The 45312-nt window shown below is 47.2% G+C and carries 44 protein-coding genes and 1 tRNA gene; 7 read left to right on the forward strand and 38 right to left on the reverse strand.

Annotation, left to right across the window (positions count from 1 at the left end):
- Nucleotides 1–252, forward strand: a 252-nt coding sequence (locus Q8O92_16035; protein MDP2984830.1) for an insulinase family protein, incomplete at its 5' end; no start/stop codon positions are given.
- 63 nt (nt 253–315) lie between these two features.
- Nucleotides 316–1914, forward strand: a complete 1599-nt coding sequence (locus tag Q8O92_16040) for a pitrilysin family protein (GenBank protein MDP2984831.1) — start codon at nt 316–318, stop codon at nt 1912–1914.
- 129 nt (nt 1915–2043) lie between these two features.
- Here Q8O92_16040 and Q8O92_16045 read toward each other — a convergent pair whose 3' ends face one another.
- Both Q8O92_16045 and Q8O92_16050 read right to left on the reverse strand, forming a co-directional pair.
- Nucleotides 2044–3558, reverse strand: coding sequence for an FGGY family carbohydrate kinase (locus Q8O92_16045; protein MDP2984832.1), 1515 nt, complete (start codon nt 3556–3558; stop codon nt 2044–2046).
- A 28-nt stretch (nt 3559–3586) separates the two neighbouring features.
- Nucleotides 3587–4987, reverse strand: coding sequence for a GntP family permease (locus Q8O92_16050; protein ID MDP2984833.1), 1401 nt, complete (start codon nt 4985–4987; stop codon nt 3587–3589).
- A gap of 266 nt (nt 4988–5253) precedes the next feature.
- Between Q8O92_16050 and Q8O92_16055 the strand changes: the two genes are divergently transcribed.
- Entirely contained in the window at nt 5254–6756 is a 1503-nt protein-coding gene (locus Q8O92_16055) for a pectate lyase (protein MDP2984834.1), read from the forward strand.
- A gap of 119 nt (nt 6757–6875) precedes the next feature.
- Here Q8O92_16055 and Q8O92_16060 read toward each other — a convergent pair whose 3' ends face one another.
- The 10 genes from Q8O92_16060 to Q8O92_16105 form a co-directional block, all read right to left on the reverse strand.
- Entirely contained in the window at nt 6876–7346 is a 471-nt protein-coding gene (locus Q8O92_16060; GenBank protein MDP2984835.1) for a Rieske 2Fe-2S domain-containing protein, read from the reverse strand.
- A gap of 26 nt (nt 7347–7372) precedes the next feature.
- A complete protein-coding gene (locus tag Q8O92_16065) occupies nt 7373–8608 on the reverse strand; it encodes a hypothetical protein (GenBank protein ID MDP2984836.1) in 1236 nt (411 codons plus the stop codon).
- 139 nt (nt 8609–8747) lie between these two features.
- Nucleotides 8748–10331, reverse strand: a complete 1584-nt coding sequence (locus tag Q8O92_16070; protein MDP2984837.1) for a D-aminoacylase — start codon at nt 10329–10331, stop codon at nt 8748–8750.
- Between the two features lie 244 nt (nt 10332–10575).
- Nucleotides 10576–10923, reverse strand: a complete 348-nt coding sequence (locus Q8O92_16075; GenBank protein ID MDP2984838.1) for a hypothetical protein — start codon at nt 10921–10923, stop codon at nt 10576–10578.
- A 218-nt stretch (nt 10924–11141) separates the two neighbouring features.
- Entirely contained in the window at nt 11142–12038 is an 897-nt protein-coding gene (locus Q8O92_16080; protein MDP2984839.1) for a S49 family peptidase, read from the reverse strand.
- The gene (locus Q8O92_16085; protein ID MDP2984840.1) at nt 12022–12210 is read right to left on the reverse strand and encodes a hypothetical protein; all 189 of its coding nucleotides are present in this window, start codon (nt 12208–12210) and stop codon (nt 12022–12024) included. The genes Q8O92_16080 and Q8O92_16085 overlap by 17 nt, the downstream gene beginning before the upstream one ends.
- Before the next feature lie 68 nt (nt 12211–12278).
- Nucleotides 12279–12611 carry a type I restriction-modification enzyme R subunit C-terminal domain-containing protein gene (locus Q8O92_16090; protein MDP2984841.1) on the reverse strand — a complete coding sequence of 111 codons (333 nt, stop codon included), beginning with the start codon at nt 12609–12611 and terminating at the stop codon, nt 12279–12281.
- Nucleotides 12569–12646: transfer RNA gene (locus tag Q8O92_16095), tRNA-His, on the reverse strand. The genes Q8O92_16090 and Q8O92_16095 overlap by 43 nt, the downstream gene beginning before the upstream one ends.
- A gap of 53 nt (nt 12647–12699) precedes the next feature.
- Complete coding sequence (locus Q8O92_16100) at nt 12700–13458, reverse strand: MBL fold metallo-hydrolase (protein ID MDP2984842.1); 759 nt, start codon at nt 13456–13458, stop codon at nt 12700–12702.
- A gap of 193 nt (nt 13459–13651) precedes the next feature.
- Nucleotides 13652–13879: a hypothetical protein gene (locus tag Q8O92_16105; GenBank protein MDP2984843.1), complete on the reverse strand. Its 228-nt coding sequence runs from the start codon at nt 13877–13879 to the stop codon at nt 13652–13654.
- Nucleotides 13880–14178: 299 nt separating this feature from the next.
- Between Q8O92_16105 and Q8O92_16110 the strand changes: the two genes are divergently transcribed.
- The 3 genes from Q8O92_16110 to Q8O92_16120 are packed head-to-tail and all read left to right on the forward strand — an operon-like array spanning nt 14179 to nt 16656.
- Nucleotides 14179–14895, forward strand: a complete 717-nt coding sequence (locus Q8O92_16110) for a nucleotidyltransferase family protein (GenBank protein MDP2984844.1) — start codon at nt 14179–14181, stop codon at nt 14893–14895.
- 36 nt (nt 14896–14931) lie between these two features.
- Complete coding sequence (gene galK, locus Q8O92_16115) at nt 14932–16287, forward strand: galactokinase (protein MDP2984845.1); 1356 nt, start codon at nt 14932–14934, stop codon at nt 16285–16287.
- A gap of 18 nt (nt 16288–16305) precedes the next feature.
- Nucleotides 16306–16656, forward strand: coding sequence for a helix-turn-helix domain-containing protein (locus Q8O92_16120; protein MDP2984846.1), 351 nt, complete (start codon nt 16306–16308; stop codon nt 16654–16656).
- Nucleotides 16657–17019: 363 nt separating this feature from the next.
- On the opposite strand, the gene Q8O92_16125 is transcribed toward Q8O92_16120, so the two are convergent.
- The 4 genes from Q8O92_16125 to Q8O92_16140 all read right to left on the reverse strand — a co-directional run bounded on the left by Q8O92_16125 (nt 17020) and on the right by Q8O92_16140 (nt 23445).
- Nucleotides 17020–20109, reverse strand: coding sequence for an efflux RND transporter permease subunit (locus Q8O92_16125; protein ID MDP2984847.1), 3090 nt, complete (start codon nt 20107–20109; stop codon nt 17020–17022).
- A 75-nt stretch (nt 20110–20184) separates the two neighbouring features.
- Nucleotides 20185–21558 carry an efflux RND transporter periplasmic adaptor subunit gene (locus tag Q8O92_16130; protein ID MDP2984848.1) on the reverse strand — a complete coding sequence of 458 codons (1374 nt, stop codon included), beginning with the start codon at nt 21556–21558 and terminating at the stop codon, nt 20185–20187.
- 171 nt (nt 21559–21729) lie between these two features.
- Nucleotides 21730–22959 (reverse strand): TolC family protein, encoded by a 1230-nt coding sequence (locus tag Q8O92_16135; GenBank protein MDP2984849.1) that lies wholly within the window; start codon nt 22957–22959, stop codon nt 21730–21732.
- A 186-nt stretch (nt 22960–23145) separates the two neighbouring features.
- Complete coding sequence (locus tag Q8O92_16140) at nt 23146–23445, reverse strand: hypothetical protein (GenBank protein MDP2984850.1); 300 nt, start codon at nt 23443–23445, stop codon at nt 23146–23148.
- Between the two features lie 350 nt (nt 23446–23795).
- On the opposite strand from Q8O92_16140, the gene Q8O92_16145 reads away from it, so the two are divergent.
- Complete coding sequence (locus Q8O92_16145) at nt 23796–24269, forward strand: hypothetical protein (protein ID MDP2984851.1); 474 nt, start codon at nt 23796–23798, stop codon at nt 24267–24269.
- A 117-nt stretch (nt 24270–24386) separates the two neighbouring features.
- Here Q8O92_16145 and Q8O92_16150 read toward each other — a convergent pair whose 3' ends face one another.
- The 22 genes from Q8O92_16150 to Q8O92_16255 form a co-directional block, all read right to left on the reverse strand.
- Nucleotides 24387–25532: an LptF/LptG family permease gene (locus Q8O92_16150; GenBank protein MDP2984852.1), complete on the reverse strand. Its 1146-nt coding sequence runs from the start codon at nt 25530–25532 to the stop codon at nt 24387–24389.
- Nucleotides 25533–25534: 2 nt separating this feature from the next.
- Nucleotides 25535–26737, reverse strand: coding sequence for an LptF/LptG family permease (locus Q8O92_16155; GenBank protein ID MDP2984853.1), 1203 nt, complete (start codon nt 26735–26737; stop codon nt 25535–25537).
- Nucleotides 26738–27004: 267 nt separating this feature from the next.
- Nucleotides 27005–28147, reverse strand: coding sequence for a divergent polysaccharide deacetylase family protein (locus tag Q8O92_16160; protein ID MDP2984854.1), 1143 nt, complete (start codon nt 28145–28147; stop codon nt 27005–27007).
- 20 nt (nt 28148–28167) lie between these two features.
- Nucleotides 28168–28749 (reverse strand): hypothetical protein, encoded by a 582-nt coding sequence (locus tag Q8O92_16165; GenBank protein MDP2984855.1) that lies wholly within the window; start codon nt 28747–28749, stop codon nt 28168–28170.
- A gap of 317 nt (nt 28750–29066) precedes the next feature.
- Complete coding sequence (locus tag Q8O92_16170; protein MDP2984856.1) at nt 29067–29639, reverse strand: hypothetical protein; 573 nt, start codon at nt 29637–29639, stop codon at nt 29067–29069.
- A 3-nt stretch (nt 29640–29642) separates the two neighbouring features.
- Nucleotides 29643–30551, reverse strand: coding sequence for a site-2 protease family protein (locus Q8O92_16175; GenBank protein MDP2984857.1), 909 nt, complete (start codon nt 30549–30551; stop codon nt 29643–29645).
- Between the two features lie 355 nt (nt 30552–30906).
- Nucleotides 30907–32322, reverse strand: coding sequence for a TldD/PmbA family protein (locus Q8O92_16180; GenBank protein ID MDP2984858.1), 1416 nt, complete (start codon nt 32320–32322; stop codon nt 30907–30909).
- Nucleotides 32210–33553 carry a TldD/PmbA family protein gene (locus Q8O92_16185; protein MDP2984859.1) on the reverse strand — a complete coding sequence of 448 codons (1344 nt, stop codon included), beginning with the start codon at nt 33551–33553 and terminating at the stop codon, nt 32210–32212. The genes Q8O92_16180 and Q8O92_16185 overlap by 113 nt, the downstream gene beginning before the upstream one ends.
- Nucleotides 33554–33564: 11 nt before the next feature.
- Nucleotides 33565–34497 carry a PorV/PorQ family protein gene (locus tag Q8O92_16190; GenBank protein ID MDP2984860.1) on the reverse strand — a complete coding sequence of 311 codons (933 nt, stop codon included), beginning with the start codon at nt 34495–34497 and terminating at the stop codon, nt 33565–33567.
- Nucleotides 34498–34500: 3 nt separating this feature from the next.
- Nucleotides 34501–35505, reverse strand: a complete 1005-nt coding sequence (locus Q8O92_16195) for a PorV/PorQ family protein (GenBank protein ID MDP2984861.1) — start codon at nt 35503–35505, stop codon at nt 34501–34503.
- Nucleotides 35480–37024: a gliding motility-associated C-terminal domain-containing protein gene (locus Q8O92_16200; GenBank protein MDP2984862.1), complete on the reverse strand. Its 1545-nt coding sequence runs from the start codon at nt 37022–37024 to the stop codon at nt 35480–35482. Before Q8O92_16200 ends, Q8O92_16195 begins: the two co-directional genes overlap by 26 nt.
- A 438-nt stretch (nt 37025–37462) precedes the next feature.
- A complete protein-coding gene (locus Q8O92_16205; protein ID MDP2984863.1) occupies nt 37463–39172 on the reverse strand; it encodes a LysM peptidoglycan-binding domain-containing protein in 1710 nt (569 codons plus the stop codon).
- A gap of 17 nt (nt 39173–39189) precedes the next feature.
- On the reverse strand, nt 39190–39738 hold the full coding sequence (locus Q8O92_16210) for an SPOR domain-containing protein (protein ID MDP2984864.1): 549 nt from the start codon (nt 39736–39738) through the stop codon (nt 39190–39192).
- Nucleotides 39735–40697, reverse strand: coding sequence for a DUF3108 domain-containing protein (locus Q8O92_16215; GenBank protein ID MDP2984865.1), 963 nt, complete (start codon nt 40695–40697; stop codon nt 39735–39737). Before Q8O92_16215 ends, Q8O92_16210 begins: the two co-directional genes overlap by 4 nt.
- Entirely contained in the window at nt 40690–40860 is a 171-nt protein-coding gene (locus Q8O92_16220; protein MDP2984866.1) for a hypothetical protein, read from the reverse strand. The genes Q8O92_16215 and Q8O92_16220 overlap by 8 nt, the downstream gene beginning before the upstream one ends.
- Before the next feature lie 301 nt (nt 40861–41161).
- On the reverse strand, nt 41162–41371 hold the full coding sequence (locus tag Q8O92_16225) for a hypothetical protein (protein MDP2984867.1): 210 nt from the start codon (nt 41369–41371) through the stop codon (nt 41162–41164).
- A gap of 2 nt (nt 41372–41373) precedes the next feature.
- Nucleotides 41374–41583 carry a hypothetical protein gene (locus Q8O92_16230; GenBank protein MDP2984868.1) on the reverse strand — a complete coding sequence of 70 codons (210 nt, stop codon included), beginning with the start codon at nt 41581–41583 and terminating at the stop codon, nt 41374–41376.
- Nucleotides 41584–41588: 5 nt separating this feature from the next.
- The gene (locus Q8O92_16235) at nt 41589–43088 is read right to left on the reverse strand and encodes a hypothetical protein (protein ID MDP2984869.1); all 1500 of its coding nucleotides are present in this window, start codon (nt 43086–43088) and stop codon (nt 41589–41591) included.
- Between the two features lie 24 nt (nt 43089–43112).
- Nucleotides 43113–43244, reverse strand: a complete 132-nt coding sequence (locus Q8O92_16240) for a hypothetical protein (protein MDP2984870.1) — start codon at nt 43242–43244, stop codon at nt 43113–43115.
- A 51-nt stretch (nt 43245–43295) separates the two neighbouring features.
- The gene (locus tag Q8O92_16245; protein ID MDP2984871.1) at nt 43296–43463 is read right to left on the reverse strand and encodes a hypothetical protein; all 168 of its coding nucleotides are present in this window, start codon (nt 43461–43463) and stop codon (nt 43296–43298) included.
- A gap of 16 nt (nt 43464–43479) precedes the next feature.
- The gene (locus Q8O92_16250; GenBank protein MDP2984872.1) at nt 43480–44556 is read right to left on the reverse strand and encodes a conserved phage C-terminal domain-containing protein; all 1077 of its coding nucleotides are present in this window, start codon (nt 44554–44556) and stop codon (nt 43480–43482) included.
- Nucleotides 44557–44593: 37 nt separating this feature from the next.
- The gene (locus Q8O92_16255) at nt 44594–45175 is read right to left on the reverse strand and encodes an HNH endonuclease signature motif containing protein (GenBank protein ID MDP2984873.1); all 582 of its coding nucleotides are present in this window, start codon (nt 45173–45175) and stop codon (nt 44594–44596) included.
- Nucleotides 45176–45312 lie beyond the last annotated feature (137 nt).

The following is a 45312-nucleotide window of genomic DNA, read 5'->3' on the forward strand; positions in this document are numbered from 1 at the left end:
GTGGCCGAGGACAACGTGGAGCTGCCCCGCCTCTACTACGCATGGCACTCACCGGCCAGGTACACTCCGGGTGAAGCTGAGCTTGACCTTTTTGCCGACATGCTCGGCTCCGGAAAAACATCGCGGCTGTACAAAGCGCTGGTATATGAACAGCAGATAGCTCAGGATGTATCGGTTTATCAAATTTCTAATGAGCTGGGGGGCCTGTTTTGTATTGAAGTTACCGCCAGGAAAGGTCATACGCAGGAGTAGCTGGAAAAGGCGGTCGATTCTGAACTGTGGAAGGTCCTGACCGATGGGATCACGAAGGCCGAATTGGCCCAGGCCCGGATAAACAATGAAGCGAAAAATGTACGCAATTTCCAGTCATTAGAAACTATTGCAACACGTCTTAATGATTATAATGTTTACCTGGGAGACCCCGGCAAGCTGGTCTGGGATATGGAGCGTTACGCTAAAGCCACGGTCGAGGATGTCCAGGGGTATGCGAGGAAGTATATCGATCTGAACAAGCGGGCGATATTGTATATAACGCCCCAGGGAACGCTGACGGCAGGTAACACCATGGTTGACCGCACGAAAGAGCCGTCGGCCATGGCCGAACCGGTGTTTACCCCTCCGAAAATTCAACGGGCGACAATGGCGAATGGTATTGAGATTATTCTGGTGGAAGATCACCGTTTGCCCCTGGTGCAACTCAACCTTGTCATAAAAAGCGGTTTTGCGGCTGACCCAACTGATAGATTTGGCACTGCCAGGCTGACAGCCGAAATGCTGGCAAATGGTACAAAGTCCCGCACTGCTTTGGAAATATCCGATGGAGCCTTGCGCCTTGGGGCGCAATTGGATATTGGCAGTGACTTTGACGGCTCAACGGTCAGTCTGAACGTGCTCAGGCAAAATCTCGACCCGGCATTGGATTTGATGGCCGATATCGTTTTAAATCCGACCTTTCCCGAAAAGGAACTCGAACGGCAGCGCCAGATATACCTCGGCCGTATCCTGCAGGAGTCAAAAGAGCCGATTTCCACTGCTAACAAGACATTTATGTGGATTCTCTATGGTAGCGGCCATCCATACAGCCAGCCCGGTTCGGGAACGGAATCGTCTATGAAAGCTATTACCCGAATTGACCTATTAAATTTTTATAAGGCAAACTATTTGCCAGGCAATGCGGCTGCGGTTATCGCCGGGGATATTACCCTTCCGGAAGCCAGGCATAAGATAGAAAAAGCATTCAGGAAATGGGAACAGGGAACGGTAACCGCCCATGAGGTTCGGACACCACCAGCACCTGCCTCAACCAAGATTTATCTGATTGATAAACCGGGTGCGGTACAATCGGTAATATATATCGGTAACCTGGCAATGCAGCGCAGTAATCCCGATTATGTTACTTTTCGGGTTAGTAACGGTGCCTTTGGCTACAGAATCAATCTTAATCTTCGCCAGGACAAGGGGTATATCTATGGCTTTGGCACCCGTCTCTTGAACACCAAAGGTGTAGGACCATATATTTTTAATGCTCCGGTGGATATGCAGTATACCAAAGAGTCTCTTACCGAAATGGTCAAGGAGATGCGAGACCTACAAGGTTCGCGTCCGCTGACCGATGTTGAACTTGCCGATAGAAAGAACCGTCTCATCAAAAGTTTTCCCCAACAGTTTCAGGACTACTCCGGCATTGCCGGACAGCTCAGCGATCTGATAAAGTTCGATCTTCCTCTCGATGAGTGGAATACATACACAAAGCGGGTAAGCGCTGTCACCGGCGCCATGGCAAACAAAGCGGCGAAAGATTATCTACATCCCGATGCTCTGGTGATCGTCATCGTGGGCGACCGGGAAAAGATCGAGAAAGGCATCAGAACACTGAACCTGGGCGAGATCGTGCATATGGATGCAGTGAAATAATGATATTCGGGTATGCCATTAGATAAGGTTCGAGATCGTATATATAGATGCCGAAACAAGTTCGGCATGACACGTGTCATCCTGAACTCGTTTCAGGATCTAAATGACCTCCACCATGAAAAGGCTGCTTTAGCCATCATAGTGATTCTCCTTCAGTCTGTGTTCGAGAATATCCAGCCAGCGACGGTATGCCTCACGGTATAAGGGGACAAGTTCTTTTTTTGGCTCGATGATTCGAGTGGTCTTGAGACCGGAAAAAGCCTCACTGAAATTCTTATAGAATCCCACTCCTATTCCGGCGCCCCGCGCCGCGCCCTGGGAACCGTCGGTGTTATACAGCTCCACAGTCGCCTCGGTCGTCGCGGCAAACGCCTCCTGGAAAAGCTCGGATAAGAACATGTTGGTATGGCCTGCACGGACAGTGGTTACCCGAACGCCCATTTCGCGGGCAATTCCAAGGCCGTAGTTGAGAGCGAACACGATGCCTTCCTGCGCCGCCCGGAGGAAGTGACGGCGATTGTGGGTATTGAACTTCAGCCCGTGGAAGGAGGCGCCGATATCACGGTTTCCCAGGGTGCGTTCCGCTCCGTTTCCATAGGGAAGAACGACCAGACCCTCCGCTCCCACCGGCGCTTTGAGAGCAAGCTCGTTCATTTGTTCGTAGGTCATCACAGCCTGGCCAGGTTTCATGATGGTTTTCCGGATCCACCGGTTGAGGATGCCGGTTCCATTGATGCAGAGGAGAACGCCGTAACGGGGATTTTCTTTCGTATGGTTGACATGGACGAACGTATTGACCCTCGATTCAGGGTCGAATCCGGCCTGGTCGGTGACGCCGTAAACCACCCCCGAGGTTCCGGCTGTGGCGGCGACTTCACCGGGGTTTAAAACATTGAGGGAAAGCGCATTGTTCGGCTGATCCCCCGCCCGGTAGGAAACCGGAGTACCGGTTTTGAGTCCGAGTTCATCCGCCGCCTTTCCGGTCAATGCTCCTTGAATGGAAAAAGTCGGAACCACTTCCGGTATCAGCTCAGGTGAAATACCGTAATAGTCCAGAACGATCTTCGCTGCATCCTGACGTTTGTAATCCCATAGTATTGCTTCCGATAGGCCGGATGGCGTCGTTTTAATCTCGCTGGTCATCTTCATGGCGATGAATTCCCCCGGAAGCATGGCCTTATGAATCCGACCGTATATCTCCGGTTCGTTCTCCATCACCCATTTCAGTTTTGAGGCGGTAAAATTACCCGGCGAATTGAGCAGGCAGTTAAGACAATGTTCATGGCCGATTTCTGCAAATGCCCTATCCCCTATTTCCACTGCGCGGCTGTCGCACCAGATGATCGACGGGCGAAGGACATTCTGGTTTTTATCGACAATTACCAGCCCATGCATCTGGTAGGATATGCCGACAGCTCCGATATCGCCGGGATCGATACCGGAATCACGGAGAATATAAGCGGTTGCGTTTTTGACATGCTCCCACCAGATATGCGGATGCTGTTCAGCCCATCCAGGCCGGCTTGCGATGATTTCCATCTCGACTTCCGGCGATGTTTTCGCAGCCAGGGCAATCCCCTTTTCTGCATCCAGCACAGTCGCTTTGATCGAGGAGCTGCCTACATCAAAACCCAGCAGATACATTGTTTTCCTCCCGCTCTCGCAGCATGTTTTAATAAATCCCTGTGAGCTGGTAAAAGGCGATAATAATAAATACCAGCGCTGTTTTCATGAATGTAATCGCTCCGATATCCAGATATGATTCCTTATGGGTAAGACCGCATACCGCCAAAAGCGTAATAACCGCTCCGTTGTGCGGCAGCGTATCGAAGCCTCCCGATGCCATCGAAGCCACCCGGTGAAGTATTTCCGGGGACATTCCGATGGAATTTGCCCATGAAAGCCAGTCTTTGGACATGAGATCGAGAGCGATGGATAAACCTCCTGAAGCTGAACCGGTAATGCCTGCAAGAGTGGTAATCGACACCGCTTCGGATACAAGGGGTGTTCCTCCGATTTTTATTCCGATAAGAAAATGAGAGATCGATTTAAAACCGTCCAAAGCTGCGATAACATTCCCGTATCCGACCTCGGATGCTGTATTCATAATCGCCAGAAGCGATCCGGCGACACCGGCGGTTAATGTCTTTTGCAGACCTCCCCTTTTCGGGATATTTTTAAATCCGATTATTCCTGCGCTCATTATTCCGATGGAAAGCGCGATAATGAGAGACCATATTCCGACCACACGGTTGACATCGGAGACCATGAGCGGTAGTTTCATCCCCCCCAATGCTTCAAGACCGGAGCTATCCCATACGAATACTCTTGAAAAATAAAGATTGATACATAGAACGCAGAATAATGGTATAAGTCCGATATACCATTTGGGTAATATCGCTTCCTGCCCGGATGGAGGTTCGTTTAAAGTATGGCTTCCGTAACCTTCACCTTTTTCCTGAGCTATTTTCCGCCGCCAATCCAAATACCATATCCCCGATAGAAAAATTAATGTTCCTCCCAGTAATCCTGCAATCGGAGCAGCGTAGCTGGTAGTTCCATAAAAGCTGGTGGGAATTATGTTTTGTATCTGCGGTGTCCCCGGAAAAGCATCCATGGTGAAAGTAAACGAGCCGAGAGCAATAGTTCCCGGAATCAGGCGTTTGGGAATATCGGCTTCTTTAAATAATTCTGCTGCAAAGGGATATACAGCAAATACCACTACAAACAGACTCACCCCTCCATAGGTCAATACCGCACAGGACAGCACGATAGCCCAAACGGCCCGTTTCTTTCCAAGCCTCTTCATTATCGCTGATGATATCGATTTGGCCAGCAGGGTTTCTTCCATCACTTTTCCAAAGACTGCGCCCAATAAAAATATCGGGAAAAAAGTTTTTATATATACAACAGCTTTGCCCATGAAAAGCTCTGTATAGGAAGGCATTACCGGCAAACCCTGAAATGCAGCCGCAAGCAATGCAAAAACAGGCGCAAAAAAAATAACCGAAAAACCCTTATACGCCATATACATCAAAAGAACCAGACTCAAAAGAATTCCGGCTATCTCCATATTTCCTCTTTTAAAATGTTTGTTAAAATCTTACATTAGCTTGCAGACTGATCACTGTAAGCGGAAACAGGTCTTTTCCAACATGCATGGTAATAATAATGCTATTCCATCACATTTACAAATCCTTCCAGTTCAGTATTTTTAATCATGAAAACGCGCAAATATCATTAAAGGTTGACTAATTCGTTTTTTCTTAGTAAAATCAGTGTATATGATACCTGATTCGCCATGCATTCATCTGAAACCCGTTTGTAAGGAGGATTTTCATGTTCCGATCTTTCCGCTGCTGCATCGCTCTTGCATCACTATTAGTTCTCGCGCTTTGCGGCTCTGCTTTAGCGGCTGCACCCAGTGCTTCAGCAGCAAAAACCACCCTGGCAAAAGATAAAGATGCTCGCGCCGCCATGAAAAAAGCAACTCTTTTCATGGTGAACACGGTATCGAATCACGGGGGATTTTTATCCCAGTACACCGTAGATCTTTCCGAACAGTGGGGCGAGATTCCCGCCAGAAAAACACAAATCATAGTGCAGGAACCTGGTACACCTGGTGTCGGTGAAATGTTCCTGAATGCATATCTGGCCACCGGCGATCCGGATTACCTGAACTATTCCAAACAGGCGGCCAACGCGCTCATCTGGGGGCAGTATCCCGCGGGTGGCTGGCATTACCTGATCGATTTCGATATGCCGGGCATCAGGAAATGGTACGATGATGTCGCTTCGAAATGCTTTGGCTGGGAGGAATACTACCACTACTATGGCAACTGCACTTTCGATGACGATGTAACTGCCGGCGCAACACGCTTTCTCCTGCATCTGTATATGGCCACTCTGGATCCCGCCTACCGGACGCCGCTTCTTAAGGCGATGGATTTTATTCTTGCCTCCCAGTATCCCAACGGCGCCTGGCCGCAGCGTTACCCGCTGAGCTTCGAGTATCCTCATGACGGCCACGGTGATTATACGTCTTACTATACCTATAATGATGAAGTGATAGAGGGGAACATACTGCTTCTCCTCGAAGCCTATGACAAACTAGGCAACGAAGAATACCAGAAGGCCGCACTCCGAGGGATGGATTTCGTGATCATATCCCAGCTTCCCGCTCCCCAGGCCGGATGGGGCCAGCAGTACGATCTGAACATGAATTCGGCGGCTTCACGGTCGTACGAGCCTGCATCAGTAATGCCCGGCCAGACAATGAGCTGCATCCGCAGTCTGGAGAATTACTACAAGATCACCGGCAACCGGAAATACCTCCGTGGAATTCCCGATGCGCTTGCATGGCTGGAGTCATCGGTCATCAACACCGATCCCGCGAAAAGATACACCCATGCCACATTCTACGAACTGGGAACCAACAAGGCGCTCTTCGCCCACCGTGACGGCACCAGTATGGAGAACGGGCACTACTGGGTCGATTATACATTCGGCGAATTGAAACACTACGGTTCTATTTCGACTGTGAATACTCCGGCGATAAGGAAAGAATATGAACGGGTGAACGCTCTCACTCCCGAACAGGCCATGGCGGAACACAAACGGCAGAAAGAGGCCGGACGACCCGCCCCCGCTGTTTCACCGGAAACGGTTGACGGTCTCATTGCTTCGATGGATGCCAGAGGCGCATGGATAACCGATATTCGTATTTCGAACTACCAGGATACCATAAACGGGGCGGTGCGTGTTACCAAGGGCATCAGCACGGGAGTATATGTCCGTAACATGCAGACCCTTATTAACTTTGTGTTGAGCCAGAAGAAGTAATCAAAAAGATCTTTCCGAAACTGGCAAAAAGTATAATAAAGATTCTAAATCTTCCGAAAACCTCACCCGGCCTTCAGCCACCCTCTCCTAATTAGGAGAGGGTCGTGGTGAGGTAAAACTTAGAACGTAATATTCAATACTTTTGTCGTGTTGTCGTAACTACTGGCGAATTTCCTAAAGGACGCCGGGGCCGGTCCTTTAATGACATGCCCGTCAGAGGTGGAATATTCCGAGCCGCAGCATGGGCATACTAAATTCGCGCCGGATTGTGTGGGAAGTTTGACAGAACACCCCTCAAAAGTACAAGCTGTATTCAAAATAAGAAAATCAAGAGCGGCTGTCCGGATAATGAACACCGGTACGCCGCCATTGCTGTCGCCGAGCTTCTTTTTCACTATCCCGCCGACAGCGGAAAGAGCCGGCTCGGACGATGTATCGAATTCGACGATTGTACCGGCGCTCTTCAAGGTGGTTGATTCGCACCCCCCCAATAACGCCTGAAACATGGCGCCGCAGGCGGTCAATCCCAGGAGAGCGGCCCCGTCGGCCAGAATTTTGCGCCTCTTTCTGCTTTTCGGTTCATCTTCCATGTCATTATTCCCTTTATAGTGATTATTCAATAAAACAGGTGCAACTGCACAGCATACCGGCTGGATTTATATTGCTCCGTATCCACCAGGCGGTATTCCGGCCGCAGCTCTACATACGGGATGGGAAATATCTGCGCCCCGAACACTACTCTGTTGGTATATACCTCAGCCGCACTGATATCCGGGCTGAACCTGGAAATTCCCCGCTCTCCCCTGACGTAAAGGAGAAGAGGTTTGGTCACTCTACAGGAGACATCCACCACACCGTTATGGGTTCTCCGCATACCCTTTTTGTCCGATCGGGCGTACTCGCTGATAAGAGAGACCCGTTTGGCCAGTCCGGCGCTGGCAAAGATACTGATCAGGTTGAAATCACCGTTCACCAGAACCGAGCTCCCGGCCAAAAGGTTAACATTCCTGTCCATTGCCCGATGGCGGAATTCCAGTCTTCCCAGAAAAGAAGGGTTATTTCGGTCCGTGATAAGAGAAATTTCTTTCCCGGTTCTGTCCAGTATACGGTTTTCGGCGAGACTGCGAGCTCCAAAGACGCCGGTAGTCACTGTCAGCCAGTCCATGCCGTTATAGTTGAACTCGGCGCCATATTCGGCGTAGCTGGGCGGAATGAGGGATGACCCGTTGGCGCCTGCTGTCTGACGGGTGATGATGGTATGGTCGTCATACCGTATGCCGATGGATGGCTGGAAATAGCCTGCTCGAAGCTGGGTGTAGGAGTTTTCCGGCTGTAATATGAGTGAGCCGGTCCATTTCTGCTGGCCTAAAAATTTTTTCGGGCCGAAATTGTAGGACCCCTCTGCTTTCAGACAGGGAGACACTTTAAACGTGGAATACATTGAGAACTGCATGGGGAAGTATCGCCTTTTCGCGTCAGACGACTTCGGGGTTCGGGTTGTCTGATACCGCATGTCCGTTCCAAAAGAAAATCTATCACCCAAAAACTGGTTTGTCTCCCTGTCATGACGATAGATGCTCCCCAAACCGACTTTCCCCGGCTTGAGCAGCCCCGCTTCGTGCATCTCATAAAATCCGCGTGTGGTTCTCAGCCCGGATCCGAGAGCATTCACATGGCATGCAATGCATTTTTCACCGTTTATCATGGCAAATTGTGGAAGGGAAACTGCCGGTTCAACAGAAACTACCGCTGCCAGCACCAAGAGCAGCATGAGTATTCCTGCCGACTGGTATGCCATGTACATCGGATTTTGATCACCCCGGAAATTGTCATTTTCACGTGAGCTTTTCATGGCTGGTTCCTCGCAGAATGGGTAAATAAGGTTTGTTTTTTAAAAGTTTATGAAAATTAATTTTTCGCTTAGATCCTGAAACAAGTTCAGGATGACACGTGTCATGCCGAACTTGTTTCGGCATCTATTCTCTCCCAGATTACCGTGAACGGATGGTTTTCCCCGGCGCAGCTCCGGTGTGTTTACCTCCTTCGACCACTACCTCGCCATTCACTATCACCCATGAAATTCCAACCGGAAACTGGCGGGGATTATCATAGTCAGCGGTGTCAATGATCGTGTCCGGGTTAAAAATGACCAGATCGGCGTCATATCCCTCAGCGATGACACCCTTGGATTTCAACCGCAGCTTCTCGGCAGGGAGAGAGGTCATTTTACGGATCGCATCTTCCAGACTCAGCAGCCGTTTTTCCCGTACATACCTTCCAAGAATGCGCGGGAAACTGCCATATACCCGGGGATGCGGCTGGGAGCCGCCGAGAATGCCGTCGGAGATAAAATTCACTGCCGGATGACTCATGATGGTCATGACATCCCGCTCATCCATGCAGAACATGACCATGAGAGCTGCTCCCTGCTCTTCTACAATGATGTCCAAAACCGCATCGGCAGGATCATCAAGGCCGCGCATACGGCTGATTACCGTAATGCTTTTTCCGACAAACCGCTGGTTCGCTTCGCTTTCTACCGAAGAAACATAAAGGCTGTCCCATCCGGTGGTGAGCGCCCAGTTTTCCCAGTCGGTTCGCGTGTACATATCCTTTTTTACTATCTCCCGGTTCTCCCGCAGGACACGGATAAGAGCATCCGGACCATCGGCGTGGTACCAGGGCGGAACAATGGCGGAAAGAACCGTACTGGCGGCAGTGTAGGGATACTGTTCAAGGCTCACCTCGATTCCCTGACTGCGGGCTTCATCCACTTTCTCAAGCGCCTTTTCCACACCTCCCCAGTTCTTTTTCCCCTGTATTTTGAAATGGGTGATGATAACCGGGATGCCCGACCTTCTGCCGATTTCCAGGGCTTCATCCATCGCCGGAAAGAGTCCGTCTCCTTCACTCCGAAGGTGAATATTATATACTCCGCCGTATCGATTCACCGCCTGGGCGATGCATGAAATTTCATCGGTGGTCTGGTACTGGTTGGGCGGATAGATTAGCCCGGAAGAGATTCCGCGCGCCCCTTCATCCATGGCCTGGAGGGCAATTTCGCGCATCTTGTTAATTTCGGAAGATGTCGCTTTCCGATCGGTCATTCCCATGACCTGGAAGCGTATGGCCCCAAGTCCAACATAAGAGGATATATTCAGTGATGGTTTCACTGCATCTACCGCATCGAGGTGGTCGGCAAAGCTACGCCATTTCCATTCCACATCCGGATTGCCGTTTACGCCTGCAAGATACTTCCTCCAGACGTAAATGTCTTTTTCAGCGATGGGCGCCAATGAAAAACCATCCAAACCGATATTTTCAGTGGTTACTCCCTGCATCACCTTTGCTTCCGCGCGGGGATGAACAAAAATAGAAAGATCTGAATGGCTGTGGCCGTCGATGAAACCGGGCGACACCACCTCCTGCTTCGCGTCTATTATTTTCCGGGCCTTGGCGTTGTTGAGCCTGCCTAGCGCGGAAATCTTTCCGCCTGAAATCGCCAGGTCGCTGTGAAACCAGGGATTACCCCTGCCGCTGATAATTCTCCCGTTTACGATCAGAATATCGTACATTCGAGAAACGCAGCCTTTCTCATTTATTTGCAATACAAAACTTCTTTGATCTTTACTTAGTGAAGTCCCGCAAAAGGGGACTTTAAAACAAATAAAAATTCAAAGAAATGTATAACATTTATCCTGCGAAATACAGTAAAAAAATGCCATATGAAATCATATGGCAAACAATTCCCTGGGGTGGATGGCTGAGGCAGGTTAGAACCTGCCGCATAGCAGAACCAGCCCTATTATAGCCTTTTAGTTAGGTGATAGAAATCTCTTTTTTAGCTTTATATGCTTTCCATTCAGTCTTGCCATCACAGTAAGCCCATTGATCCAGCTTCAAATTTCTTAAGAATTTGTCTACCTCATCTAAAAGCCCATGTGCAGCGGCGTAATTGATATGTTCTGCAAGCCTGACCATTTTTGCTAATGTCGGAGTATCCCACCATGCCGCAAGTATCAAAGGCAACGCAGGTTCCCATCCACCGGAGCTCTTCTGTTTACGATCTGGGAGCATTTGCCAAAGCTCATTCCAATAAGTAGGCATCGGGCAAACACGCCCCTCAGATTTGACATATTCGATTAGTGAATTTAGTTTATCGCTCATAAAATAGTATTTTATAATATCCCACTTATCACAATATTCTTCGTATTTGTTTTTCTGGATACTTATTCATAACTTTATATAATACAGCTGGTTAACGATTTATAACACCAAGTTTTCTTGCGGGGGTCTCCGCTGCTTCTTACGCATTTGTCTCGAAACTAATTGATACAGCGTTGGTTATGGACAACTATGGAGACGGGATATATTTGCAATACAAATTATTTTGAACTCATAAAAATTACCATTGCTTTTCCGTTATGGTTCTCAATAATTTTTATAGCTTGAGTGGTTGAGAATGTATGCATATAAGCATGATGAACGGTTAACACCAAATCTTGAAGAACACTATCATCCTCTAAGCTCACAACCTTAAGACCAAATTTTTGGAGATCTGATATCGGAATTTGTCGATTATGGGATAAAGTGCCTTTATGGCTGGATAAAGCAGATACAATTTTGCATGCAATTTCTTCAGGCTTAGCATTACCATTAAACATGCCCGTTGTTAACCATTTTGTCACGATGCTTTGAGACCACTCAATCGCCTTTTCACAATCACCGATAAAAGTAGGATGATACTTTGATATAATTTCTCGCCATATCGGTATAGTACTTGGATCGCTCTTCACTTCTTTAATTGCTTTTTCAAATTCTTCCCTAACGCCTTCCGCTGAAATACCATTGAACTGCGGATCAATAGGGCCCATAAAAGAATGTTTCCCCATGACAATTTCTTTACATGAGCAAGCCAGCATGGTGCCAGCCGACATTGCCAGTTGAGGAATAAAAGCCCTGACATCCGTACCAAACATTTTTCTCAAGTAGTCAACAAGTGATTCAACGGAAGCTAAATTACCCCCGGGAGTATGCAAAATTAAGTCCAAGCCCTTGGTACGATCCAATTGGTGAATAGTTGTCATGAATCCATTCATATCATTATCATCTATCATAGCACTTGCGTGGTTGGGTTTCTGGAGCCAACCTGAATAATAAACGATAACATTTCTTTTTGTATAATTAGATAAATCGGCAAGAAACCTTCTACGTACTCTATCCTGCGGGCTAAGACCTGCTTCTTTTTGCAGTTCGATTAGAACTTCATTCCAATTTGGCAATATGAATCCTTTCGGGAGGGACAGTGCTATTGGCGTACATTATATGATCCACTTGATACAAGGAACACTTCTTTATTTGTTTAGTAAAAGTATATGGATCACGATATTCGGGCAAATCGTTTTCTGAAATGCCGAGCTTTTTAAACTCTTCTTGTATCTGATTTTGTTCCATCGGATTGCCTCCTTTATAAGAAATTATACAATATTCTATTAAAAAAATCCAGCTTTATCATTTGCAAGTTACGAGGCTACTTTCTCATACAGATACTTCTGAAAATCAATAAAGGTAGCGCGAATATTATCAACCCCGCCAAGTATTTCTTCTGCATCGCGGATCGCCTGATATTTCAACGTCAAAAGGTCGGGTAGTTTTTCCTGATCAAGCTCTTCCACTCCGGATTCGATGTATTTAGAGAGCACGAACTCCAGAAACTTCTTTTGCTTATTGTCCAGCCCTCGAAAAATCTTCGCCTGTGCTTGCGCAACCCGCATTTCCCGCGTTATTGGCTTTATATGCTCAAAACAAAAAATGGGGTGGAAGACCGGGTTTGAACCGGCGGCCTCCAGGGCCACAACCTGGCGCTCTAACCAAACTGAGCTACATCCACCACACATAATTTATAATATAGATTACGGCCTTCTTAAAGTCAAGCCCGGACAGCTATACATGATATACAATGGTCTGTCCAACGCTCTGAGGTACAAAAATATTGTTCAACTGCTGGATGGCCAGATCCACTATTGCCTGCCCGTTTTTGATGCACATGATCCCGTGGCCGGGGAACAATCCCTCGACCGCCAGATTTTTTAATTTCGGGAGTCCGGCCTGATACCATTCCATGCTGGACATGGGATAGTTCAAAAGCCCTATTACCCCGCCATAATAAAATGTATCTCCGTTGAACAGGCACCGCCGACCGTCCAAATCCATGAGATAGCACATCGAATCATGTGAATGCCCGATGACATTGATAGCTTTGATGTGAATGCCGCCGATGGAAAACTCTTCGTTGTCTTCGATTCCGCGATCCACCGGGCAATGGATATAGACATAGTCCTTGGCATACATGCCATGAGCTTTGGCATATATCACCCCCAATTCTTCATCGGTTCCCTTTTCAAGCAGGTGCCTCCCGGTGTTATCGCTGATCCAAACCTTGCAGCCGAGAAGGTCTTTCAATGCTTTAGCCCCCCGGGCATGATCGGTGTGATGGTGCGTGATCAGAATGTGGCTGATATTTTTGGCGTCGAAACCTTCTGCGGATATATTGCGAATAAGACCCCCGGTGTCATATCCGTTCCCGGCGTCGATGAGAAATAATCCTGATGGACCCTTGATAAGAAACACGTGGCAATCGTAGCCATCGGTCAGCCCCTCGGGGGTGCCGCCTACGAGATACAGTGAAGGGGTGATGCGCATGCTCATCTCCTGTTTACGGGTGATTCATGAAATGAAGGAAATATATATGACGACATAAATAATTGCTCATGTTTTGAGTGTTTAGATCCTGAAACGAGTTCAGGATGACACATGTCATGCCGAACTTGTTGCCGCTTCGCGGGAACGATGAAACCGTTGCCGTTTCTCGGGAACGATGAAACCGTTTCGGCATCTATTCTGCGCTGTCCGTTTTCTCCCAGAAATCAAGCTGCAGGTATTGTTCGAAAGAAAGTTTCAGTTCCTCTCCCAGAAGGCTGATATTCATGGTAGCAGCTAAAAGCTCGATAGTATTGCCGGGTTTGATACCCTTCCTGAGATTTTCTATGCTGTTTTGGATTTCCGCCTTGAATTCTTTGACAGTAATATCCTCAATTTCCGCGATTCTGTCTCTCTGGCTCATCTGGCGATCCTTCCGTGATCAGGTATGTAGGCACCTATTAATTTATATCGTTGAACATAAATGAGCAAACAGATTTTACAGAACTTTGTAGAAGCTTAATGTAATGCTTGAAGATAGTGCCGAACTTGGTTCGGCATCTGTCAGTTAAAAGGTTTTATAGCTCGTGAAAAAATATTTGAATTACTTTTCCTGTATTTTTGGTCCTCCGACGATATTATTTTTGCTTTTACCTCTTTTAAACTGTATTTTTTATATATACTTTGAAAATCCGGGCAAGAGTATCTTTACAAGGAGGTTGGATGAAAGCAGTTATTCTGGCGGCCGGCAAAGGCACGCGGATGAAAGAGATCACGAAAGAAATACCGAAACCCATGGTGCTGATACATGGCAAGCCCATGCTTGAACATATCATCGATTTCATTATGAGTGCGGGAATAACTGATTTCGGCATTGTTGTCGGGTACAAACAATCGGTAGTACAGGATTATTTCGGGGATGGCTCTTCGCGGGGCATTTCCATCACTTATATAGAACAGGACGTACAGAACGGAACCGGGGCGGCTCTTCATCTTGCCAGGAATTATGCCGGGGCAGAACCGTTTTTCTTTACTTTCGGCGATGTCATCACACCACGGGAAAACTATATTGGCATGATTGAATATTTTTACCGTTTCTCATGCTATTGTCTTCTCGGTTTGAACAAGGTTGATGACCCTTACCGTGGAGCAGCGGTCTATATCGATGAAAACTGTACCATTAACCGCATGGTGGAAAAACCTCCCCTGGGAACATCTACTACCGATCTTACCAACGCAGGCATCATGATTCTGGGAAAAGATATTTTTAAATATACTTCCCGTCTGTGCCTTTCGCCCCGCAGGGAATATGAGCTTACAGACATTTTCGGGATGATTACTGCCGATGGAAATATATTGAAGGGATATATTCTTTCGGGATACTGGAAAGATGTGGGGACAGCGATGGATTTGGAAGCGGCGAATACTCTCCTTTCGTGATCCCTCATTGCTTTACCGATGAATATGGTGTATGTAATGCGGCGACATCAGATTGCAGATGAATTCAGCAGCCGATTTGGGCATGCTCCGGAGTATTACGTCCAGGCGCCGGGGAGAGTTAATCTCATCGGGGAGCATACCGATTACAACGGTTTCCCGGTCATACCCATTTCTATCCCTTTTACCATTAATGCCGCGGTTTCTGCACGGCGTGACAACAGAATATCCATCGCCAACCTGGAGAGCAGCTATGCTCCTTCCGCGTTTGACATAGAAAAAGAAATTCCGCCTTCACCTTCCGGACACTGGGCAAACTATGTCAAAGCCGCCGTTTCCCAACTGGCAACTGAAGTACGCTCTAATCTTCACGGTATGGACGCTCTTTTTGAAGGCAACATCCCGGCATCAGCGGGGCTTTCATCCTCTTCGGCGCTGGTTATCGCTTCCGCGCTCTCCCTGCTTGCGGCAAATTCTCTAAAACTGCCTGCCATTGAACTGGCTGAAATGATGGCTGAAGGTGAAAGGTATGTGGGTACCCAGGGGGGAGGAATGGATCAGGCTATCTGCCTTCTGGGCCAGGAGGGAAAGTCGGTAAAAATTGATTTTTTTCCCCTGCGCTGTTCCTATTTCCCTTTCCCCGGCGATTATTCTATAATCGTGGCCCACTCGCTTATTCGAGCGGCAAAAACTGAAAATGCCCTGGTAAAATACAATCGCCGCCCGGCGGAATGCCGACTGGCTGCTGCCATGATTAACAGCCTGTATCCGGTAAATCCTCTCATGAAGAGACTGGGAGACCTTCCCCGTCAGGAATTTTATACCGGATTTAAAAACATCGAGGATTTTATTGAAGCGACCTTCCCCTGCCAGTCATATTCTCTAAAAACTATCGCACATGTGACCGGCGACACAACGGAATTCCTTACCATGAAATATCTTCTTACCAGAAACGGTATCCCTATGCCGGAGCCGGAAGATGGTTTTCACATCCGGCAGCGAGTGCTCCATATTCTGACTGAAGCCGACCGTGTGGAAATGAGCTGCGAAGCCCTCCGGAACCGCAACACCGATTTATTCGGGCGTCTTATGAATGAATCGCACGTAAGCTGCGATGTACATTACGGCATATCCACTCCGGAACTCAACGCCCTTGTTTCCATCATGCGCGATGCAGGGGCTTTAGGCGCCCGTCTGACCGGAGCAGGTTTTGGAGGATGCGCCATTGCTCTGGCCGATGACAGCGATATCTTAAAAATCATGGAAGCGGTGCAGGAATTATACTACGGAAAGTACCTTACGGATACCCGCCCCGAACTCGCAAAGGGAAAAAGCGGAGAAGATATAGTATTTTCTGCCAAACCGTCCCGGGGCGCGTCAGTACAACCTCTCTGAAAAGATCGGTAAAAACGCATGGAAAAAACCATCGGGTTCAGCGACAGAGACAAAAAAACGGTAAAGGAATTTTCCGATCTGTTGTGCAGGCTCGGTTTCAAACCGGAAATATTCATTCCCTTCCCGATTATCCGCAGTGCTCTAGGTGATTCAGCTCAAAGCCAGTGCGCCGGTTCCGACAGGGCTTTGCCGGAAGTCAACAAGAACAGCCATGCCTATCCGACTCTCGGTGAAATCGAACGGAAACATATTTTCCATACACTCACATTATGCGACGGCGAGTGCAAAACCGCTTCCAAACTCTTGGGGATAAACCGGTCGACATTGTATCGCAAGATGAAGAAATACGGGATTGAAAAGGAAAAGTAAGAGAAGAATCCAGGAGTATGGTTCAGACAGTCTTCCTTCCTTTATTCCTTTGTGTTTTCTCTTACCTAACCTGAGCGATTTTGTACTTGAAAAAGAGCACCCTCCGGGTTATGGCTTGTTGTTGATATCTGTCACGATATCCCTTTCATTAACAACAACATAACTCGTGATGGTGTCCTTTTTCAAGTATAAAATCGCTCAAATTAGGTCGGAATGAAATAATCAAATGTTGTGAAGTTAACATAAAAGGGTGTAAACTATACTTACACCCTTTCCTCTGCTTCAACGGTGATAAACCTTGCTATGTCCCTGTCGCAATATTATTTCCTCACGAATGGGGGACGTCTCGACTGTTCGTGATTCTTACTCTTTACCCAATAAGTAGTACAGGCTCGGCACGACAATCATATTCAATACTGTGGAACTGAAGAGACCCCCCAGGATGACAATTGCCATGGGAGTTTCGATTTCCTTTCCCGGCGCACCGCCGCCCAGGGCCAAGGGAATAAGTGCGAGGCCCGTGGATAGGGCGGTCATGAGAATGGGGCTCAGCCGCTCCATGGAACCTTGCATTATCGCTTTCTTAAACGGTAATCCCTCGCTGATGAGCGTCCGATAATGGGTTATCATCATGATGCCATTCCGGGTGGCAATACCGAAGAGAGCAATGAATCCAACAATTGAAGCTACGCTGATGATTCCGTTACCAAAAAAGACCGCCCAAATACCACCGACAAATGCAAATGGCAGACTCGTAAGAATGAAAAGAGCAGATCTGATATCCTTGAAATGGAAATACAGTATCAAGAAAATAGCAGCAAGAGAGAGAACGGTCAGAAGAACCAGGACTCTGGTCGCCTTCTGCTCACTCTCAAACTGCCCTCCATATTCGATATAGTAGCCTTCCGGAAGAGAAACATTTCGGCTGATGCGGTCCTCGATATCGTTGATCACACTCCGTAAATCGCGGTCGGCCACGTTGGATTGAATCACGATCTTGCGTTGCACGTTTTCCCGGCTGATGACATTGGGACCGGTATCATACCGGACTTCCGCCAGTTGTTCCAGCGGTACTTTCGGTCCCAGCGGGGTATCGAACAGCGCATTCTTGATCTTATCGATTGAACCGCGGTTCCGCTGGTCATATCTGACGATCAAATCATAGTTCTGCTGTCCATCGAGAACCTGGGAGGCAACCTCTCCATTGAAGGCGATATCGACGGTTTCCGACATATCCTCCACGGAAACCCCGTATACCGCCATTTTATCACGGTTAAAATCCACCTTGACTTGAGGTACATCCACCTGCTGCTCAACCGCGAGATCAACCACCCCAGGTATACCCGCCATCTGGGACCGGATTTGCTCCGCAAGAGACCGCAGCCGGTCCAAGTCCGGTCCGAACAGCTTTACTGCGATATTTGCGCGTGTTCCGGAGAGCATATGATCGATACGGTGGCCGATAGGCTGGCCGATAGTGATGTTCGTACCGGGAACCGTTGCGAGCGAGTTTCGGATCTCATTTAAAAAAACTTCCTTTTTCTTCCCGTTCAACTCGAACCGCACATCAATCTCAGCGCCGTTGACTCCCTGAGCGTGTTCGTCTAACTCCGCCCGCCCCGTCCGTCGCGCCGTTGATTTCACTTCCGGGTGCGCAAGAAGGATGTTTTCGATCAGATTCCCGATCCGGTTGGATTCGTCGAGCGACGTTCCGGCCATGGTCACTGCACTGAGTGTCAGGTTCCCTTCATTGAATTCGGGAAGGAAAGATCGTCCCAGGAAAGGCAGTGCCGCGAGCGAAAGAACGAGTATAATGATTGAACCGGCGATCACGCTTTTTGGAAAGCGTAAAGCCGAAACCATTATCGAATTGTAAGCATGTTTCAACCAGGTTACCACCCGGCTGTCGCCTTTGTTTCCAGTGAACTTTGCATTGGGAAGAAGCAGGAAGCACAAAACAGGAGTGATTGTTACCGCGACGAGCAAAGAAGCCAGAATTGAAATGGCATAAGCAATTCCCATGGGCCGCAGAAGCCGTCCTTCCACTCCGCTCAGGAAAAACAACGGGAAGAAAACGATAATCATGATATAGGTTGCATTCACCATTGACCATCGAATTTCGTCCGACGCTTTGTAAATGACCTCGATTGCGGGCAGCCGTTCGATCTCCGGCCGCTGTCGATTTTCCTTGAGTCGGCGAAATACGTTCTCCACATAGATAATAGCGTCATCAACCAGCGCACCGGTTGCTATAGCCATACCTCCCAGAGTCATGGTGTTGATCGATATATTCATGAATTTGAAAACAAGGATGGTAATCATGAAAGAAAGGGGAATGGCCAGTGCGGAAATGAGGGTGGTGCGGAAGTTCCCCAGAAACAGGAACAGCACGATGATAACCAGAATCGCTCCATCACGCAATGCATTGGTAACATTGTTAATCGCAACCTGAATGAAATCCGCCTGGCGGAAGATCGTTGTATCGATCAGGATGCCCGGAGGCATTATTTTCCGAATATCAGCAATCGTTGCTTCTATCCGGCGGGTAAGTTCCAGGGTATTGGCGTTGGGCTGTTTCTGCACCATGACGATGACCGCGGGATGGCCGTTCACCGAGCCGTCGCCGAACTTTTCCGCGGGTCCGACCCGCACTTCCGCGACATCACGGATCAGGACCGGCACGCCGTTCCGCACGGTCACAACAGATCGTGAAATATCATCCTGGGTGCGGATTCGTCCCATACCGCGAATGAGATACTCCTGCCCTGCGTCCATGTATACGCCGCCGGAGGAATTGTTGTTACACGATTCCGCCGCACGGAACACTTCGTTTAAAGAAATACCGTAAGCTGAAAGCTTTTCCGGCGAAACCAGAATCTGGAACTGCTTTACCTCACCGCCGATAGGAATAACCTGCGAAACTCCCGGCACCGAAAGCAACCGTCTCCGCAATGTCCAGTCGGCGAAAGAACGGAGGTCCATTTCGGACAGGTCGTTTTTTTTATCCGGATCGATCTGTGCCCCGATCAGCATGATTTCGCCCATAATCGAGGTAATGGGGGCGAGCACCGGACGATCAACGCCTTTGGGGAGAGACGATTCGGCAAGCTGAAGTTTTTCATTCACTATCTGGCGGGCGATAAAAATATCGGCGCCCCAATCGAATTCCACCCAGACAACGGAAAAGCCCGCCGCACTGGCTGACCGGACACGTCTTACCCCGGTCGCCCCGTTGACCGCCGTTTCTATCGGGAATGTCACCAGCGTTTCCACTTCTTCTGAAGCCATGCCGTGAGCCTCGGTGAGAATAGTCACCGTCGGAGCGGTAAGGTCGGGAAAAACATCCACCGGCAAATTCACCATGATGAAAAGGCTTGCCCCGGCAAGCAACAAGACGGATGCAAGGACTATCAGCCGGTTTTCGAGTGATAATCGGATCAATTTATCGAACATACATCATTCCCCTTATTCTCAAATATCATTGATGCTCGTGAGTCGGTGTGAAACACCACTTCTCCGGTCATTGCCTCAGTGAGCATGACCATGGCCGGTGGGGATAACCGTGGAAAGTGACGCCAGCTTGACCTGGTACCCTCCCGCAGTAACTACCCGCTCGCCTTCGTTCACCCCATGGAGAATCTGTACATAACCGCCATCGGCAATACCAGTCGTTACAATCCGTTTCGAAAATGATTCTCCCGCCGTGTGAATGAATACAACCTGATGCTTGTATTCGTTGTACACGGCGTGAGCCGGGACAGCGAGCACATTAACCGCTACATCCGTTCGGACCGAGATATAGGCGAACATACCGATTTTCAATCTGTTTCCCGGATTATCCATTTCAAAAACCACCGGTACCGTTCGTGAATCCCTATCCACCGTACCGCCGATGGTAACTATTCGACCGTTGATATCCCGGAGTTCGAACATGCCGGAATTCCCTTCCACCGTGAAAGAGGCATCGTGTGTCTGTTCGATGCTCTGCAAGTAAATCAGCGGAACTTTGGCGATGAGGTGAAGCCGCCGAGGATTGACCACGGTGAAAAGCGCCTCACCCTGATGGATCGCTTGCCCGATACGCACATGAGCGTTTTCCAGAACACCGTCAAGGGGAGATCGCACCACATACCGGTATTGTGTCGTCCCGCTCTCTTCCGACATGTCCCAATCCAGAACATTATACACGGTTTTCGCGGCTTCGTATTCTGTTCGGGCATCATCTATTCGCTTCCGTGAAACGGCGTTTTCCGCGGTCAGGCTTTGAACTCGTTGCCATTCCGATTCCGCCTTACGGTAAGTGGCATGGATGAGGGCTATCTCCATCTTGGTTGAGGCAAGCGGTGTAATAACTCCCAGCACCTCTCCCCGCCTGACTGCGGCTCCTTTTACCGGAAACCGTCCTCCCGCCGCTCCACTCATTATGCCATCGACCGGGGTAACAATATCGGCATGGGAATTCGGCGCCGGTTGAATTTCCCCAACTGCTTTGATCGATTTGTAAAGCGTATGTGTTCTCGCCGGTTCGGTACGGAAATCGATTTTCCATTGCTGCTCTTTGAGAAAAGAGATTACTTCCTCCCCAGAGGCGGTTTTTTCGGAATGGGGAACAGAAGCCGCATCAGGATATACTACGATCTCACCGATATGCACGGTATCGGATACTTGCGTTGTATGCAGAATCAAATCCAGCGAATAGGTTCCGGCCTGAGTAAACGTTGCTTTCGGACGGAAAAATCCTGGACGGGCGGGAGCATCGACTGAAACGGTGATTGCGGGAGCATTGTCCAAAGTGAAGATACAGGCAAGCGTACCCTCGGTAATTGGTTTGAAGGAAGACATATCAGTCATGTGCGCCGCAAATTCCACTTCATGTCCCGCAACCAATGCTGGGTATTCCATGAAAAGCTCAGTTTTTTCAGACCAGACAGTGACCGCAACCCCACTGTCATCATTTTGATCAAGATGCTGTTCAAGCGAGGAAACATCCCGCGAATTACATCCTTGAGGGAGTACGGCAACGGCCAAAAACAATATCAATGAAAGAATCCGAATCATATATACCTCGTTTCTTTAATGAATAATAGATCGCCCGGACGCACGTTCGAGCGCGTATACACTCTGGAAATACCGCTGCTGCAGATCGTAATAAAACCGCCGGGACTCAATATACACCTCAACCGCATCGAGGAGTTCGACCAGTGACACCTCACCGGTACGGTACGAAACATACGCGGCTTTAAGCACCTGCGCCGACGAAGTGGTAAGCGAAGATGAGGACTGCGCGAGCATTTCGGTATATCGGACGCAGGAGTTGTACGCTTCCTCTATCTCCAGCGCAATTTCATTCTCCAGAAGTTCGACCATGCGTGTCGAGTAATTCATATCGGCTCGCGTACTGATCAGTTCCCCCTTTTTCAGGTCGAACAAGGGAAGAGAGAGCCTGGCTTGGAACACCGGTCCCCGATACCGGCCAATCTGGCGCTTATACCCCATTCCCAAGATGAGACCAGGGAGCCGGTTCCGGCCGGTTTCCTTCACCACGGCGCGGTGTTCGTCGAGTGTAGCATGCGCGGCGAGCAGGTCGGGACGGTTCGGCATCGTGGCAGCAAGCAATTCGTCGAGCGCCGGTAGAGATACGATCTGTCCATCATCGAAAGAGGTCTGAAGTTGCTGTTTACTTTGTTCTCCCAGGAAAAACATGAGCCGTTTGTATGCGTTTGCGGCGTCAAGGCTGGTCTGGCCGCAGGCGTTAGTGTAGCGTGCGTATTCGAGTTCCATGCGATTCATTTCGAAGAGAGATATGTCGCCCTTTTCGTACCGGGATCGCATGTCATTCCGTATTCGGCTGATTTCCGCTTCCGCTTCCGTGCAGAGCAGGTGAATCCTTCCGGCATAGTGACACTCCAGAAACGCGGCCCGAACATCATAAGCCAATCGCCTCTCAATATTCGTATAATTGTGCTGTTCCCGGAGCACCCGCGCCGAAGACGACGCCAGCCGCGGCCCCCGTCTCCACAAAAAGTCAAGGGGTTGATCAAACATGATCGTCGACTCCCCGGTAGACAGCCCGCCTTGGCTCAGATCTTCACGATAGTATGAGAATTCGGGATTCGGTATGGCGCCGTCGGTTGTTTTCATTCCCCGTGCTCGCTCGATACGGCTTTCCTGCATCGCCAGTTCGGGACGCTGTGCTAGAGACCGACTCACCGCTGCGTCGATGGTAATGACCGTATCTTGAGCTTCGAGTACCCTCGGGCTGTATAACACCACGCTAATCAGAATGAAGAAACATATACGCATCAAATAGATCTCCTCACCAGCATGCCGGGTATCTCTCAGAAAAAGAGCCCGAGCTGCTTGCTCTACAGGAATAATTCTGGAATGGAGTTTCTGACGGAGCTTTCTGTGTCGTATTCCAGGACATATACGACCATGAACTTCGCATACGCTCGGATTCAATCATTCAGAAAGCGACTGGAGTCTCATTTAGGAGAGCGGCGGAGAGAGAGTAGTTCTGTAGAGAGTAACAACATGGGGAGGGGATACGGAAGGGAATGCCCACTTGCCATCCGTATGGAATTGAGTATTGACTCTATCGTATATATCTGACGGGGTGTCGAGGAAGACAGCGGAACACAGGAGTTCTTTATATCCGATAAAAATGTTCCCATTCGATATCTGAGACATACTGCAAGCAACTGAAAAAGCCCCATGCACATCGATACCCCCGTGATAGGAGTCATCGTGGGTGACTGGGTTGTTAGCCGCCGCAAAGATTGAGTGCATATGGCATACTTCCTGCGTTCCTGCACTGTCGGTTTCAATATCGTGAATATGAAACCAGGGGAGGAGAAAGGAGAACGCAAGATGTACGATGCAGGCCGTCACAACGGCAATCGGAGAACGGGAAGGGGAAAAGAACATAGAAATAATTTCTCATTCGTTATACTTCTACGATATACGAGTTTTGATTAAAATAAAGTCTCTTTCGGTGAAACGCAACAGAATTTTTCTATCGGCATATTCGGCGTGTGTTTCCCACCCTTAGTTCCGTTGATGAACGGAGTGCACCCAGTAGTTCATCTCTTGACTTGGGTACGCCGGTGATGGCGGGAAGATGACCGCGGAAGGGGTCATTGCCCTCGCCCACGGGCAGGGGTGCGATGAACTGGTGCATCGCGGGGATTCAAGGACTTCGGTCACGAAGAATTGCCCTTCAAACGGTTCGCGCCGAATGCGGCTTATTACCTCATGGCGGTGGCGTTCTTCCTGTTCGAGAGCTTCAAGGAGGACGTCTGCGCCGAGGTGGTCCCGGTCACCGCCTATGCCACGGCGGAGCGTCGAACCTTGATCGATTGCGCCGCCAAGTTGGTTCGTACAGGAGGCAAAATTATTCTCCGGGTGACTGCGGCAACCTGGAAGGCGCTGCAATTCGATGTATTGTGGCAACGGAGCGAATTCCCACACCGGTTCGCCCAGGCGTAATCGTATACACGACAGCCAAAAAATTCACTCCGGATACCCTCAAGGGAGAGGTACGCCCGCACCTGCTCACCGTGCACGCCATACCACCTCCTGTTATCGGGAATTCATCAGTAATCGTCGCATGATTACCTTCTCTCGCGTTGAATAACAGAACAATAAACCATCTATACGAGTAAAATAAGTTTCGTTTATGACAAATCGCTCAATTTAGGTAATATAATCTTTGGACCTTGGACTATCTTCTACTTACTCGCTTTGATAAGCAGGACCAGACCGAACCAGAAGAATATCACATTTGAGAGCCAGGCGGCGATCAGGGGATTCATGGCGCCGGTACGTCCCAGCACCTGGAAAATATTGATGAGGGTATAGAAAATAAAACTGATCATCAGCGCGATGCCGAATGCTGCGGTTTTTCCCATTTTGACTGAACCCGCCGCCAGCGGAGCTCCAAAGAACACAATCACAAAGGAAACAAACGGGAAAGCAATTTTTAGATAGAGATCGATAAGCCACTGTGAAGCATTTCCTCCCTTTTCCTGGATTCCCCTGATAAAATTCCGCAATTGAAAATAATCCATCGATTCCGGTTTCAGATCTATAACTGCAAAATCTGAGGGTTGCCGCATCTTGAAAGGAACCTGCAGAGAAGGATGCAGTACTGCTTTGGCACCATCTCCGGAAAAAGTACGCTCCACTGCGTTGTAAAGTGTCCAACTGCCCTGCGTATAAACCATGTACTCGGCATCTATCCGTGAGGCAATCTTCTTAATATTAGCTTCTCCGTCATTGTTCACGGTCGTTTCCTCCGGTTTGATGATAAATACATCCCGGGCAGTATTTGTTTTGACGTGGAAACTGGCGGCATGGATGATTCGGCCATCCCTGTTCATCAGAAAGACATCGTCGCGGTCCAGTTCATGGATTTTAGAAAAAGACAGGTGATAATCGAGCGCTTTATTGCCCATGCGCCGAGCGTTGATAATGTCGCCGATATCCTGGTGCTGGATATTTGCCCAGGGCACCACCGTTTCGGCGAGGACCATCCCCACGACGCTCATGAACAGGGCAAAAACATACAGTGGGAAAAAGGTCCGGTAAAGGCTTACCCCGGCGGCTTTCATGGCAGTTATTTCATTGTCTCCCACCAGCCGCCCCAGGCTGAACATGGTGGCGAGCATCATGGACAGCGGCAGCGTAAGCACCATAATATACGGCAGGTAGAACAGGTAGAAGAAAAAAATAAGCATTAATCCGGCATCGCTGTCAATAAAGCGATCCATCATTTCGACGGAATCGATCAGAATGAAAATGACTGCGAATGCCAGAAGGGAATATCCGAGGAAGGATAAAAACTCTTTGAGCAGATATCCGGTAAGGATTCTCATGCTCATCTCCTCGCGGCATAACGGAAAAGAAACAATCCCATGATTCCCATGATTATATTAGGCGCCCACATGGACAGCCAGGGTGGTATCAACATCCGGTCGCCGGCGCTCTCTCCCCCGCTGAGAAACAAGTAGTAGACAGCGAAAAATCCGATGGATATGCCTATTCCGATAGAAGCTCCGGAGCGCTTCACCAGGATTCCCAGGGGTGCGCCGAGAAGCACAAAAATTATCGCCGCAAAGGGTATGGAGTCGCGCTTGTTCATCTCCACTTTGAAGGAAGCAATCTGCCGGTTATTTATTTTTATATTCTGCAGAATCCGGAGGGAGTCATCCTGGACCGGTTCACCCCTCATTTTCCGGAGCAAATTCCTTCTCTGTATCGTATTCTCAGCCTGAAACTTCTTCACCTCTTCGCTCATCATGGAGGAAAGCATGGTACGGTCATTGCGTGAATTCCGGTAACCGGTATCGAGCCTCGAATCCATGCTGAAATTCTGGCTGAATTCCTTGAATTCGACCCGGACATACCGCTCCGGATGATGCGAATCCACATGGTGTACCTCGCCGTTTCTCAGAAGAAGAGTCAGACCGGCGCTGTCCGGATGGGTGATGAATCTTCCCGTTTCAGCTACAATCAAATCCTGATAAAACCCCCGGAAGCTGCGGAAAAGGGAAATTCCTTTCAATTCTTCTGTGGAATAATCAATGGATTCCACCCGTATCGTTACCGAAGGAATATCGTTGATGAACTGACCCTCGCGATTGTTAAAAGTAAGGAACGGTTTTTTAAAAAAAACCGCTGCGCTCAGGTTGCTTGCCCGGTAATTCGCCTCCGGAAGAATAGTATTATTGAACCACACCATACCAAAGGCGATGAGCGCAGAAATGACCAGTATGGGGGCCACAATCCTGTACATGGATATTCCTGCGGCTTTCATGGCGATAATCTCGCTCGCGGCGCCCATCCGGCCGAACGCCATCACCGTGGCTACCAGCACACTCATCGGCACCACCAGCGCCACCATATATGCAAGACTATAGGCAAATATCTTCGTCAGAACCAGGATTTCCACACCCTTGGATATGAGCGCCGTCACTATCTCGAGCATGAGTTTTAGGATGAGAACAAACATGATCACGCTGAAAGCGAAGAAAAATGGCGCCACATGCTCGCGGATGACATATTTATAAAAAATATACATGAGATCCCTTTCCGATATACTCAGAAGATAATATATAATCTGAGATTGAGCATTTCAACCGGAATGAAAGGTTTACTGAATTATCCATGACGACACATTTTATTGAGTTTCTTGTCAAAATAGATGCCGAAACGGTTGCTAAAAGATGCGCTGCGCTTGCATCGTTCCCGCGAAGCGGCAACAAGTTCGGCATGACATGTGTCATCATGAACTCGTTTCAGGATCTAAATACTCAAAACATTCGTATTTATGTCGTCATGTATGACCTCACTTCACCATATCCGCAGCCTGTACAAACCGTATCCCCTTTTGGACCAGTTTGGGAATGGTTTTTTCCAGTACGCTTATGGTGGTCTGACGGTCGTGCCCGATAATGATCACCGGCCCATTTTTAAATGCTTCGTTCGCGAGCGCGAGAAGCCGGTTTTCGATGTCGCCCTGATTTCCTTCGCTGTCGATGTATCCTGTCATCTCTGCGCTTTTTACTCCCACTCTCTGCGAAACCATGATGCCTGTCGATTCCAGAGAGGTCTTTGAATCAATGAAAAAATAATTGTTAGACTTCAGAAAATTCATTACCGCCTCCATGATCTGCACATCCTCAGTTGCTTTTGAACCCATATGGTTGTTGAGGCCCTGAGCGCCCCTGACGCTTTTGAATGCCCGGGCAAGTTTTTCACTGACTGCTACTTCGGAATCGGTTGTCAGAATGAAGCCTTTCCCGGGGATTTCACTCCGTGATTTCGGCTCCATGGGCATGTGGAGGATATAGGGTATATCATTACGGGCGGCGAACGCCACCGCCTGAGCGGTATACTGCCGGAAAGGCAGAATGGATAGAGTAACCGTCTGCCCCTGGTTGCAAAGGCGTCTTATATTTTCAATCGGCCGAATTCCCACATCATCGATAATAATCGCCGCTTTTGCCTGTCGGGCTTCCAACGCCGGGTTTTTTCGGAAAATCACTATATCTGTCGGAGTGGCTCTCGTTCCCAGAGTCAGGGTCAATGATTGACCGTCGGCGCTCTCAGTCCCGGAAAATACTTTGCCTCCGATCTTACAGGCAGCGGCGCTCACTTTCAGATTCAGGAAAGTCAGCGAGGTAGTGGATGGGATGGTCACCGTATAACTGTATCTCAATCCGCTTGCCGTCGACCGTGATTCCGTTCGTTTGATATCTTTTTGGGAAATGCCGTACTCGGAAAGTGTGGAAATGAGCATGGCGGATAGCTCCTGTGTAAACATGTCCGGGCTGGCCTGGACAGCTTTAACAGAACGGGGATTCTGAGCGCTTTTAACACGGCTGGCAGTATGCCACTGAAATAAAGCAACCCCTGCCGCAATAAGTGCGGCGAGGGGCAGAAGAACAGAGAGAATGGGAACGATCCGGGATTTCTTTTTACGGGGCAAACAGCGGTCTCCGAGCAAAGTTACGGCGTAGTAAGGTCATTCCACTGGATAATGGCATACAGCTTGGACTGGCGATCCTGAACGAATTTGAATTCCATAAGCTGATGTATTTTAAAGTCACCGTATGTTTTTGTGAATATATCCATATCGATTAAATAGGTTTTCACCAGCCAGACTTCGTTCGGGTGCTCGTCGACTATCACTGCGCCATTCGGGGGATTCGGGACATCTTTGCCCCATTCCTCCATGCTTCCGAATTCGCTCGAAGTGAATACGAACGAAGTACAGTTATTCATGATGTTTTCAATAACTCGTACATCTTCAGATTTGGAAAAGCGGATATCAAGGGTATCGGTCTCCGATTTGCTCGTGTAAAAATAGTTATCATGGAGACAGTCGCGGTAAAAATTGATATTGAGTTGCTGGAAAGCCACTTTCAGATTGTTGACCACTTTATCGGGTGTGGCAGGTATTTCGATTTTACCATCGTTCGTGGTTTGTCCGGAATCTTTTTTCGGTGAGAAGATACATGAGCCGGTAAAAAGGGCTGTTAAAAATGCGATAAAAAGGCAAAAACAATTTCTTCTCACGATTCTTTTCATGGGATTAACCCTTTAATCTTTTCCATCTGGTGAAAAGTATACTAGCACTAGTTTCGGCATCTTTTCCAAATGATAGAGGCTTTTGCAAAAGTCGTTTTATACGTAATAAGAAAACGAACTTTTAAACTACAGCCCCCTATCCCTCGGTACCTTTCCCCCGAAGGGGGCAAGGGATATCGTTGCTTAACAGTCACTTCCTGCCCCCTCCGGGGGAAGGATGTCCGAAGGACAGAAAGGGGGCTGCTTAAAATATCGACTTAGCAAAAGGATCGATAGATTAACATTATCGAAAATTATCCGATTATGCAACAGAAAAATTAACTGTACCTCGCCCGCACCGCTCCCCAGGAATCTTTGTTAGGGTCTTTAGGGTATCCACGGTGATCTACCCAGAGATAAATGCTCCATTTTCCTGAATTTTCAATGAAATAGAGCCAGGCTTCTCCGTATATGTCCTCTTTGTTTTCTCTACCAAAAGTGAGCTTATACCAGTATTTGTACATCTTGTCACCGGAATTGTATTCAGGTGTACGGTAGGTTGTAAGGGAAATGGTAAATGTCGAATCCGGGATAAAATAATTCATGACGAATGCTGATTCCTTCTCACGGTTCCAAGTGCTGCGAAATTCCTGTTCATATTTCAGCGAATCCAGCGGATCGGGGCTGAAAGTGAACGGGTCGCTGAAAACGTCCATGTAATCCTGGATGCTCTTGGTCCTCAGCGATTCAACGAGGTTGTTCAACACCTTTTCGGGCGAGGTTGGCGGCAGAATAACAGCGCCTCCATCCGGAGGAGTCTGGGGAGTCCGCGTGCTGAACGGATTATTGCATGACAGCAATGAAATTACCGCGAGAGCGGCGCCGAAAATAACGAAAATAGAGCGCTCCATTCTTCATCCCACCTTTACCGGAACCGGTATGATACAGAGGATGAATATCACAATCGCTGCCACAGCCGTGATGATACGAACCGCCCCGATGTCCGGCTCCATACGGTCGGGATAAGGATGCCGGGTCCCGAAAAAGAGCGAGAGCAGCGCCCAGACAAACCATCCGCTCCAAAATGTCAGGCCGAGCAGGAGCAGGAGCGGTATCCGGATGCGGCGGAACAATTCATGTAAGCGCGGTGAAAGCGCAAAGAGAATATGCCCGCCGTCCAGTTGCCCGATGGGCAGAAGATTGAGCGCGGTAATAAAAAGCCCTATCCAGCCTGCAAAAGCGATGGGATGCAGGTTCAGGTCGTAGTGGGCCGGGATGGGACCGATCAGGAAATAACTGAGAATTTTGAAAAGCAGCGAATCGCCGAGGATAAGGTATTCATGTTGAGTATGCAGAGGGACGATCTCGGACATTTTAAGCCCGATAACACTGGCGATGACCGCGAGGATAAAACCGGCTATCGGACCGGCCGCGCCCACGTCAACCAGCGCTTTACGGCTGGGAATGGAAGATTTGATGCTGATCACTGCGCCGAATGTTCCGATGGGTTGAATGGGCGCCGGGATAAAATAAGGAGGAGTAACCACAATCCCCCATCTCCTCGCGGTAAAATAATGGGCAAATTCATGGATGCCCAGAATGCTGAGGATGGCTATGGAATAGGGAAAACCTTTTGCGAAATTGCCCCAGCTCTGATACGGATTCGCATCGGTCACGAGCGCTCCCATGGTGGTCGTGGTAAAAACGGTCAGAAGGAAAAGGAGGATATGGAGCGCATAGTTGGTTTCCCGGACTGGAGGCTGCTCCGGATTATCCCTGAAATAGTCGTCCCCGGGACGGATGATGAATTTTCTGTATTGCATATCAAACCGAATTGGGCATGAAGTTGGCTTATAGTTTTCGAGAGCTTCAGAACTACAGCCCCCTAAATACTACAGCCCCCTAAATCCCCCGAATGGGGACTTAAAAGACTGAAAGACAATCATTCACAGCGTTTTAATTAATTACTCATGTAAGGCTTTTAATAGATCCTTAAACAAGTTCAGGATGACGTCATGCCGAACTTGTTTCGGCATCTATTCTATAAAAATGTGCAAAGAAATATGTCGCCATGTATAAATGATGTTGTTCGTATGTTATTATCTTTCCCTCGTAAAGTTCCCCTCCGGGGTATTTAGGGGCTGCCTGTGAGAAATTTTTCGTCTCAAATCATTTCCTTCACCGGCTGGAAATCGAGAGCGCTGAGAACATCACATCCGGAACGAAAATCGAGCCGACCGGTTTGACATCAGAACCCGAGGCGTCGATCGATCCGAACGCCTGATAAACATTTCCAGATACCATGGTATCCACCAGACGGCCGCTGATTTCCCCGTTCCGTACAAGGAAGCCGAGCATTATATTGAGGGCAAAATCCCCGGCCAGAAGATTCGACTGCCCTCCTCCGAGCACACCGTGCACAATCACCCCTTCATCGATGCTCTCGATCATCTCCTTCAGGCTGGATTTCCCGGGCGACATCACCAGGTTTGAGGTTCCTACTGTGGGCGCGGAGAGAAGACCACGCTGCGCATTGGCTGTGGAAACGCGTCCGGCCTGGGCTGCGGTGTCCAGGTTGAAAAGAAAAGACCGGAAGACGCCTTCTTCGAAAATCATGGTTAGCTGCGAAGGCATCCCTTCATCATCAAAGGGTCTGCTTCCGGGAGAACCCTCAATGTACGGATCATCGGCAAGTGTGACATCTCCGAGAATTTTTTCACCTTCACGGCCGATAAGGGGACTGTCGCCCTTTACCAGCCGTCTCCCGTCTATTCCCATCTCGAATGCCTGCATGAGGCTGGGCATTTCCTGCGCGGTAAAAATAACCGGGAGCATACCGGAAATCCTGGGCGCTTTTTTTTCGGCATGACCGGCGAGCGCGGCGATTCTCTCCACATAGGCATCGGTGCGGATATCGAGAGCGCCGAAATGATTCCCATCGCCGATCCAGAGTATGGAGTCTCCCTCCACAACAACGAGCGTTATATACTCCCGGAAGTCGGTGGAGCTGTACGAAGCATCGAAACCGGCAGTATTTGCAATCCTGACTTTGTTCACCGCAGTGGAAATGCTCAGGTCGGTCAGGCCTTTCGGGCAGCGCTCGCGGAGGATATCCACCGCACGCTTCCCTTCGCTTATAGCCTGGGCGGGGCTGTAACTTTCTACTGCAGGATCGAAAGTTGCTGTTCCATATCCTGCTGCTATTGCTTCGCCGGGAAACTCAAAATGAACCTCTTTCCCGAACCGTGAGGCATCCAGGGCATTTTCCACCAGATCTTCGATGCGGTGCGGGTCTGTTGTGGATGAGAAGCCGATTCGGTCTTCGCGAATCACCCGCAGCCCGATGCCGAGCACCGTTTTCTGTTCTGCGTTCTTGAGTTTTCCGGATTCGAACGATATTTCCGAAGCGGCTCTTTCGGTCAGGAAAACCTCGGCGGATGCTCCGCGGCGTTTCACCTTCTCGAGTATGGTTTCTATCATTTCAGCCAACAAGAACCTTTCCGATACGGATATGGGGAGAACCGTCCGATACCGGGAGCGGGGACTGCTCGCCCTTGCCGCAGCCGCCCAGGCCGCCATAAAGAGTGAGGTCATTTCCGATCTTCTCGATATGGTCGAGCGTCTCGAATACGTTGCCTGAGAGAATCACATCCCGAAGGGGAGTTGTAATACAACCTTTTTCAATCCGCCATGCATAGGCCGAGCTGAAGGTAAACCGTTCCAGATCGGTGTTCCCGCCAAGGTAACCGCAGGCGTAGATACCGTCCCTGATTCCGGCCAGCATGTCCTCAAAAGCCGACTCCCCGCGGTCGATGAACGTCGTGGTCATCCGTACGATGGGACGAAAAGAGGCGCTGATGGCGCGGGCGTTCCCGGTGGGCATTTCACCCATGCGCCCGGCTGTTTCGCGGGAATGGAGCCGTCCGGTCAGAAAGCCGTTTTTAACCAGATAGGTCTTCTGTCCTTTCACTCCCTCATCATCATAGGGGGTGCAGCCGTTTTCACCCGAAAGGGCGCCGTCATCGATGATATTGAGCACATCCGGGCCGAAACGGCGGCCCAGTCTCATCATTTCACGGGCTTTTGGATTCTCATAGACAAAATCGGCCTCGCTAAGGTGCCCCAATGCCTCGTGGACGAAAACACCGGCTAGCTGGGGATCGAGAATGACCGGATAGACCCCTCCGCTGACTTTCGGCGCCCGGATGAGATCACGGGTGATCTTGAGAATTTTCTCTACCTCTCCCTCACGGTTCTCCACCGTTTCAAATCCGCGCCGGTCGCCGAACGATTTCATACCGCGCTGTACGTTGGAGCCTTCCCTGGCGACCGCCATGAGGCTGACACCCGCGTAAATCTTTTCCTGCTCGATCGTGCTTCCTTCGCTTGTATGAAGCCAGACTGTCTTCCTGGTATCGCGATACACCGAGTTGGTGGTAACGATGTCCTTTGCGCTAACCATCATGTCGTTATATTTTTTCAGGAGCGCTAGTTTTTCTTCCAGAGGGACACGAGCAGGGTCTTTTCCAACTGAGTTTTTCACCCTGGCGGTTACCGGTACAACCTGAGCGATCACCGTTTTATCCTCTCCGGCAAGTTTCGCCATGACACAGGCAGCCTGTGCGCTCTTCTCCGCATCCTCAATCCGGTTAAAAGAAGCAAACCCCCATCCCCCCCGGATACAGACCCGGACACATCCCCCCAGAGTCATGACCTTCCCTATATCTTCGAGCACGCCTCCCATGTATGCCAGGGAGGTGGTTTCGGAGCGCTCGATTCGAATATCGGCATAATCGGCATCCAAAGCCCCAATGGCCTTTTTCATCACCTGTTCCATCAGAATCCTGTGATTGAAAGCGTGAAGCGCAGGGCGTTATCCGGAAAATCCTTAATCGGCGTATAGGACACGTCTGCGGAAAAAATGCCCATCTCCAGGCCTAAACCGTAGCTCATGGTTTCCAGGCTGCTGTCGTTACGGTATCCGATACGGATAAAGAAACGATCTACAGCCTCCACCTCTACACCGGTACGAATTCCGTTGTCGCCGTACCGCGGAATAACGTAATCGCCGAGAAGGGTGAAATTTCGATTGAAACCGGGAAGCATGCCGCTGTAAAGAAATCCCATGCTCACATCGGAAGGTATCTTTGTCCGCTCGTTTTTGAGAATACCCATTTCGCCGTAGTTACGGGCAACTGCGGCAAGCGCCAGACCATCCATCGGACGCCAGGTTATTCCCCCGTCCACCGCGTATCCGCCGGCATTTTCCTGGGCGATTTTTTCAAAAAGTTTTTTATATGTCACACCGAGCGAAATCTTTTGGGTAAGAAGCCGCGCATAGGTGAAAGCAAGAGAAACATTCTTTATGCTGTATGTTCCGGGAGAAGTTTCAGAGGGAGCGGATCCGCGCAGCTCTATATCCCCTGAATCGAAAATCTGAACGGAAAAACCGAAAGCGCCCGCTGCGCTGTTGGCAGAAACCGCGGCATATTCCTGCTTAATGCCCTGTATCCATTCCGTATGGGAGAATTGGGCCGAACGCTCGCCCACAAATGCTATCAGAGAAGGATTCAGCCACTCCGAAGAAGGTCCATCTGCGCTGGATAGCCCCGCTCCGCCCAGGGAAGCGATGCGCGCCGTGGGGGTGACGCGGAGGAAGGAAAGCCCGGTCCGGCCGGAATCACTGTATACCTGTTCCGACAGTACGTTTGACACACCAGCGGAAAGTATTGCGCATGATGCCGCAAGAAAGACGAATATCCTCATCATAGTTTATTCTCCGTATGAGAGCACCAGGGAGACAAGATTTATCCGGTCATTCTCGATAGTATCGGCTGAATAGGCGTAATCGAAGCCGATAGAGCGGGTGACCTGCACACTGAATCCGGCGGTTACCGATCCGGAATCGAGACCACCGGAAGGAGTATAATTGTAGATTCCGCCTCTCAGCGTTAATGCTTTCATGAGCGTATACGCCGCTCCGAAATCATACCCGGTGGGATTATCCTTCACCGATTCGGTCATGGCCGAGAGAAGAAGTTTGTCATCCAGCAGGCGGCAGGCCAATCCTATTGTATAATAGAGAGGAAGCTTGTCCACCTTTTCCATCGGCTGGCCGTCGGCGCCGCTTATTGTTTGCGACCACCGCTCGCTTTTCCAGGTGAACCGGCTGTTGATATCCCGCGCCACAAAGGAAGCGCTGAGGTTGTTCAGCGGACGGAGAATGATACCGCAGTCGAAACCAAACGCCTTTGCATCCTCTCCGGCCATCTTCCAGAGGCTGACCTTGGTATTGATTCCCAGTGATATTCTTTTCCCCATGCTTTTCGCAAAGGACACCGCAAACGAATTACTACTGTCCCGGAGAAGTCCTGTCGGGTTGCCGTTAAGGTCCCGTCCCTGGATGCCGTCCGTTCCGGCGCCGATCCACGAAATCGCAAAATCGGCATCCGGCCCGATTCTGCTTCCGAAAGCCAGGTGAGTCATGAAGCGATCCATACTCATATAACGCCGGGAAACTGCCAACTGGCGTCCGTTCATGAGTGCGAGACCGGCCGGATTATAATAAGAGCTGTATATATCGCCTTCCACAGCACTGTAGGCATTTCCCATTCCCAGCGCTTTGGCGCCCGCTCCCATGCGCAGGAACTCTCCCGCCCAGGGGGTATACTTGTCTTCGGAGAAAGCAGTACCAGGCAGTAAACAGATCCTTATTAACGCCGCGGCCAGAGCGCAAAGAATAAACTTTCGCTCAGTCGAGAACCATGATTTTGCCACGAGCAGAATCCCCTTGTTGAGTTTTTATCCGATAAAAATAGACCCCGTTGGGAACAAGGGTGTTGTTCTTGTCCCTGCCGTCCCAGATTTCCTGGTAATCCCGGCCTCCGGCGCGAAAGACGCCGCTGACCAGGTCTCGCAGCAGCCTGCCATGATAATCATAGATGGCGATGGAAATACTGGCGTCTTTTTTCAGTGCAAAATGTATCCGTGTTTTTGAAAAATCGGCATCATGCCGGGAAGGAGAAAAAGGATTCGGGAAAGCATAGGTCTTTACATCGTCAAAGGCGGTGGATATGCCGACATCCTTTTCCCCGGTATCCAGTGTCTTTACACGGGTAACGCCGCGGAAAATCTTCCATGTTTTCCCCCAGTCGGTGGTGCGGGCAAGGCCGTTGGCGCCGGCAGCCCAGAGCGTATCGCTCACCACTAGCACGGATGATACTCTCTCTCCGTTTTTCCAGAAGAGATCATCCGACTCACGGATGTCCATTATATTCCAGTGAGCGCCCAGGTCTCTGGAAACGACCAGGCCTGAATCCGATGCGGCAAAAACTGTCGAATCCCCGAAAGCCGGATCGCTCGCCCCCTTGTGTCCGAAGGCAAAATTCCAGGCATTATACCTGGTGGTTTTATACTGCCATGTTTTGCCGTTGTCATCGGTGTGACAGATGCCGTACAATCCGAGGTTGGTGTAGACATAGTTATCGCAGCCGGCCCAGACATGGGTCTTTCCACCAATGATTTTATGCTCCACCGAGTACACCCAGTTGCCGGGTTTCGGATCGGAAAGATCACCGGCGTTGGAGGTGTTCCAGGAATAATTCGTCCAGGTTTTTCCACGGTCGAAACTGACATTCATTCCCTGAAAAGTTCCCACCCAGAGGGTATCGCCATAGGCGTCCGCACACTGCCCATGGTGGTTCGGGTTCGTAAGGTCGAGCGTTTCGTTGTTGGGAAGGATATTGGTCCAGGATTTTCCCACATCGGAGCTTTTCAGAAGAAAACCGGAAGTGGTGCTGCACCAGATGGTTCCCCGCGAAAGAACAATGTCGTACGTGGTGGTATACCGGCCGGGATTCGAGAGTCCGGCCCGATCAAGGAACATGTCTTTCACCGTGATATGCTTCCAGGACTTTCCCCGGTCCAGCGAGAGAGAAAGGCCGTCACCATAGGGCACCAGGTTTCCCAGGTATTCAGCGCTGTATCCCCAGGCGGCGATGAGGGTATCTCCCGATGCAGTCAGCGCGGAAATGGATCCCTGTCCGAATCCATTTGTCTGTTTATAGGAAATCCAGTCATACAGTCCCCCGCCCTCGCCAATCCGGCGATTAAGTGAACTTGATCCGCTTACCCACAGAGAATAGCCATCCCATGCCATGTCGCCGAGATCGTTGGCGCCCAGTCCGGCGGAAGGCGATGAAAACATGGCGGATAAACCGTTTGGTTCCGCGCTCACGGCGGATACCGAAAGATAAATTCCAAGAAACAAAACAATCGGTTTACTTATAAAATTCAATAAAAGCATCTCCCCTTCCCTTCATCTCCGTCCTGAAGGTTTAAGAAAAGTGAATAATTGCGGCCGAACATGCAATTTTCTTTCAAGCCGTTTCTGTACATATTGGTGGTACAACGGATGGATGTATGCATTCGGGCGAACAGTCGGGGTCATTTCTTTGAATGTGGAGCCTTATTCAAAAGTCGTTTTATACGTAATAATAGAGTTTTATATATGACGACAAAAATAATTGCGCATGTTTTGAGTGTTTAGATCCTGAAACGAGTTCAGGATGACACGTGTCATGCCGAACTTGTTGCCGCTTCGCGGGAACGATGAAACCGTTGCCGTTTCTCGGGAACGGTGAAACCGTTTCGGCATCTATCTTGTAAAGGGAAACGTAAAATATGTAGTCATGTATAACTACAGTCCCCCGTATGAACGGCGCGGGATAACCTCTCAGCCTTTTGTCTTGATGAGCAGCTTGTCGCCGGGCTTAATCATCCTTGGATTACGGATCTTGTTCCAGACCATGATATCTTTATAGCTCACCGCGTATTTTTGAGCAATCACATAGAGAGAATCATTTTCCTGAACAATATACGTGATATGATCGGGCTGTGTATCAGCCAAAACACCCTTGGCAGTTTTCTTCTGCTCCGGTTCAGCCTTCGCTGGGGAGGCTTTCTCGGTATTCACAGCAATTTCGACAGTATCAACCGAACCGGGAATATTCAGTTTTTGTCCGATTTTGAGCACAGCGCCCTGTTTCAGATTATTCGCCGCCAGGAGTGAAGATATCGTTATCCCGTATTTGCGCGCCACTTTGGATATGGTATCCCCTTTTCGAATCGTATACCCTTTTGCCACACTGACAGTTTTGATCTTTTCTTCTGGTATCTTGGCGTACTCAACAATAAATTTTTCCCGGCTTCCCTTAGGTATCTTGAGCTGATAAACATCTTTTCCGCCGGGAGTATATTCTCTGGTCAGTTCGCTATTAAGGTCTTTCAGAGCCTCTGCATCCACTCCGGCGCATTTGGCTGCAGTGTCAATTTTCGTATAAGGCCGGACCTCTGCAGTGTCAAACGCGTAAGGAGGTTCTTTTTCGATATTCTGGAATCCAAAAATCTCCGGCGCCTTGGAAATAATGAGCGCGGCCATGTACATCGGCACATAGTTGTCCGTTTCCTTGGGCAAATCTATCCGCCAGTAATCATTCAGTCCAGATTGCTGAGTGGAACGGCTGACTCTGCCGGCCCCGCAGTTATAGGCGGCCATAACCAGATTCCAGTCATCATACAGTTTGAAGAGGTCCTGGAGATGCTGGGCGGCGGCTTTGGTGGACTTTAGAACGTCTCTCCGTTCATCGATCCATTCGTTTCGTTCCAGGCCGTACAGCTTTCCGGTGGTGTAAATGAACTGCCAGAGACCGACTGCACGGGCGCGTGAAACCGCCCGGGGGTTCAGACCGCTCTCAATCATGCTCAGATATACCAGATCGACAGGAAGGTCCTCTTCTGCAAAAATCTTCTGCATCATGGGAATGTACCGGCCGCTCCGTGACTGCCATCTGGCCATGACGTCATGACCTTTGGTCTGGAAATAGTAAATACAATTTCTGACTTTTTCATTGAAATCGATCGGAACATCGCTCTTACGGGAAATTTTATTCACAATGTCTTTCAATTCCTCGAATGACCATTGCCCTGATTTGAACTGCTCTAAGTTGGAAAGGTCCGCTATCCAGGACCCAGGATCCTCACGGGCGATTTCGTCAGATTCCTGTAAAATTACTCCATATTCATGGGCGAGCGCCGATACGGTTGTATTAAACCGTGTAACGAGCGATTGATTGTTGATTTCATCAAGATTGACTTTGCCGTACAGCACGAATGCACTGTCAACAAGGGTTTCAGCCAGTCCGAAATCTCCTTCACGGTGAGCCGCGATGACCTTGTCATAATATGCAAGAATGTGGGCAAGAAGAGATTCTTCATGCTCATATTTTTGGATATTAGATGGATCTACTGGTGCAAACGTTAAGGTTGATTCGTTCTGTTTGATTTTCGGTACGCTACTCGTTATGCTCTTTACAGCGGGTGCGGAACATCCAACTGCTGTCAATAGAAAAAAACTCAGAGCAATTCCAAGAGTGTGGTTTTTCAATGAACTTACCCTTTCGTTTACTGATTGGCGACATTCTTAATTACCCAGAAAGCTCCTTTGAAACCAAAATCCTGCATAACTTTTACATTTATTTCCGCCTCTTTTCGCGTTTTGAAATCCCCCACCCGTACCCGGTAAAACGGCGCCTCGAACTCAATATACACATTCATGTTTACTTTGGAAAGAGCTTCTTCCCGGCATTTGTCAGCCGATTTACGATCCTCGAATATACCTATCTGCACTCGATATTCAAAGCTATTTGTTGACAGCTCAGATCTGGGGTTAATAACCGGCGTTTTTTCCTCCGTTCGTGAAATCTCGGTGGTTTGTTTCCTGGTGTCCGCAGGGACGGGAACGACTGCATTATTGCCCTTGGCATCGACAGAACCTTTGGTTGCATCGGTACCCGCAGCTTTCCCGGCAAATTCGTCTCCATACTCAAACGGATCTATATCTTCCATGGTACTCTGACGGTTTGGGATGGCCACCCCGCTCATACCGCATCCGGTGTTCATCAGAAGTGCGCAGATTATGCAAACTCCTATAAAATTATACATTTTTTTCATTTATCAACCTGTTTTTTGTAATTTTTTAAATTTGCGGCAATATTTCCAATGGTAACTTTGCTCGTCATCTTGACAGGTATCTTGTTTTTGTCGTCTGTAAGCCAGACCAAAAGCCTTCCTTTCTGGCTGAAAATACCCTCGGATTTCAGCAAAGGCTCAACCAGAAAGCAGGTGAATGAACCGGCCTCAACCGTTACTTTCTCTTTTTTGTGAACCATAATCTGGAGGGGATAGACCTTTCCATCGGCTAATACTTCTAATGTCTCCTTTTTTCCCACCCTGAGATCGAAGGTACGGATATAATACAAGGAGCTCAAAATATCCTGCACATACAGAGGAATTTCCACAAACGCCCGCTTTTCTTTGGTGCTCACCGCCAGGAGACGATCCTGATAGAGATCGACCAGTTCATCGAAAGAATATCCCCCCTCCCGCAGGTGCTTCTCAAATCGCCGTGAAAAGATTCCCTGCATGTCAATGAATGAATCAACCCGATCTCTGACTTTATAAAAAGAAGATATGAATTTGTTTGACTCGGCAGTGGTACGGATATGGTAGCACAACCCTCCGTTAATAAATTCCGAACCTATGACCGACATAGTTGCAATCCCGGCGCTGTAAAAACCATAATCGATGGAAAACACCAGATTTTCCCCCACATCAAACGTTTCATTTTTTTCTTTTCGGGGAATGAATTTTCCGATTGTGTATTTTTTTGCGATATCGGGCGGGATTTCACGGGCTTTAAGTATCGATGAAGCAGAAACTAATGTATCTGACATCGCTTGAGAGGAGGGAGCGGCCGGCTGAGGAAGTGTTTGGGACGGGGCAATACCTTCCCGGGGAGGCGGCGACGGAACGACGGCAGGGAATGATGACGATATATTTTTATTGTTTGAGAAGTCAACTAAAAAAATTGCCAGAAATACCAAAACCGTGGTAGGAAAAAATTTATTCACGTATCTCTCCAACTGCCAAAAAAAACAGCATTCTTACCTGTATTATCTTCTCTGGCATAAAATAATACATTATTGATAAAAATGCTGCTTTTTTCTTTAATCTGAATTTACTTACATAATATCCCCATGTAAATCCCGTTGGTGAATGATTTACATACTTCAAACTTTCTCCTATGTCTAATGCTTCTCCTTCTGGATCGAAAATCTGATTGTAATCCCCTCTTGCATTTAACCCGTATTAACCCGGATTATTCATAAAATGTTTTTTCACATTTCATTAAAGGGATTGATCCCCTCTGCCTGTCGGCATCTCCCCTTGTTAAGGGGAGAATTCGCCACAAGCATTTTTTATCTTTCATTTTTTTTACCCCCTTCGATAAGGGGGTCGCCGCCAAGCGGCGGGGGGATCTTATCTTCAAGTTTGCGAATAATTCGGGTTAATTGGTAAAATCCGTATCTCATTTTTAAATCTCTCCTCTAATTATTTTTCTGTATAATACATTTATTTCTTCTATTTTTCTATCAGATTCATATTTATCAAAAATTGTAGCTTTGTATTTATTGAATGTCCATGTTCTATCCATGTAATACATTTTACTAGTTTCATCATAAATTATAAAATGTTCAATATCATTGTCATTTCTTTTATTGTATATTACTTTTACTAATTTCATAACTACCTCCACTCTAATTTTTCAAATAATCCTTCTTTGTTTTTTTTATAAATCGAACCAACTTTTTCAAAAAAATTTATGATATTTTTATCAGCGCATTTTTCACATAACGCCGCAAAATGACCAGAGTGTGTCAATCCGTTAATCATTATATTTTTTAATTCCTTTTTGCAGTATTCGCACTGCGTTGTGCCTTTCCATATATTATTCATTTTTTTTATCCCCAGTACGAACAATACACAAATGTTTCTAAAGTTCCATTTTCTCCGTCGTATATTCTTAAAGCATGCTCCGCCAAACACAATGCTGTTATTAATTCATTCGGTTCATTTGCCATATAAAGTCTAAATGCTTCTTTTAAAGCTTTTGCATGTTGTTTTTCATAATCTTCTTTTGCCGGTATTACATAAATTTCTCTTTCTATTTGATAAACTATTTTTGGTATCATATCATATACATTTATTAATCTTTCTTTGTCGTGTCCTCTTACATTCCATTTTCTTGGAATTAAATTATTTAAATAAAGAGAATGTAATATTTCGCTGTCTATTGCTATTTGTTCGTATTCTTCGGTTTCTAATAAATCTTCCAATATTTTCATCATATCGAATATAGTATTTGCCGGTGTTTTTAATATTATTTTAACGTATATTTTTTTATCATCAGCCGTTCTTATTTCAATCGAAGTCATTAATTTGTTTTTGTATTCTTCCAATTTGCCATTTTTTAAATGAAGCGGTAAAAATATTCCTAAATATTTTTTTTCGTTCTTTCTTTTTTTTTCATTCGATATATCTATTTTTATACATTCTTTTACAAAATCTTCATTGAATAACGATGTTTCTTTATCTGTGTCTTTGTTTTGATATTCCTGGGCAAAACATAACGAACCTATTTCTTTTTTTTTCTTTATCAAAAGTTCATATGTCCAATATTCCGGCCATAATTCTTTTTCATCTTTTATTGCTTCATATATGAATTGTTTGTATTGATCGTTATTCTTTAGTGTTGTGTGCAAATCAAGCGGATGCTTTTTTGTTCCTATTACTATCATTCTTCCTGTTTTTGGCCTCAATATTGGCGTCAATGTTTTTTTGAACCATGTTTCTGTTTTGTTCCTTTGTGTTTCGCTCGATACATTTTCATCGTTCAGCGGATCGTCTACTATTATCAAATCCGCCCTTCTGCCTATTATTTTTTTTCCTGTCCCCCCACATACTACTGTTGGTTCTTTTCCTCTTTCGCTTCTTAAAACTGTAATATCCTGAGCCCTCCATATCGACCCCCCTCCCGATTTTTCTTTCGGTTTGAATTCTCCAAAGTGTTCTATCAACAATGCGTTTCTTTCCAATTCATCTTTTATAGCTCTTAAAAATATCTCTGCTTGGTCTGCTATATCCGAGCAAATAATTATATTTATGTCCCTGTTCTTCATTATTTTCCACATAGGATATATTATGCTCAACCATGTCGATTTTGCATGCCCTCGCGGGGCCAAAATATCCAATCTATTATTTTCTGGTTCTTCTACTATTTTTATCAGTTCCTTATGAAATTCTCCTGTCTTTTCCGGTGTCAAATGCGGAAAATAATACTCTCCGAAAAATATACAATCTTTTTTTGCTTTTGCTATGTCTGCGTTCATTCCCATTTTTTTTTCCTCTTTTTTTTTCCCCGCCGAATTTATCTGACCAAAAGGAGGGATTTTTTTTATCAAATATTTCCGGCGGGTTTGTTTTTTTTACATTAGACCTTTTGCTTTGAGCTCACATTCGTTTATCAATCTGAACAACGTCGTCAATAACTTTTCATGCTCATCCAATATTGTGAGCATTTTCTTCAATCTTTCTCTTGTTTCTTCCATATCATCCATTTTTTTTTCCTCCTTTTTCTTTCTTTTTATTTCTTTATGTTCTGTTTTTTTTTATTTCTGTATGACTCTGTCTTCGTTTCCTCCTTTCTTTTTATTGTGTATTGCGTTCAAATTTTCGATGTGCTGTTTCTGCTGTTCGATCGCTTCTTCCTGCATCTTTATGAATTCTTTCAATTCTTTTATTTCTGCGCTCATCGTCTCTTCGGCTTTTGTGCTCATTACTTTTCTCCTTTTTTTATTTTTTCCATTCAAACCATTCTTTGACTCCGGTCCTTAAAAGTAATTCCCTATTGTATCTGTAGAAGCCGGATTTTATAAAATCTTCCGGTACTTCTTTCTGCTCGATTGTTTTGTATCCTGTTTTTTCTTTGAATATTTTTAATAATCTTTTATGTTCTTCCGTCGCCTCCTTTCCTAAGAAATATTTTATTTTTCTTTTCTTTATTTCTACTATGTTTATTTCGTTCATCACATGGTTTAAATTTTCATTTTCAAATATATCATAAATGTTATAATCATGAAGAATGTAATTAAACATACTCTGTGCATCAAGTAATGTAGTTTTAATGTAAGCCATATATATTTGGCCAATAAATTCATGTGTATCATGTAGATTCGTATCGCATGTTTCTTTTTCATTTTTGTTTTCTCGTTTTTTGTTGTTTTCGTTTAAATAACGCTCGAAATGGTCGCCGCCGAAAAGTGTCGCTTGATTGTACAGCCTAGGGTTTCTCTGGAAAAATTGGTCGTCAAATTTTGTGTCTATTATTTTTATGAACTCTTCCTTTTTTTTTCCTTTTCTCAACTGCATAAGTATAACTGCTATATCTTTTAAATTTTTTCCTGTCTTTTGGTTCAAATAATTCAATATCTCTTGCGCTGTCTCGAATTCTTTTTCTTTTGTATCTTTCTTTTCTTCTTCTATTTTTTTTTTCTTTCCTTCATTTTGTAGTATTTTTGTGATTTTATCAACAAATCCTTTTTTTCTTCTTATTTCCCAATTGTTTGCAAGTCTAATGAACTCAGGTATTTGTATCATTATATCTTCATTTATTATTCTGTAATCGATTCTCTCTTTTTCTTTGAAAAATTTGAGTAATTTCAACATTTTTTTGTTGCTTATCTTGATTTCTTCTTTCAAAATTTTCAGGTTGAATTTCAAATATCCGCTTTCGTCAATTTCGTTGAAATTTCTTCCGTATATCTCTTTCAATGATATGTAGAACCTGTATCCGGGCAGCGCCAGTTCTTTCTCCGCCTCCCTTATATCCTTGTCGTTTCTCCAATCTGTCAGATGCTTGAACCACTTCATATTTTTTCCTTTTTTTCTTCCATGTCAGTTGTTTTTTTTAAAGTAAAGGGTAGCCTTTTTTTAATTTTTTTTTAATTTTGCAGATGTTTGGCGTTTTCATTCCTGTTTCTTTTGCTATATCGCATAATCTTTTGTTCGATTTTATTAGATCAATCACTTCCTTATATTTTTTTTTATCATATTTCGCTAATTTCGATTTCCATCCGCATTTTATTGTTTTTATTATGCATATTGCATGTATTTTGTTTTGTTTTGATGTGCATATTTCTAAATTTTTTATTTCATTGTTTCTTTTATTTCCGTCTATATGATTTATTTCCATTCCTTCTGGTATTTTTCCATTGTAATATTGCCATATTAATCTGTGTACTGAGTATCTCATTATTTTTCCATTTATTGTTTTTGTTGATCTATTGTACATGCCTTTTGGTTCTATTTCTCTTATGCTTGTTTCTTCTCCCCACCTTCCATTCCTTCTTATTCTTGTCAATTCTCCTTTTTTGTTTATTTTATATATTCCTGTTATTATTTGATTTATCATTAAATCATATATATCTTGCCCTTCTAATTCTTTTAGGTGTTTCTTTATTATTTTATTCCTTTTTTTTGGGGTTAACATTATTTTCCCTTTATGAAAAAATAGCTAACGAATGTTTGTTTAATTTTCAAAAAAATATTACATGTTTTGTTTTGTATTTAATATAATAACGTTTGTTAGGTTTGTCAAGTGTTTTTTTCAATAATTTCTAAATATTT

This window comes from Candidatus Latescibacter sp., assembly GCA_030692375.1.
GTDB lineage: Bacteria > Latescibacterota > Latescibacteria > Latescibacterales > Latescibacteraceae > JAUYCD01.

Coding starts and splice junctions, on each gene's coding strand:
- Q8O92_16075 (MDP2984838.1), bottom strand. CDS start 10,923: ATGAGCGATAAACTAAATTCACTAATCGAATATGTCAAATCTGAGGGG.
- Q8O92_16060 (MDP2984835.1), bottom strand. CDS start 7,346: ATGGAAGATGAACCGAAAAGCAGAAAGAGGCGCAAAATTCTGGCCGAC.
- Q8O92_16175 (MDP2984857.1), bottom strand. CDS start 30,551: ATGCAATACAGAAAATTCATCATCCGTCCCGGGGACGACTATTTCAGG.
- Q8O92_16165 (MDP2984855.1), bottom strand. CDS start 28,749: ATGAAAAGAATCGTGAGAAGAAATTGTTTTTGCCTTTTTATCGCATTT.
- Q8O92_16225 (MDP2984867.1), bottom strand. CDS start 41,371: ATGAAATTAGTAAAAGTAATATACAATAAAAGAAATGACAATGATATT.
- Q8O92_16050 (MDP2984833.1), bottom strand. CDS start 4,987: ATGGAGATAGCCGGAATTCTTTTGAGTCTGGTTCTTTTGATGTATATG.
- Q8O92_16120 (MDP2984846.1), top strand. CDS start 16,306: ATGGAAAAAACCATCGGGTTCAGCGACAGAGACAAAAAAACGGTAAAG.
- Q8O92_16130 (MDP2984848.1), bottom strand. CDS start 21,558: ATGGAATACCCAGCATTGGTTGCGGGACATGAAGTGGAATTTGCGGCG.
- Q8O92_16105 (MDP2984843.1), bottom strand. CDS start 13,879: ATGAGCCAGAGAGACAGAATCGCGGAAATTGAGGATATTACTGTCAAA.
- Q8O92_16210 (MDP2984864.1), bottom strand. CDS start 39,738: ATGAAAAAAATGTATAATTTTATAGGAGTTTGCATAATCTGCGCACTT.
- Q8O92_16085 (MDP2984840.1), bottom strand. CDS start 12,210: ATGGAACAAAATCAGATACAAGAAGAGTTTAAAAAGCTCGGCATTTCA.
- Q8O92_16140 (MDP2984850.1), bottom strand. CDS start 23,445: ATGCACTCAATCTTTGCGGCGGCTAACAACCCAGTCACCCACGATGAC.
- Q8O92_16110 (MDP2984844.1), top strand. CDS start 14,179: ATGAAAGCAGTTATTCTGGCGGCCGGCAAAGGCACGCGGATGAAAGAG.
- Q8O92_16230 (MDP2984868.1), bottom strand. CDS start 41,583: ATGAATAATATATGGAAAGGCACAACGCAGTGCGAATACTGCAAAAAG.
- Q8O92_16055 (MDP2984834.1), top strand. CDS start 5,254: ATGTTCCGATCTTTCCGCTGCTGCATCGCTCTTGCATCACTATTAGTT.
- Q8O92_16190 (MDP2984860.1), bottom strand. CDS start 34,497: ATGATGAGGATATTCGTCTTTCTTGCGGCATCATGCGCAATACTTTCC.
- Q8O92_16240 (MDP2984870.1), bottom strand. CDS start 43,244: ATGGATGATATGGAAGAAACAAGAGAAAGATTGAAGAAAATGCTCACA.
- Q8O92_16150 (MDP2984852.1), bottom strand. CDS start 25,532: ATGAGAATCCTTACCGGATATCTGCTCAAAGAGTTTTTATCCTTCCTC.
- Q8O92_16135 (MDP2984849.1), bottom strand. CDS start 22,959: ATGCGTATATGTTTCTTCATTCTGATTAGCGTGGTGTTATACAGCCCG.
- Q8O92_16180 (MDP2984858.1), bottom strand. CDS start 32,322: ATGACCTCACTCTTTATGGCGGCCTGGGCGGCTGCGGCAAGGGCGAGC.
- Q8O92_16100 (MDP2984842.1), bottom strand. CDS start 13,458: ATGCGCATCACCCCTTCACTGTATCTCGTAGGCGGCACCCCCGAGGGG.
- Q8O92_16065 (MDP2984836.1), bottom strand. CDS start 8,608: ATGAAAAGCTCACGTGAAAATGACAATTTCCGGGGTGATCAAAATCCG.
- Q8O92_16170 (MDP2984856.1), bottom strand. CDS start 29,639: ATGGAGCGCTCTATTTTCGTTATTTTCGGCGCCGCTCTCGCGGTAATT.
- Q8O92_16245 (MDP2984871.1), bottom strand. CDS start 43,463: ATGAGCACAAAAGCCGAAGAGACGATGAGCGCAGAAATAAAAGAATTG.
- Q8O92_16250 (MDP2984872.1), bottom strand. CDS start 44,556: ATGAAGTGGTTCAAGCATCTGACAGATTGGAGAAACGACAAGGATATA.
- Q8O92_16255 (MDP2984873.1), bottom strand. CDS start 45,175: ATGTTAACCCCAAAAAAAAGGAATAAAATAATAAAGAAACACCTAAAA.
- Q8O92_16155 (MDP2984853.1), bottom strand. CDS start 26,737: ATGTATATTTTTTATAAATATGTCATCCGCGAGCATGTGGCGCCATTT.
- Q8O92_16125 (MDP2984847.1), bottom strand. CDS start 20,109: ATGTTCGATAAATTGATCCGATTATCACTCGAAAACCGGCTGATAGTC.
- Q8O92_16185 (MDP2984859.1), bottom strand. CDS start 33,553: ATGAAAAAGGCCATTGGGGCTTTGGATGCCGATTATGCCGATATTCGA.
- Q8O92_16070 (MDP2984837.1), bottom strand. CDS start 10,331: ATGTACGATATTCTGATCGTAAACGGGAGAATTATCAGCGGCAGGGGT.
- galK (MDP2984845.1), top strand. CDS start 14,932: ATGCGGCGACATCAGATTGCAGATGAATTCAGCAGCCGATTTGGGCAT.
- Q8O92_16045 (MDP2984832.1), bottom strand. CDS start 3,558: ATGTATCTGCTGGGTTTTGATGTAGGCAGCTCCTCGATCAAAGCGACT.